The 43,230-nt window shown below is 56.7% G+C and carries 41 protein-coding genes and 4 pseudogenes; 35 read left to right on the top strand and 10 right to left on the bottom strand.

Annotated features, from left to right (window positions below; all coding sequences use genetic code 11):
* Positions 1–418: 418 nt before the first annotated feature.
* The 4 genes and pseudogenes from MHN28_RS22710 to MHN28_RS22695 all read left to right on the top strand — a co-directional run.
* On the top strand, positions 419–1,297 hold the full coding sequence (locus tag MHN28_RS22710) for a type IV pili methyl-accepting chemotaxis transducer N-terminal domain-containing protein (RefSeq protein WP_370645794.1): 879 nt from the start codon (positions 419–421) through the stop codon (positions 1,295–1,297).
* A gap of 52 nt (positions 1,298–1,349) precedes the next feature.
* Positions 1,350–2,240: a type IV pili methyl-accepting chemotaxis transducer N-terminal domain-containing protein gene (locus MHN28_RS22705; RefSeq protein WP_239345093.1), complete on the top strand. Its 891-nt coding sequence runs from the start codon at positions 1,350–1,352 to the stop codon at positions 2,238–2,240.
* Between the two features lie 91 nt (positions 2,241–2,331).
* On the top strand, positions 2,332–4,098 hold the full coding sequence (locus tag MHN28_RS22700; protein ID WP_239345091.1) for a phosphate ABC transporter substrate-binding/OmpA family protein: 1,767 nt from the start codon (positions 2,332–2,334) through the stop codon (positions 4,096–4,098).
* Positions 4,099–4,227: 129 nt separating this feature from the next.
* Positions 4,228–4,579 (top strand): annotated as a pseudogene (locus MHN28_RS22695) (IS110 family transposase); the annotation flags it as partial.
* A 217-nt stretch (positions 4,580–4,796) separates the two neighbouring features.
* Here MHN28_RS22695 and MHN28_RS22690 read toward each other — a convergent pair.
* The 5 genes from MHN28_RS22690 to MHN28_RS22670 form a co-directional block, all read right to left on the bottom strand.
* Positions 4,797–5,627, bottom strand: coding sequence for a metallophosphoesterase (locus MHN28_RS22690; protein ID WP_239345089.1), 831 nt, complete (start codon positions 5,625–5,627; stop codon positions 4,797–4,799).
* 57 nt (positions 5,628–5,684) lie between these two features.
* The gene (locus MHN28_RS22685; protein WP_239345087.1) at positions 5,685–6,932 is read right to left on the bottom strand and encodes an ABC transporter substrate-binding protein; all 1,248 of its coding nucleotides are present in this window, start codon (positions 6,930–6,932) and stop codon (positions 5,685–5,687) included.
* A 108-nt stretch (positions 6,933–7,040) separates the two neighbouring features.
* Positions 7,041–8,003 carry a carbohydrate ABC transporter permease gene (locus tag MHN28_RS22680; RefSeq protein WP_239345085.1) on the bottom strand — a complete coding sequence of 321 codons (963 nt, stop codon included), beginning with the start codon at positions 8,001–8,003 and terminating at the stop codon, positions 7,041–7,043.
* Complete coding sequence (locus MHN28_RS22675) at positions 8,000–8,962, bottom strand: carbohydrate ABC transporter permease (RefSeq protein WP_239345101.1); 963 nt, start codon at positions 8,960–8,962, stop codon at positions 8,000–8,002. Before MHN28_RS22675 ends, MHN28_RS22680 begins: the two co-directional genes overlap by 4 nt.
* A 22-nt stretch (positions 8,963–8,984) precedes the next feature.
* On the bottom strand, positions 8,985–10,142 hold the full coding sequence (locus tag MHN28_RS22670) for an ABC transporter ATP-binding protein (RefSeq protein ID WP_239345084.1): 1,158 nt from the start codon (positions 10,140–10,142) through the stop codon (positions 8,985–8,987).
* A 111-nt stretch (positions 10,143–10,253) separates the two neighbouring features.
* Between MHN28_RS22670 and MHN28_RS22665 the strand changes: the two genes are divergently transcribed.
* From MHN28_RS22665 to MHN28_RS22585, 17 genes and pseudogenes are all read left to right on the top strand, one after another.
* Positions 10,254–11,129 carry a LysR family transcriptional regulator gene (locus tag MHN28_RS22665; protein ID WP_239345082.1) on the top strand — a complete coding sequence of 292 codons (876 nt, stop codon included), beginning with the start codon at positions 10,254–10,256 and terminating at the stop codon, positions 11,127–11,129.
* 127 nt (positions 11,130–11,256) lie between these two features.
* Positions 11,257–11,715, top strand: coding sequence for a (2Fe-2S)-binding protein (locus tag MHN28_RS22660; protein WP_239345081.1), 459 nt, complete (start codon positions 11,257–11,259; stop codon positions 11,713–11,715).
* A 3-nt stretch (positions 11,716–11,718) separates the two neighbouring features.
* Positions 11,719–13,956 carry a xanthine dehydrogenase family protein molybdopterin-binding subunit gene (locus tag MHN28_RS22655; protein ID WP_239345079.1) on the top strand — a complete coding sequence of 746 codons (2,238 nt, stop codon included), beginning with the start codon at positions 11,719–11,721 and terminating at the stop codon, positions 13,954–13,956.
* Between the two features lie 75 nt (positions 13,957–14,031).
* Positions 14,032–15,039: an LLM class flavin-dependent oxidoreductase gene (locus MHN28_RS22650; protein ID WP_239345077.1), complete on the top strand. Its 1,008-nt coding sequence runs from the start codon at positions 14,032–14,034 to the stop codon at positions 15,037–15,039.
* 12 nt (positions 15,040–15,051) lie between these two features.
* Positions 15,052–15,843, top strand: a complete 792-nt coding sequence (locus MHN28_RS22645; RefSeq protein ID WP_239345075.1) for an alpha/beta fold hydrolase — start codon at positions 15,052–15,054, stop codon at positions 15,841–15,843.
* A gap of 8 nt (positions 15,844–15,851) precedes the next feature.
* On the top strand, positions 15,852–16,520 hold the full coding sequence (locus MHN28_RS22640; protein WP_239345073.1) for a TetR/AcrR family transcriptional regulator: 669 nt from the start codon (positions 15,852–15,854) through the stop codon (positions 16,518–16,520).
* Positions 16,521–16,709: 189 nt separating this feature from the next.
* Entirely contained in the window at positions 16,710–17,747 is a 1,038-nt protein-coding gene (locus MHN28_RS22635) for a 2,5-dihydroxypyridine 5,6-dioxygenase (protein WP_239345071.1), read from the top strand.
* An 82-nt stretch (positions 17,748–17,829) separates the two neighbouring features.
* Complete coding sequence (locus tag MHN28_RS22630; protein ID WP_239345069.1) at positions 17,830–19,368, top strand: sugar ABC transporter ATP-binding protein; 1,539 nt, start codon at positions 17,830–17,832, stop codon at positions 19,366–19,368.
* A 32-nt stretch (positions 19,369–19,400) separates the two neighbouring features.
* Complete coding sequence (locus tag MHN28_RS22625) at positions 19,401–20,399, top strand: ABC transporter permease (RefSeq protein WP_239345068.1); 999 nt, start codon at positions 19,401–19,403, stop codon at positions 20,397–20,399.
* A 1-nt stretch (position 20,400) separates the two neighbouring features.
* The gene (locus MHN28_RS22620; RefSeq protein ID WP_239345066.1) at positions 20,401–21,378 is read left to right on the top strand and encodes an ABC transporter permease; all 978 of its coding nucleotides are present in this window, start codon (positions 20,401–20,403) and stop codon (positions 21,376–21,378) included.
* A 21-nt stretch (positions 21,379–21,399) separates the two neighbouring features.
* A complete protein-coding gene (locus tag MHN28_RS22615; RefSeq protein WP_370645793.1) occupies positions 21,400–22,155 on the top strand; it encodes an Asp/Glu racemase in 756 nt (251 codons plus the stop codon).
* A complete protein-coding gene (locus tag MHN28_RS22610) occupies positions 22,155–22,961 on the top strand; it encodes an alpha/beta fold hydrolase (protein ID WP_239345064.1) in 807 nt (268 codons plus the stop codon). Before MHN28_RS22615 ends, MHN28_RS22610 begins: the two co-directional genes overlap by 1 nt.
* Entirely contained in the window at positions 22,958–23,584 is a 627-nt protein-coding gene (locus MHN28_RS22605) for an isochorismatase family protein (protein ID WP_239345063.1), read from the top strand. The genes MHN28_RS22610 and MHN28_RS22605 overlap by 4 nt, the downstream gene beginning before the upstream one ends.
* A gap of 176 nt (positions 23,585–23,760) precedes the next feature.
* Positions 23,761–24,834, top strand: a complete 1,074-nt coding sequence (torT, locus tag MHN28_RS22600; protein ID WP_239345061.1) for a TMAO reductase system periplasmic protein TorT — start codon at positions 23,761–23,763, stop codon at positions 24,832–24,834.
* 74 nt (positions 24,835–24,908) lie between these two features.
* Positions 24,909–26,840: an NAD(P)/FAD-dependent oxidoreductase gene (locus MHN28_RS22595; RefSeq protein ID WP_239345059.1), complete on the top strand. Its 1,932-nt coding sequence runs from the start codon at positions 24,909–24,911 to the stop codon at positions 26,838–26,840.
* A 277-nt stretch (positions 26,841–27,117) separates the two neighbouring features.
* A complete protein-coding gene (locus MHN28_RS22590; protein ID WP_239345058.1) occupies positions 27,118–27,318 on the top strand; it encodes a hypothetical protein in 201 nt (66 codons plus the stop codon).
* A gap of 1 nt (position 27,319) precedes the next feature.
* Positions 27,320–28,170, top strand: a pseudogene (locus tag MHN28_RS22585) (IS5 family transposase).
* Between the two features lie 110 nt (positions 28,171–28,280).
* On the opposite strand, the gene MHN28_RS25150 reads toward MHN28_RS22585, so the two are convergent.
* Entirely contained in the window at positions 28,281–28,613 is a 333-nt protein-coding gene (locus MHN28_RS25150; protein WP_370645791.1) for a hypothetical protein, read from the bottom strand.
* Positions 28,614–29,689: 1,076 nt separating this feature from the next.
* Between MHN28_RS25150 and MHN28_RS22575 the strand changes: the two genes are divergently transcribed.
* The 3 genes from MHN28_RS22575 (at position 29,690) to MHN28_RS25145 (ending at position 30,981) form a co-directional block, all read left to right on the top strand.
* A complete protein-coding gene (locus tag MHN28_RS22575) occupies positions 29,690–30,055 on the top strand; it encodes an ABC transporter transmembrane domain-containing protein (protein ID WP_239345056.1) in 366 nt (121 codons plus the stop codon).
* 391 nt (positions 30,056–30,446) lie between these two features.
* Positions 30,447–30,581, top strand: coding sequence for a hypothetical protein (locus tag MHN28_RS24890; RefSeq protein WP_255733586.1), 135 nt, complete (start codon positions 30,447–30,449; stop codon positions 30,579–30,581).
* Positions 30,582–30,744: 163 nt separating this feature from the next.
* Positions 30,745–30,981, top strand: a complete 237-nt coding sequence (locus MHN28_RS25145) for an ATP-binding cassette domain-containing protein (protein ID WP_370645795.1) — start codon at positions 30,745–30,747, stop codon at positions 30,979–30,981.
* Positions 30,982–31,637: 656 nt separating this feature from the next.
* Here the strand turns inward: MHN28_RS25145 and MHN28_RS22570 are convergent.
* The gene (locus MHN28_RS22570; RefSeq protein WP_255733585.1) at positions 31,638–32,210 is read right to left on the bottom strand and encodes an IS6 family transposase; all 573 of its coding nucleotides are present in this window, start codon (positions 32,208–32,210) and stop codon (positions 31,638–31,640) included.
* A gap of 36 nt (positions 32,211–32,246) precedes the next feature.
* Between MHN28_RS22570 and MHN28_RS22565 the strand changes: the two genes are divergently transcribed.
* The 8 genes from MHN28_RS22565 to MHN28_RS22530 all read left to right on the top strand — a co-directional run bounded on the left by MHN28_RS22565 (position 32,247) and on the right by MHN28_RS22530 (position 40,617).
* Positions 32,247–32,612, top strand: a complete 366-nt coding sequence (locus MHN28_RS22565; protein WP_255733584.1) for a TRAP transporter large permease subunit — start codon at positions 32,247–32,249, stop codon at positions 32,610–32,612.
* Between the two features lie 380 nt (positions 32,613–32,992).
* Positions 32,993–33,736: a peptidyl-prolyl cis-trans isomerase gene (locus MHN28_RS22560; protein WP_239345054.1), complete on the top strand. Its 744-nt coding sequence runs from the start codon at positions 32,993–32,995 to the stop codon at positions 33,734–33,736.
* Between the two features lie 89 nt (positions 33,737–33,825).
* On the top strand, positions 33,826–34,755 hold the full coding sequence (locus tag MHN28_RS22555) for a HupE/UreJ family protein (RefSeq protein WP_239345052.1): 930 nt from the start codon (positions 33,826–33,828) through the stop codon (positions 34,753–34,755).
* An 808-nt stretch (positions 34,756–35,563) separates the two neighbouring features.
* The gene (locus MHN28_RS22550; RefSeq protein ID WP_239345050.1) at positions 35,564–36,487 is read left to right on the top strand and encodes a hypothetical protein; all 924 of its coding nucleotides are present in this window, start codon (positions 35,564–35,566) and stop codon (positions 36,485–36,487) included.
* Positions 36,484–37,359 (top strand): ThiF family adenylyltransferase, encoded by an 876-nt coding sequence (locus MHN28_RS22545; RefSeq protein ID WP_239345048.1) that lies wholly within the window; start codon positions 36,484–36,486, stop codon positions 37,357–37,359. The genes MHN28_RS22550 and MHN28_RS22545 overlap by 4 nt, the downstream gene beginning before the upstream one ends.
* Entirely contained in the window at positions 37,356–38,540 is a 1,185-nt protein-coding gene (locus MHN28_RS22540) for a hypothetical protein (RefSeq protein WP_239345046.1), read from the top strand. Before MHN28_RS22545 ends, MHN28_RS22540 begins: the two co-directional genes overlap by 4 nt.
* The gene (locus MHN28_RS22535; protein ID WP_239345044.1) at positions 38,537–39,643 is read left to right on the top strand and encodes a hypothetical protein; all 1,107 of its coding nucleotides are present in this window, start codon (positions 38,537–38,539) and stop codon (positions 39,641–39,643) included. Before MHN28_RS22540 ends, MHN28_RS22535 begins: the two co-directional genes overlap by 4 nt.
* Positions 39,643–40,617, top strand: a complete 975-nt coding sequence (locus MHN28_RS22530) for a hypothetical protein (RefSeq protein WP_239345043.1) — start codon at positions 39,643–39,645, stop codon at positions 40,615–40,617. The genes MHN28_RS22535 and MHN28_RS22530 overlap by 1 nt, the downstream gene beginning before the upstream one ends.
* On the opposite strand, the gene MHN28_RS22525 is transcribed toward MHN28_RS22530, so the two are convergent.
* The gene (locus MHN28_RS22525) at positions 40,614–40,904 is read right to left on the bottom strand and encodes a YiaA/YiaB family inner membrane protein (RefSeq protein ID WP_239345041.1); all 291 of its coding nucleotides are present in this window, start codon (positions 40,902–40,904) and stop codon (positions 40,614–40,616) included. The genes MHN28_RS22530 and MHN28_RS22525 overlap by 4 nt on opposite strands.
* Positions 40,905–40,950: 46 nt before the next feature.
* The gene (locus MHN28_RS22520) at positions 40,951–41,652 is read right to left on the bottom strand and encodes a PspA/IM30 family protein (RefSeq protein WP_239345039.1); all 702 of its coding nucleotides are present in this window, start codon (positions 41,650–41,652) and stop codon (positions 40,951–40,953) included.
* A gap of 112 nt (positions 41,653–41,764) precedes the next feature.
* Here MHN28_RS22520 and MHN28_RS22515 point away from each other — a divergent pair, with 112 nt between their 5' ends.
* The gene (locus tag MHN28_RS22515) at positions 41,765–42,367 is read left to right on the top strand and encodes a TetR/AcrR family transcriptional regulator (RefSeq protein ID WP_239345037.1); all 603 of its coding nucleotides are present in this window, start codon (positions 41,765–41,767) and stop codon (positions 42,365–42,367) included.
* A gap of 86 nt (positions 42,368–42,453) precedes the next feature.
* On the opposite strand, the pseudogene MHN28_RS22510 reads toward MHN28_RS22515, so the two are convergent.
* Positions 42,454–42,645: pseudogene (locus MHN28_RS22510) on the bottom strand (transposase); the annotation flags it as partial.
* A gap of 79 nt (positions 42,646–42,724) precedes the next feature.
* On the opposite strand from MHN28_RS22510, the gene MHN28_RS22505 reads away from it, so the two are divergent.
* Entirely contained in the window at positions 42,725–42,949 is a 225-nt protein-coding gene (locus tag MHN28_RS22505) for a DUF3604 domain-containing protein (protein WP_370645789.1), read from the top strand.
* Between the two features lie 5 nt (positions 42,950–42,954).
* A pseudogene (locus MHN28_RS22500) lies at positions 42,955–43,230 on the top strand (IS6 family transposase); the annotation flags it as partial.

Genomic DNA, 43,230 nt, shown 5'->3' with positions numbered 1-43,230 from the left:
GGCGTTGGGCAACCTAACGCCAATGGAATTTGCAGAGAAAATGAACATGGACAAACTGGCCGCGTAAGGCCATCAAACCGAACCCAAGGACTCTCCGAAGGTTGGAGGAAACTTGGGGCTCAGGTCACCGGCAATGTTGGCAAACTCAAATGACGATGCCAGCCCGTCATGTTGAGAAAATACGGAAAACTCTGTGCCCAAGTGGCAGAAGGCTGGATATCAGAGCAGCACGTCCAAAACTATGCAGCGGAACTGACCAAGGATAAAAAGGTAACCCTATTAATGCGTTCACTACCATTTAATGATCTAGGTCAAGGTGAATCATCCTAGGGCTGTATTATTCGCTCAATCCAGAAACCACGCTCGTCACAAGATGATGGGTTGAGTCGAGACCCTAACCGGTAAATCCAAAGGCCTTATGATGTTAAGAAATGTGCTTGCGATCGCTTTGGTGGTGGTTGCTCCGACAGGTTTGTTTGCGCAATCCCCGACAGTGTCGCCAGATTCTGCGGAACAGGCTGCGAACCGAATTAACATCGCGGGACGACAGCGGATGTTGTCGCAGCGAATGGCAAAGGCGGCCTGCCTGATGGCTCAGGACATCAGCGCAACCACAGCTTATGACCAGCTGACCCAGGCACACAGCTTGTTCATTCGCTCAGATAGCGCTTTGCGTAGCGGGGACCCGGAGTTCGGGCTGGCCCCGGAAGAATTCAGCGCTGTTCTTGCCGCGCTGGAAGAAATTGACCCACATTGGACAGTCTATCGGAACATCGTTGACGTCGGGATCGAAAACGCAGCAATCGAAAGTGCGGACCTCGAAGTTCTCGATAACGCAAGCCTCAATGTGCTCGAGTTTATGAATTCAGCGGTTTACGCCACCGCGCAGGCATATGCTTCCGCAACCCCGAACGTTCCGCTGGGCCTTGCGATGACAATCAATGTCGCCGGTCGTCAGCGTATGCTGACACAAAAGGCGGTGAAAGAAGCCTGCCTGATGCGTGTCGCAACTGACCCCAAGGTTCAGGTCGCACGGCTGGCGGAGACAGTGGACCTGTTTGACCACTCACTTGTGGCCCTTCTGGAAGGCTTTCCTTCAGCAGGCGTTATTCCCCCATCCAACCCAGAGCTTTCCCGAAAGCTAAGAGAAGTATCCGATCTTTGGATGCCGGTGAAAGAGCTTCTCGATCGCGCGGTTGCCAAAGAACAACTGACGGACCGGGATCTCGCAGCTCTTGCGAGGAAAACTGAACCGCTTCTGCGCACGATGAACGAAGCCGTCATTATGTACAGGTGATCCCCACAAAACGACCTGAGACAGTCAACTCTCAGTACAAAAGGAAATAAAAATGATCAGAATGGTTCTGACCGCAACCTTCTTGGTCTGTGCATCAGTTGCCCCCCAGACTACAATTGCACAGGACAGCGCAAATGTGGATCAGGTCACACATCGCGTGAACATTGCCGGCCGTCAGCGAATGCTAACCCAACGCATAACCAAAGCCGCCTGCCTGATGGCGCGGGATGTGGGTTTCACCACGTCATTTGACCAAATGACTCAGGCCTATGATCTTTTTTTGCAATCGGACCAGGGATTGCGCAACGGGGACTCCGATCTGGGTCTGGAGGCTGAAAGCAATGACACGGTCATCGGGGCGCTTGGGGCGATTGATTCACATTGGGCCGCTTACAAGGCGATCATTGAAACCGGCATCGACAACGCCACCATTGCCAATGCAGAGTTGGATGAACTCGACAGCGCAAGCCTGCGGGTGCTGAAGTTCATGAATATCGCTGTCTACAAAATGGCACGAGCCTATGCCTCTGAAACCGCGTCGGTTTCTCTGAACCTGGCCATCACTGTTGATATCGCCGGGCGCCAGCGCATGCTGACCCAAAAGGCTGTAAAAGAAGCCTGTCTGATGCAGGCGGTGGAAGATCCGTCTGAGCAGGCGGCGCGTTTGGCGGATACGGTTGAACTTTTTGATACCTCGCTGTCGGCGCTGCAGGACGGTTTTGAGGATATTGGCGTCATTGCACCGCCAACACCGGAAATCGCCCGAAAACTGCGCGAAGTCGAAGAACTGTGGAATCCGGTGAAAAGCCTGCTGGAACGCGCGGTTAACGGTGAAGTGCTGTCGGATCGCGATTTGTCCGTTCTTGCACGCGACAGTGAACCGCTGCTGCAGCGCATGAATGAGGCCGTTGCCCTTTACACAACGCAATCCTCTTCGAGCTGAAGGCATCCATCGGGAGGCTGCGGCGGGTGCAACCCTATCCCCGGCCCCGATTCTTCGGCGCATCCACCAGGTGAAATTGGAGTGAAATCAGATGTCTCATGCTTCCCGGATTTCAAAATCATTTCTGGCACACAATTCCAGACAACTGTTTGTGGCCGCCAGCATGTTCGCATCTGCTTTTGCACTTGAGGCAAACGCGCAAACGGCAAACGAAGTCGAACTGACCACTCATGATGGAGGCACAAGCGTCCGTGGCGTAATTCTGGAGTATGATGGTGCCACCTATGTTCTCCAGACAGAGTTGGGAATACTGACGCTCTATGCTGCGATGCTTAAATGTGCCGGAGCGGGCTGTCCCGGAGCTGACGGCACTATCGCGGAAGTGGAGCCTGAAAAAGAGGTTGTCGACACACGAGTGACGTTGGTCTCCCGGAGCGATGACACTGAGGTTATGGGGGAGCTGGTTGATTACAGCGACAGTTACTATGTCATTGAGACCCCGCTCGGCAGCTTTCAACTTTCCACAGACCGGGTAGACTGCGTTGGCGCCGCCTGCCCGGATCTGAACCTTTATGATCCGAAGATCGCTGTGCTTGGCGGGACCAACGCTGTTGACTTGATGATGCCCGCATTGCTGAGCGAATATGCGGGCGAGCGTGGGCTTCGTTATCAGATCGAGGAGCGATCCCGAGGTCGTTCTGTTGTCACTCTTCTGAGCGGTGAGGATGGTTCCGTGGTTGCCGAGATAGACATGCAGCCTTCCAGCGCGGCCGATGCCGTCTTCGCTCCGGACATCATGATCACAGACCGACAGATCAACACGGCTGCGGGTACAGAGCGGGAGTTTTTGCTTGCACTGGACAGTCGCGTTCTGATTGCCGGTGACAAAAACCCAGTCCGCGATCTGAGCATTGAAGAAATCGCGGCCATTTTATCCGGTGATCTGCGCTCCTGGGAAAACCTGGGTGGGGGCAATTCGCCAGTTACACTGCACTTGCTGGAAGGGGATAAACCCGCGCTCTTTTATCTGAAGACCTCTGGCAGCCCCGATGGCCCTATGGCCGCAGATACAGTGTTTCATCCCAGTGCACAGGATTTGATCAACTCCGTCCGCGCAGATCGCACCGCGCTTGGTCTCCTCGACCGCGTGCAGGTACAGCGTGGCGGGGCCGACATGATGTCCATTCGCAAAGCCTGTGGGCTTATGTCTGCACCATCCAATTTCGATCTGAAAATCGACAACTATCCATTGTCGCGCCCAGTCCTTGCTTATGCCGCAGAAGAGAATCTGCACCCGGTTGCCGGTGACTTCCTTCAATGGACACAGACAGATGCCGCGCAATCCGTGCTTGAGGATACAGGATTCGCCAGCGCCCGGCTTCAGCGCATGAAGATTCAGGACATGGGCGTTGCACTCATCCACGCCGCTGCCGTGGAACCGGATTTCAGCGGAGATGAGTTTTCGTCGATGATGCGAGAGCTGCGCCGTGCGGACCGTCTGTCGATCACGTTCCGCTTTGACAATGCCTCCAGTAACCTGGATGCGGAGTCGGTGCTGAATATCCGCGACCTGGCCAACCGGTTGCGCAACAGCGAATTTGACGGGCTGGAACTTCTGCTTGTCGGCTTTGCCGATAGCGTGGGCGACGCGGGACAAAATACACGGCTTGCGCAACAACGCGCCGAGGCTGTGCGAGAGGTTCTTGCAAATGAATTTGCCGCTGATGGACTGAGCAGGTTTAATATTCAAGCACTGAGCTTCGGTGAACAGATGCCGCTCGACTGCAATGACACCGATGAAGGTCGGGCCAGTAATCGTCGAGTTGAAGTCTGGGTTCGCGTGCCTGAAAGCTCTTGATCAGGTAAAAGCAGCGAGCTGTTTCGGGCAGAGGCAGGCAGTATCGCCAAGCGGTTTTGAAGGTGCAGACGCCCCTGTTGACCTCGATGTGTCCTTGTGGGTTAGCGAACAACCTGAATGGAGGCGTCTATGGAAGAGATTAACCTGGTTGGCCTGGATTTGGCGAAGAACATTCCCAGGTGCACAGAGCGGATCAGACCGGTGGCGCTGTTCTTCGGAAGAAACTGCGCAGAGCCCAGGTCCTCGAGTTCTTTGCCAGATTACCGCGTTGCGTGGTGGCGATGGAAGCCTGTGCCAGTGCGCATTATTGGGGCGCGAGATCGGTCGTTTGGGTCACGAAGTCATGCTGATCGATCCGGCCTAGGTGAAACCCTTCGTCAAACTTCAGAAGAACGATATGGCCGATGCGGAAGCGATCAGCAAAGCTGCAAGCCGACCAACGATGCGCTTTGTTCCCGTGAAAAGTGAAACCGCGTATGCAATGATCTCGTGGGGATATCGGAAACCTTTCTGATGAGGCATTTTGGTTGGGAGTTTTCATGATCTTGGCATGGCGCGGGTAAAATTAGCGAAAGACTTGGCAATACCCAGATGTTAATTCGATGCCGCAGCAGTGATGTTTGGGTAAATTACGCCGTCGAGCGCTGCAATTGGCACTAACGAGCAGATCACTTGGGTTCGGATCAAATTGATGCGTCTTATTCCGCCGCCTCAACCGGCTTGGCCCAATCCTCCCACTCTGTGCCGGCAGTCAGGACAGGACCGTCCCAGGCGAATGGGATCTGGTGAATGATCGTGTCGTCCCCGTCGATCAGCAGCACGAAGTAGGCCGGATGTAGTGGTGCGCCTTTCAGCAGTTCAGTTTCGCCCAAATCCGGTATCGACTGATTTCCTGTTGAGGGGGCCGAGGCGAACTGCACCCCGGCGTAGCGCCCGTGGATCGGTGCGTGTACATGGCCGAAATGGATATAGTCGATCTTGGCGGCGTATTCCTCGATAAGGTCGCGGAACGGGCCGCGGTCTTCTTCGACCAGCGCGATTTTGTCCTCGGCGGGCAGCCCCAGCTGCATCGGATTGTGATGCAGAAAGATCCGCGCGCGGTCGCAGGACTCAAGCTCGCTCTGCAGCCAGGTACGGCGGGCAGCGCAGAAATGCCCCGCATGGGTCCGTTCACCCACGCTGTCGAGATAGAGGAATCGCACGCCATTGACCGTCTCGGCATGATTGACAAAGCCGTTGGCGTCCACGGGTTGACTTGCGAACACAGACCTGAAGGTGGGGCGGTCGTCGTGATTACCAATTATCAGCCGCACAGGGATCGGCAGGTCGGCGATGGCCCGCTGCAGTGCCTCATACGCCGCATATTCCCCCCAATGCGCCAGATCACCGGTGATGACGATACGCGTGCCGTCGGGGTGGTTGGTTGTAACATCGGCCAGGGCGCGGGCGAACCGCGCATGAGGGTCCAACCCGCCCATCGGTTCGCCGGGGATGGTCAGGTGTATGTCTGAAATATGGATGATTTTCATTTTTTTGCCTAGAAATGTACCGGTCGCGTCCCGAAGTTCGCGACCGGCCGTGAGGGATCAGCCGTTGGGCAGCAGGTCGGAGACTTCTTCGGCCAGCTCTTCCTGCAGCGCTTTCATGTCGGTGGCATCACCGGTCACGATGCGTTCGATTCCGTCATAGATCACCTGGGTAATCGCCAGACCGTTATCGCCCGGATAAGCCAGCCAGTCGCGGAGCAGGGGCAGCTGGTCCACGGCGGTCTGCTTGTTGGGGTTCTGATCGTAGAAGTCGGCCAGGATCACCTCGTTCGCTGCCTTGTTCGGGGGCATATAGCCAGTGGTCTTGGCTACCTCGGCAGCGCCTTCACCACTGGTGATGAACTTCAACCAGGTCCAGGCGGCTTCCTGCACCTTCGGGTCGTCCGATGTCGAGGTCAAAAGCGCAGCGTTGCCACCTGCAGGCAGGCCCATCGGCTTTTCGCCCATGCCGGGGAACGGGCCGGTGACCAATTCGAATTCTCCCTGCGAACGTTCGACGGCACCCAGGGCCGAGGTTGACCAGAACATCATGCCGATCTCACCGGCCGAGAAGGATGCCAGCGCCGCCTTCCAATCCAGGTTCTGCATGTCGCACTTGGTGAAGATTTCCTGCATCTGCTCCAGCGCGGCCAGAGCTTCGGGGCTGTCCAAAGTCACGCGGCCATTCTCGACAATCGCCTTGTCCTGCGACCACATCAGGGCCTGCATGAGCCAGTTGCCCGTGATGTTCCAACCCCAGAAGATCGGGTTGTCGATGCCATTGGCCTTCATAGCTTCGCAAGCGCTGATCACTTCGTCCCAGGTGGTGGGCAGTGTTTCGATGCCACCCGCCTTCAGGATGTCCATATTGTAGTAACCCACCGGCAGCGACACCGAGAATGGCAGGCCATGCACATCACCACCGAAGGTCGACAGAGACAGCATGGCGTCGTGATAGCCGTCCGTAGCAAAATCAGCTTCTTCTGCGATGAAAGGTTCAAGGGAATGAGCAATGCCCTTGTCCACAAGGATTTGCTGGCGATTCAGCCCCTGCATGGTGACGTCGGGCAGGTTCCCCGAGACAGCTTCGCGCAGGATTGTGTTGGTGCCGTCCTCATACGACTCGTAGGTGGCGCGGAATTTCACGTCGATGTTCGGATGCGCCTCTTTGAAGGCAGGCATCATCGCCTCATAGGTGACGTCAAACAGATGGCTATAGGGATAGGCGAACTCGATGGTGACGGTGTCTTCGGCCATAACAGCGGTGGCGGACAGCGCCAAAGCCATTGCAGTCAGGGTGGTTTTCATGGAAATCTTCCTCTTGTTCCTGAAGTGGAGCGTAAGTGTTTGGCGATGCACGCTCCGCGTTGATCCCGGACGGGATATCGGGGGGGCGGGGTGACCCGCACCCAAAGCTCATTTCATTCCGTTCAAGGTGATCCCTTCGATGAAGCGTTTTTGCGCCAGAAGGAAAGCGACGATCAGAGGGGTGACGATGACGGTCGCAGTGGCCATCATCGGACCGAAGAATGACCCGTCTCCGTCTCCTTTGAACTCACGCAGGCCAAGCGGCGGTGTGAACAGGTCGCGATTTCCGGTCACAACGATGCGCGGCCAAAAGTAGTCGTTCCAATGGGCCACCACTGAAAAAATCGCAAAAGCCAGCAGCGCCGGGATCGCCGTTGGAAGCATGACGCGCCACACGATGGCAAACTCGCCCATCCCGTCCATTCGGGCCGCGTCGATCAGGTCGTCGGGTACCGTCAGAAAGAACTGGCGCATCAGGAAAATGCCAAAGACCGAAACGGTCCAGGGAACCACAAGGGCAGCGTAGGTATTGGTCAGCCCCAGCTTGGCCAGCATGATGTAAAGAGGCAGCGCGATGGCATGAACCGGGATCAGCAGGCAGAACAGAACCAGGCCGAAGACCGCATCACGGCCCCAGAACCTGAGCTTGGCCAGGGCATAAGCAGCGGGAAGGGCAACCACGACCTGGATCAGAAAGATCGATGCCGTCACGATCACCCCGTTCAGCAGGTAACGCAGCAGCGGTGCTTCGGTGAAGGCTTGGGTGTAGTTGAAGACAACCGGGCGGATTGAACAGTCCGCCTCGGCCTCGGCCACCAGCGCGTCGCGGATCTCTGCGTCAGACGCGCCGGCAAAGCGGGATGAGGCGGCGGCGATGTCGTCCCGGCCGGGGGTTCGCAACGCGACACAACGCGGCGCGACCATCAGTTCCTGCTGCCCGAAAAAGCCGCCTTCGCCCCGGTCAATCTCTCCCGGGGATTTGAATGAATAGCTGACCATCATGTAGAACGGCGCGATGACGATGATCACACCGATGATCAGGATCAGATGTTTCCACCAGTCACGGGTCATTTGTAATGAACCTTTCGTTCAACCAGCCAGCGTTGGATCAGGGTTAGAAACATGACGAAGAGAAGAAACAGCATGGTGATGGCAGATCCGATGCCGATCAGGTTTTGCTGCACACCTTTCTCAAAAATGGCGAACATCATCACGTAGGTGGATTTGTTCGGCCCTCCGCCCTGCGGCCAAAAGGCTTCGATTGTGTCAAAGACCTGAAAGGCGCGGATGCAGGTTATGGTGACGACAAAGACCGTCGTCGGCCCAAGCGCGGGCCATGTCACAAGCCGAAACCTCTCCCACGCGGACCTTGCCCCGTCCATCTCGGCGGCGTGGTACAATTCCCGATGAACGCTGGTCAGACCGGCCAGGTAAAGCACCATGTTAAAGCCAAAGCCCTGCCAGATGCCGATAAAGCAGATCACCCAGATCGCGTAGCGCTTGTCGCCCAGCCAGACCGGAAAGCGATCGGCACAGCCCTGAGACATGAATGACCAGATTTGCTCCAGGAACGTCCCGCACCCCATTTCCAGCGTTCGGTTGACCATTCCGATCGACGGGTGGAGCATGAACTCCCACGCAATCGCCATCGCCAGAAGCGTCGCCATGACGGGCAGGAAGTAGATCGTCTTGTAGATCTCGCGGAACCGGCCCAGCGAGTTGATCAACAGCGCGGCACCAAGCCCCAGACCGACGGAAATCGGTACCACGGTCACCACGTAGGTCAATGTGGCGACAAACATCTTTTCATAAGTCGAACGCGTAAATAGCTTTTCGTAGTTCTGCGTTCCGACCCAGTCGAAACTGCTGTTTCCAAGCGAGTAGTTGGTAAAGGACAGCACCCCGGCAATGATGACCGGTCCCAGCAGGATGACGACCATCAGGATCAGGGCAGGTGCGGTCAAAACCCATGCAGCACGGCGTTCTTTGGTTGCGTGACCCGCCGTTGGGCCTGTGGTCTGGTCAATCATGGTTGGTTCGATGGCTGACATGTCAGGCCACCTCGGCGGTTGCGCGGGTCACATGGCGAAGTTTGCGCAGTCGCGCACCATCCGCGTCAAAAACCAGCGCCTTGTCGATGTCGAAATCCAGCGCGACAGATGTCCCCAGAGCGAGGGTATTGCGTTTTTCAGGCCCGGCCCGCAGCGTGACGCGCTCTGCAAGTCCAGCCACTTCGATCTGAACGAATATCTCAGCCCCCAGGTTTTCGCTGTGCACCACCCGACCGCGAAGGGGACTTTTGCCGCGTGTCAGCCGAAGCGTTTCTGGTCTCAGGCCAAGCGAGGCCACGCCTCTGGTCCCGTCGATAACGGCAAGGTTCAGGGCGTGATCCAGCAGGCTCAACCGTCCATCATCCCCGACCTCAAGCGGAAGGATGTTGATTTTCGGAGAGCCAATGAATTCTGCGACTTCGATCCGGTCTGGATCTTCGTAGATCACATCTGGTGCCGCACATTGAAGGATGCGCCCACCCATCATGACGGCGATGCGGTCGGACATCGTCATCGCCTCGACCTGATCATGGGTGACATAAACGAATGTTGTCTCAAGACGGCGGTGTAGCTGCGCAATCTCGGCCCGGGTTTGAACCCGTAGTTTTGCATCAAGATTGGACAGTGGCTCGTCCAGAAGAAATGCCGCGGGTTCCCTGACCAGCGCCCGCCCCAAAGCCACGCGTTGACGCTGACCACCGGAAAGCTGCCCGGGCTTGCGATCCAGCAAGTGCCTGATTTCAAGCATCTCGGCAGCACGATGAACATCATGGCCTATTGCGCGGGCCATGGCGCGGGCGCCGGGCATGAGGCCGCCCAACAGCGGCAGGCGCTGCAAGCCGCTCATGCGGCGCATCCTGAGTGGGACCGCGATGTTTTCGCCCACGCTCAGATGCGGATAAAGCGCATAGGATTGAAACACCATCGACAGGTTGCGATCTGCGGCTCTCTGGCCCGCGACTGACGTGCCCCCAATCCGGATGTCGCCTGAATTTTGTTCTTCCAGCCCGGCGATGATCCGGAGAAGTGTCGACTTGCCGCAACCCGACGGTCCCACCAGAGAGACAAATTCGCCATCGGCAATATCCAGGGACACACCCTTGAGCACCTCAGTCTCGCCAAAGCGTTTGGTTACGTTCTTGATGCTCAGCTCTGCCATCTGATTCCTCCATCTGACGGGGTCGGTCTAAGCATCGGAGCCTTCACTTTTGTGACGTCATATTAGTGAAACTTATGAGGGGTATGGCCACGCTCGAAACGGAGGTCGAACATGCGTGCCAACCATCATCAATTTGTCGCGTTCGCCTATGTGGTCCGAGAAGGCAGCTTTTCGGCGGCGGCCGTGCGGTTGGGCGTGACACAATCCGCGGTCACGCAGCACGTCGGCAAACTGGAGAAACAGGTCGGCTCACAACTGTTGATACGCAGCCGGGATGGTATTTCCCTCACCCGGACCGGGCAGGAGTTCTATGACCTTGCTGATCGTCTGGTCGCGCTGGACTCTGAAATCCGAGAGAGGCTTGACGGGTTTGAAGCCATGGAACGGGGCCATATCAAGGTTATCGCCAATGCGCCGCTTCCCGCTCTGAGGGCGATCAGCTTGTTTGGGCAAACGTATCCGGATGTACAGATCGAATTTGCCCTTTATGCCTGGTCCACGGCGACAAGGTTATTGCTGGAAAGGCGAGCCGATGTTGGGTTGATCACGGATCCGCCAAAGACCGACGATTGGGAGCGAGTACCGGTGCAAAAGGCGCATTACGTCGCCTATGTTCCGCCATCTTCGCCCCTGGCAGATCGGGATATCCTGCACTTCAAGGATCTGGCACAGGAAACCATTATCCTTCCGGAAAGCGGATCCCTGACCGAGCGGGTAGTGCGTGATGCCCAGGTCAAACACGGCGTCACGTTCCAGCGGTCCATAAAGATGACGACTTTTCCGCTGATGTGCGAAGCGGTGCTTCAGGGCGCAGGCATCGCTATTTTTCTTGGCAATAGCGGACTGATTTCCCGAGGATTGGTAGAAGTGCCAGTTTCTGAATTGTCGGAGACGCACGAAACCGCAGTGGTCGCGCCAAAAGACCGCGCGCGGCTGCGACTGGTGAAGGCGTTCATCGACATCGCAGCCTCTTCGGACTTTCGCTAGCCCGGATAATGGCGGCACCCGATCGGTTGAGAACATTTGACAAGAAAAAAATTCACTATACGTTTAATTAAATAATGATTCGAGACGCCCGGATTACGGGTGCGCGAAACAGCAAGGAGGAACTCACGTGACCAAGCTAACGGTGAATGGCCAGGAAATTGAGGTCGACGCCAGCCCGGATATGCCGCTGCTATGGGCGTTGCGCGATAAGTTGGGACTGACCGGTACCAAGTATGGATGCGGAATCGCCCAATGCCGTGCCTGTACCGTTCATATCGATGGCGAGGCGATGCCCTCCTGCCAGATTGAGATCGGCGATGTTGGTGCAAGTGAGATCACAACCATCGAAGGTCTGGGGGAAGACGGGTCGCATCCGGTACAGCGGGCCTGGGTTTCTGGGAACGTACCGCAGTGCGGGTTTTGCCAGTCGGGTATGGTAATGGCCGCTGTCGCCTTGCTGGAAAAGAACCCCAACCCAACGGACGAAGAAATCAACGACGAAATCGTCAATATTTGCCGCTGCGGGTCCTATTCCCGCGTCCGCGCCGCAATTCATCAGGCCGCCGCCGAGATGCAGAAGGGGTAAGCCATGACCAAACATGATAAAATTGTCCTTTCCCGCCGCGGGTTCCTGAGTGCTGCGATCGGAACGGCGGGGGCTGTTGCCTTCAACCTGACCATCCCAGCCCCCGCCCATGCTGCCGCCGAACCGGTCGAATTACATTCGTGGGTGGTGATCAAGCCGGACAACCGGGTGGCCGTTCGTATCCCGCAGGTCGAAATGGGGCAGGGGTGCACCACTGCGTTGGCGCAATATGTGATGGAGGAGCTGGATCTGGATCCGGTCCAAACCGATTGGGAATATTACGATCCAGCGACCAATCAGGCCCGGGACAACGTCTATGTCCATACCGCCACTCTGGCGAGTTTCGGGATGGAGATGCTGTTCATGCCGATGCGGACCGCCGGGGCGCAAATCCGTGCAATGCTGGTTCAGGCCGCCGCGACCAGACTGGGCGTTGACGCGGGATCGCTGTCGGTTGAAGGCCACGCGATCGGCGACGGATCGGCCTCGGTGTCATTTGCCGAGGTTGCTGCCGATGCGGCGGCGTTGAGCGTACCGCAGGGTGTTTCGGTCAAGGATCCCTCGCAGTGGAAGGTGATCGGAAAACCGCTGGATCGTGTTGACGCGTTCTCGAAATCTACGGGCCAGGCGGTTTACGGCATGGACCTGCAGATGGAGGGGATGAAATACGCCGCAGTGAAGCAGTCTCCGGTTTATGGCGGCAAGCTGATTTCGTTCGACTTCGATGCGATCAAGGATATGCCGGGTGTCATCAAGGCGGTTGCGATCAAGGCGGGCCCAACGGGATACACCGTGCCTCCAACCCTCTGGGATATCATTGACTGGGAAATGGACGATGCGGTGGCAGTTGTGGCCGACACCTGGTGGGAAGCGCAACAGGCACTCAATGCCTTGCCGATCACCTGGCACGAAGGTCGGCATCGGGCCACGTCGACCGATAGCATAGAGGCAGATCTGGGCGCAGCGCTGGATGCGGGCGGTATGGTCGTTCGCAACGAAGGCGATGTCGAGACCGCTTTGCAGGATGCGGCGCAAACCGTCGAGGCCGAATACCATTATCCCTATCTCGAACACGCGCCGATGGAGGTCATGAACGCCACAGCCTTGGTAGATGGCATCAATGTTGAGGCCTGGGCACCGACCCAGTACGGCGATGAAGCGTTGCGGATTGCAGCATATGCCGCAGGCATCACGACAATCCGGGCCAAGTTCCACATGACGCTGGCCGGGGGTGGTTTTGGCCGCCGTCTGCACAATGACTATGTCAGTCAGGCGGTGCAGGTCGCCAAACAGATGAAGGGCACGCCGATCAAACTGATCGCCTCGCGCGAGGAATGCCTGGCACGGTCCTATTACTCGCCCATCATGACCGCCCGCTTCAAGGGAGGGGTGGATGCGGACGGCAACGTGACCGCATGGAAATCGCATTCGGCGCAGGGCCGGTCGGTGCTGCAGCCTTATGGTATGACGCGGACGGTGTTCCCTTTCGCAAACATCAACGTGCAGTATTCCTCGGTCGAGGACACTCCGCTGCCTTTCGCATGGATGCGTGGAGTGGGGCACACGCAGAACGCCTGGATGAACCACGGGTTCATGAGTGAACTGGCTGCTGCCGCCGGGATGGAAACGGTTGATTTCCACCTCAAACATCTTCGAACGGACGCAGTCGCGGAAGATCGTGCCGACAAGGACGATGCGATCGCCCGGATCAAGCGTTTCCAGCGTGTCTATGACCACGTGCTATCCAAAGCTGGTCCGGCTCAAGAGCAGGGCAAGGGACGGGGCCGCGGCGTCGCAGTCTATGACATGAGTTATGTGCCCGGTTTCCATTCCTCGTGCATCGGGATTGCCGTTGATTTGCGGCTTGAAGACGGCGATGTGAAGCTCGAGCGCGTGACGGCGTCTGTGGATTGCGGGCTGGCGGTCAACCCTCAGATCATCGAAGCGCAAATTCAGTCGGGCATCATGTTTGGCCTGTCGAACGCGATCAATGGCAAGATCACCATTGCCGATGGCAAGGTCGAGCAGAGCAACTTTGACAGCTACGACATCCTTCGACTGGGTGAAGCACCGCAAATGGATGTTCACATCATGCCGTCCGAGGAAAAAGTTCCGGCCGGGATCGGTGAGGGCGCCGTGCCCGTTGTCATCGGCGCGCTGGTGGATGCGGTCTGGAATGCGGGCGGCCCGCGCATCCGGCGACTGCCGGTGCGCGACCACGATCTGACCCTGCGGGGGTAAACTCGGGGCCGGGGGCGTTTGACGTCCCCGCCTTTTCTGCCTGATAACATATTGGACCTTTGACAAGAGGACTGGATGCTCCGTTTTTATTGCGCCCACGAGATGCCGTTTCAGATCAGCGCCCCTGCGGATAGCCTGGCCCCGTTTCTAATTCCCAATTCCCTTGATGACGGGTCTGGGGCTCACGCGTTGAGCCAGTATCTGGAGCAGCTTGCGCTGGCCGAGGCTGAAGGGTTTGACGCAGTGTATCTGCCGCGCAGCGCGGGTGGTGCAGTATCGATGCTAAGCGATCCTTTTGCCGTGGCGGCTTTGGCTGCGGCGCGTACATCGCGCATCGGCATTGCGGTGGGTGAAATCGCATTGGGGTTACTTGATCCTGTCGACGCAGCTCAGCGCGTTGCGATGCTCGACATGATTTCCGGTGGCCGCGCCGAAGCAGGCATCACATTTGGATCGGGGGCGGCTTTCTGGGCAATGACCGCACGCCCCGGACGGGCGCGGTTGCAATTTGCCGAAGCGGCGGCGCTGTTCCTGCAATCCCTGCGCGAAGCAGGGCCCCGCCGGTTCGAAGGGGAATACTTCATGCAGCGCCACCTGAATCCGTGGCCGAAGGCGTCCGACGGGTTGCCTTGCTTTGTATCCGGGCCGGGTTGCCCGGAAACCCGCAAGGCGGCTGAGATGCATGGGTTGGACTATTTGCCGGATGCGGATGATCCGGAACGCAAAGGTAGTATGGTCCACGTAAACGTGTTTGTCGGGGATGCGGATGTTTTGACGCCGCATCTGGAGCAGGCGCGTGCCGTGGGCGCCACAACACCGAATTATCAGATCCCTCCGGGGTATCTGACAGCGCAGCAATATCGGGCAACATTGACCAAACTCGCGCGCGACCCGTTGATGTTTACAGGAAATGCCGACGACGTAACTGGTGCCCTGCGCACCCTGATTGAGGTGCGCAGACCCACGGCGCTTGTCATTCATCCGCATGTGGGATCAATGCCGCATGACATGGCGTGTGCCAATATCCGGGCGGTCGCACAGATATTACCGGCCCTGAAATCCGCCACTCCGGCGTTTGTGTAAGGAGCGTTCGATATGGCGCTTGATACCCCGTTTTTTGAAACGCATGAGATCGAAATCGATGGTGTGACCGTGCAGTATCTGACTGCGGGACGCGGGGACCCATTGGTGTTCTTTCATGGGGCTGGCCTGATTGGGGGGTGGGATTTCGCTCGCCCGTGGCCCGATCATTTCCGGCTGATCCTTCCTTTTCACCCGGGTTGGGGAGGCTCCGATGACGCGCCTCAATTCACCTCTGCGCAGGATTTCGTGGATCATCATCTGGCCTTTGTGAACGCGCTCGGGCTTGAGACGTTCAATCTGGTGGGTTTTTCCATGGGAGGATGGATCGCGTCCTGTTTTGCGGCACAGCATTCGGACCGGATCAAGAAACTGGTTTTGGTCGCCCCGGCCGGATTGCGGGACGAAGATCATCCCGGCACTGACCTGTTCGCAGTTCAGCCAGAGGACGTACTGCCCTATCTGGCCCATGACCTGAACGCTTTTGCACCTTATGCGCCAGCAGATCCTGCGGACCCGGATTTCCTGGCGGGACTTTACCGCGACAACAGCTCGTTCGCGCAGCTTGGATGGGAACGCATGTGGGAGGTCGGCATGGAGCGCAAATTGCCGCGGATCGCGAACAACACGTTGCTGTTGTGGGGCGATCAGGACCGTGTTGTGCCATTTGGGCAGGCGGATCGCTGGGCCTCGCTCTTGCCAAACGTGCGCATTCATCGCTTAAAGGATGTCGGTCACTACCCGTTTCTGGAAGATCCACAGGCCCATACCGTGGTCACTCAGTTTCTGACCCAAAACAATAATTGAGAGTATTTATGACCACTGCAGCCCCAAAGCGCCGAATTGGCCGACCGACCGGTAAGACCGACACCCGTGATGTGATCCTGGATGCCGCCGAAGGGTATTTTGCCGATGGCGGGTTCAACGCGACCTCAATGCGCGAAGTGGCGGAAAAGGCGGGCGTGAATCAGGCGCTGATCACCTACTACTTCAAGTCCAAGCGCGGGCTGTATGAGGCCGTGTTTTCGCGCCGTGCGCAGGAAATGGTGGATGAACGTGATGCGCTGCTGGCAAAATTGCTGGCCGATAAACCAGACAGCTATACGGTGCGCGAAGTCGTGGCTGCATATCTCAAACCGCAGTTCGACATGCTGTCGAGCGGCGAGCAGGGCGAGAAGTTTGTCCGCATCCAGGCACGTCTGCATAACGAACCCGAAGAGGTCGCGTTCAAGCTGCGTTCGGAAACCTATGACGAGGTGACCAAGAAGTACATCGCGGCTCTGGCCAAGGTGTTGCCGCATCTCAGCTATGACGAAGTGATCTGGCGGATGACTTTCCTGATCGGCACCTATCTTTTTATGCTCAGCGGCGTTGATCGCCTGGGCGACTTATCCGACGGCAAGTTGCACGCAGAAGATCCCGATGAGGTCGTCACCCGCCTTGTCGCGTTTCTCGAAGGTGGGCTGGCAGCTCCGCGATCCTAACGCCCTTTCGCTAAGTTTCTAATAAATAGTGTTTATACCCCTGAGCCCGGACGGCGCGGGGTGATTTTTCTCGTGCCAAACTGCGCCCGGAATCCCAAAAGGTTTCTGAAAAAACTGTCAAAGAATCGTTGCAAAACCATTTGTCCTTGATATTAATCAAGTGACTAATTAATTAAAGGAGTGAGGGCAGTGGCCGTCAGAGATTCTGAACTGACACAAGCGTGGAAACAGGTGCTGGAGCTGAGCAATGTGAAGCCCGGGCACAACATCACCATCCTGACATCTTATGAGACAAATCCGCAAAATCAGCGGTGCGCGCTGAACGCCGCACACGGTTTGGGCGCAATGGTGAATACGCTCGAATTGCCGCCGATGAATGCCGAGCGGTCGCTCAGCCGGGACAGTCTGGCTTATGTGGGCAAGACGCCTTTGACCGGAAATAAGTCTGCGCTGGCCTGTCTCAAGGAAAGCGATCTGGTGCTGGACCTGATGACCCTTTTGTTCTCGCCCGAGCAACATGAGATCCTCGAAAGCGGCACCTCGATCCTTTTGGCGGTGGAACCACCCGAGATTCTGACGCGCCTGGTGCCAACGGAAGAGGACCGTGCAATGGTCCTGGAGTCCTCCAAGCTGTTGCAGGCCGCCCGGCAGATGCGGGTGACCTCAAAAGCAGGCACCAACATCATCTTTGACCTGGGGCAATATCCGATGCTCGAGGAATATGGCTATGTGGATAAACCGGGGCGCTGGGATCACTGGCCGTCGGGTTTTCTGGCCACCTGGCCGAATGAGGGCGAAAGCAATGGCACCGTAGTGCTGGATCGTGGCGACATCCTGCTGCCTCAGAAATCCTACCTGGCTGAACCGATCGAGATGACCGTCAAGAACGGCTACGTCACCAACATTACCGGCGGTCTCGATGCCGATTTGCTGAACGACTACATGGAAACTTTCAATGATCCAGAGGCGTATGCCGTGTCGCATATCGGCTGGGGCCTGCAAAAGCGCGCCCGTTGGTCGACCATGCACATGCTGGACAAAGAGGCGCATATCGGCATGGACGCCCGTGCCTTTGATGGCAATTTCCTGTTCTCGATGGGCCCGAATACCGAAGCCGGTGGCGCACGCAACACCGCGTGCCACATCGATATCCCGATGCGAAATTGCTCGGTTTACCTCGATAACAAGGTGGTTGTCGAAAACGGTCGCACGGTTGCGTTGAACTGAACATCGACGCGGCGACCGGCTGAATGCGGGTCGCGGGGACAGACGCAGGAATCGTCCCCGTGATCCGGACAGGGAGAAGAGAATGACACGCTCAAAGCAAGCGTCTGACGCCAGCCAGAATGAGCTGTTGCGACTGACCGGAATAACCAAGCGATTTCCCGGGGTTTTGGCCCTTAGTAATGTGAATTTCGACCTCAAAGAGGGAGAAGTGCATGTGCTGTTCGGGGAGAACGGGGCAGGGAAATCTACATTGATCAATGTGATCTCCGGCGTTCTGACCCCGTCCGAAGGGGCCATCTCACTTTATGGTCAGCCGTTTCGGTTCAGCTCACCGCAGGATGCGAGAGAGCAGGGCATCAGCCCGGTGTTTCAGGAATTTTCGTTGATCCCCGACATGACGGTCGAGGAAAATCTGTACCTGGGGCGTGAAGAAACGACCCATGGTTTTTTGCGAAAGAAAGAGATGCGTCGCGCCGCGATGCGGATTCTGGCACGCCTTGGGTTTGGTATCGCTCCAAACGCGCGGGTGTCTGCCCTGCCACGAGCGCAACAGCAGATGGTTGAGATAGCCAAGGCTCTGGTCACCGATCCTCGCATTCTCATTCTGGACGAGCCGACGGCCTCATTGACCGAAGCCGAAAGCGCCCGACTTTTCGAGTTCGTGCGCGAGCTGCGGGCGCAGGGTGTCGGCATCATCTATATCTCGCATAGGATGCGTGAAATTCGGGATCTAGCTGATCGCGTCACGGTTCTGCGGGACGGGGCATTGATTTCGACTGTGCATGCACAGGACGTCACCGACGATGAGATGGTCGAACTGATGACCGGACGCAAGGCGGGGGTTCTGTACCCGCGCATTCCCCACAACCCCGGCAATGTGATGTTGGAAGCGCGTGATCTGCATACGGTCCGGGACCGTGTGCGCGACGCGTCATTCCAAGTGCGGGCAGGTGAGATTGTTGGCATCGCCGGGCTGGTCGGATGCGGCAAATCCGAACTTGTACGCGCTGCATTTGGGCTGGAGCCCATTGATCGGGGCGAGGTGCAGTTCGACGGAGATACTTACGCCCATCCGACAGCCGCACAATCGTTGGAACATGGCATCTGCTATTTTCCCGCTGACCGAGGGGCCGAAGGGCTCGCGGCCACGCGACCCATTCTTGAAAACGCATCAATGGCGGCACTGCCGGAAAACGCGTTTTCGATCCGAGGGTTCCTGCGGAAAGGAAGCGAGAAGTCGCGGGTGCAAGAGATCATGGAGCGCCTGCAATTGCGGCCCATGCGCCTGTTTGCGGCTGTGGGATCTTTGTCCGGCGGCAACCGGCAAAAAGTGGTGCTGGCGCGCGGAATGACACGGGGCACGCAGGTGTTCCTGTTTGACGAGCCGACCGTAGGTATCGACGTCGGTGCCAAGGCCGAAATCTATGCCCTGCTGGGGGAATTGGTGGCCGAAGGCGCGGCGGTGGTTCTGGTCAGTTCCGAGTTGCCCGAAATTCTTGGTCTCTCGCACCGGGTCTACGTGATGCACAACGCGCGCGTCGTGGCCCATCTGGAAGGCGATGAGATCACTGAGGACCGCATCCTTTCGCATTTCTTCACCGATCACACCGACGCGGCCTGAGGCCGGACATGACGCGCGAACAGAGACAAACAATGACCCGTATCACCCATGAAACGCCGCCCGTGCGTCTGGACTGGCGGCACCATCTGACTGAGACAACCGGTATCCTGATCGCCGTGATCCTCGGACTGATGCTGATCCTGTCGCTGGTCGAGCCGCGGTTTCTGGCGGCGCAAAACCTTGCGAACCTGCTGCGGTCCGCTTCTATCCTGGCGATTATCTCTGCCGGGCAGATGTTCGTGATCATCGTGCGCGGGTTCGATCTGTCGGTGGGCGCGACGATGGCGATGGTGTCGGTCGTGACCGCCATGGTGATGGCGAATGTGCCTGAGGGAACGGCCACCAGCCTGACCATCCTTTACGGTGTCGGCGCGGGATTTGCTGCAGGGGCGGCCGTGGGGTTGGTGAACGGGCTGTGTGTTGCCTACCTCAAGGTACACAGCTTTATGGTGACGCTGGGGACGTCGTCCATCGTGGTGGGTCTGGCGTTGTACCTAACCAACGGCATCCCGGTCTATGGCATGCCACGCGGGTTCTCGTCCGAGTTCGGACGGGCGATCTGGGGCGGGTTGCCATCAGCCTTCTACATCGGTGCCGGTCTGGCTCTGCTGTTCTGGGTGATCCAGAATCTGACAACCGTGGGCAAGTACATCTACGCGGTTGGCGGAAACTTTAAATCCGCCGTGTTTTCAGGCCTATCGGCCAACCGCTATCTGGTCATGGCCTACGTGATCTCGGGCTTGACGGCCGCGTTGGCGTCGATCCTGCTGACTGCGCAGATCGGGTCGGGGCAGGGGTCCATCGGTGGCGTCCTGACGTTCCAGTCCATCGCCGTGGCGATCATCGGCGGCGTTAGTCTGCAGGGCGGTGTCGGCAAGATTGAAAACGTCTGCCTGGCCGCGCTGTTCCTGCAACTGCTGACCAACGCGATGGAGCTGCTGCGCATTCAAAGCCAGCTGCAGGCCGTGATCCTGGGTCTGATCGTGATCCTGGTGGCCGCCAACGACATCCGCAAGACAAGGAGCGTCTGACATGACCACTGCCACCAGCCCCCGCTCCCGAGAGTTTGTCGCAACGGTCAAGCTGCTGACCTTTCCGCTGCTGATCCTCGCCATGTTCGGCCTGTTTGCCATGTTCGAACCGCGCATCGCCAGCGCCCGAAATCTGGTCAACATCTCCAGCCAGTCGACCTATCTGATCGTTTTTGCTCTGGCACAGACTGTGGTTTTGGTGCCGCGTGGCTTTGACCTGTCTTTGGGCAACGCGGTCAGCTTCACCTCTGTCGCGACGGCGCTTGCACTGACCAGCAGCTTTGCAGCCGGGTTGCCGGGATATGCTGTTGTTGTGCTTGGTCTGCTGACCGGTCTGGCCTGCGGCACGGCTGTGGGGCTGTTTAATGGCTTCTTCGCCTCGGTGCTGGGCATCCGGTCCTTCATCGTCACGCTGGGCGCGATGAACATCTGCTATGGCCTGTCGGCGACAATTTCGGGCGGTCGGCCCGTGTTCAATGTGCCCGAGGCGTTCACCACCTTTTTCTACAGTGGCACCTTTGCGGGTATCCCTGCACCTATTCTTTGGACCGCCTGTGTCGCCATCGCCGTGCATGTGGTCCTGTCCAACACTGTCTTTGGCCGCACGCTCTATCTGATGGGCTGCAACCCCCGCGCCGTTGAGGTGGCTGGTCTGCCCCGGCGCAAATACTTCGCTATCGCCTTTGTGCTGTCCGGTGCATTGGTTGCCATCGGAGCGCTGATGCTGACGGCGCGCACCGGTACGGGTGAGCCCAACTTGGGCGGCAACCTGCTGCTGCAGGCCATCGCGGCGGCGGTCATGGGTGGCGTCAGCCTGTCAGGCGGGCGTGGCGGTGTATTCCACGCCATCACCGGTGCTCTGTTTATTACCGTTTTGTCAAACGGCCTGAATTTCCTCCAGATCAGCGGCTATCTGCAACAGATCATCCTCGGTCTGGTCATCATCCTTGCCATCGCGCTCGATAAAAGCCGCGACTAGGCCTTTTTTACGGAGATCAAAGTGACTCAACAGAACTATCGCATCGGCCAGATCGTCCCCAGCTCGAACACCACGATGGAGACCGAGATCCCCGCCATGCTGCGCGCGCGGGAGAGCATCCTACCCGAACGGTTCACCTACCATTCGTCGCGGATGCGGATGCGCAAGGTAACGAAAGAAGAACTGGCCGATATGGACGCGCAATCCGATCGTTGCGCCGTTGAACTGGCGGACGCGCGGGTCGATGTGCTGGGCTATGCCTGTCTGGTGGCCATTATGGCGATGGGGCCTGGCTATCACCGCGAAAGCGAAAAGCGCCTGCGCGAACGGACGCAGGAAGTTGGGGCAGACATTCCGATGGTGACCAGCGCCGGGGCGCTGGTCGAAGGGATCAAAGCGATTGGCGCCAAAAAGGTCGCCGTTGTGACCCCTTACATGAAGCCACTCACGGAACTGGTCGTTGATTACATCCGCAAGGAAGGGATCGAAGTCGTCGACTACGTCGCGCTGGAAATCCCGGACAATCTGGATGTGGCGCGCCACGACCCCGCCAATCTGCCCGGGATTGTTGCAAGGATGAATATCGAAGACGCCGATGCGGTGGTTCTGTCGGCCTGCGTTCAGATGCCTTCGCTGCCTGCTGTATCACAGGTCGAGGCCGAGACCGGCAAGCCTGTCGTGACCGCGGCCGTTGCAACGACGTATCACATGCTCAAGGAACTGGGGCTGCAGCGAAAAGTTCCGGGCGCGGGTGCGCTGTTGTCGGGAGCGTATTGATGTCCAGGTTGCTTTTTGGCGCTCAGGTTCAGGCCAACGGTATCCGCCAGCACTATCTGCGCTACGGCGGGAAGGGACCTAAACTGTTGATCCTGCCGGGTATTACCAGCCCGGCGGTAACCTGGGGTTTCATTGCTGAAGAACTGGCCGAAACCATGGATGTCTACGTGCTGGACATCCGGGGGCGCGGGCTGTCGGATACGGGGCCAGAGCTGGACTATTCGCTGGGCGCGATGGCCGGTGACGTGCGCCCGTTCATCGACGCAGTCGGCATTGAAGGCTGTATCGTGCTAGGCCACTCGATGGGTGCGCGGATCGCGATGCGGGCGCAGACTGGCTTTGACTTGGATGCGCGGTCGATCATCCTGGCCGATCCGCCGGTGGCAGGGCCAGGGCGACGGAAGTACCCGATGGGGATCGCCTGGTATGTGGACAGCATCCATGAGGCGCTTCACGGAATGACCGCCGACGACATGAGAATCTATTGTCCGAACTGGACCGAGGAACAGCGAGCCTTGCGGGCGCAATGGCTGCACACCTGCTATAAACCCGCGATTGTCGAGGCGTATCAGGGTTTCCACCGCGATGACATCTTCCCCGATGTTCCGAAATTGCCGGATCACGTGATGCTGATGGCGGCAGGCAAGGGTGGTGTGATCCAGCCCGAGGACATTGCTGAGTTCAAAGCGGACAAACCTGCGATTGATGTGCAGGTGGTCAAGGATGCGGGCCATATGATCCCGTGGGATGATCTTGGCACTTTCCTGCGCCTGACCCGTGATTTTGTCGGAAAGGCCGGGGCATGAGCAACGCGGACGCCCAATTGGTCTATGCCCGGCAGGGGTTAGGGGGCGGCATCGCGTTCGGGCGTAAGCCCGCGCTGCTGCTGATCGACTTTGTGAACGGGTTCAACGATCCCGATCAACTGGGCGGCGGTAACATCGGCGATGCCATCGCGGCCACCCGACCAGTCCTGCGAGCCTTCCGCGACCGGGACCTGCCCATCGCGCATACGCGTATCGTCTACACCGAAACGGGATCGGATATCGGTGTTTTCGCCACCAAGATCCCCGGTCTCCAAACGCTCTTTGAGAGCGCCCACAGCAGCCAGGTTGTCGACGCGCTCGCACCCCTCCCTGGTGAGTGTGTCATTCGCAAGAAACAGGCCTCGGCCTTTTTCGACACGGATCTGGCGGCCTGGCTGCGAAAGGAAGATGCTGACACGCTGGTGATCGCGGGCTGTACGACCTCGGGCTGTGTGCGCGCCAGCGTGGTCGATGCCGCCAGCCACAATTTCCGTCCCTTCGTTCTGCGCGATTGCGTGGGCGACCGGGCACTGGCGCCGCATGAAGCGAACCTGTTCGACATGGGCCAGAAATACGCCGAAGTCATCGACTCGGCCGATCTGCAAGCCTTGCTCAAAAACTAGGAGGTGAACCCAACCACAGGCATCATTTTTCCGCAATCCGTTCAATAAATTAGTTGGTCGTATAAATAATAAGTGAACGTACGCTAACTTTTTGCTAGCATGCAAACGGATGCGGGATCAACGAAATCAAGCATCACCCGCCGAGGAGGGCGGGGACAACTCGGAGGAACCCAGACATGAAACTTTCTGCATTCAAGCTGACCGCTGCGGTACTGGCGCTGAGCGTCGGCGCGACAACGGCTTCGGCCGAGGATCAGTGGTATCCGTTCAAGGTGATGGATGCCACAAATGGCGTCGAAAACCGGGCCGAGGCCGCCTATACCCCACTGGAAAAGGCTGAAAAGCCGCTCAACATCTGCGTCCTGTTCCCGCATCTGAAGGATTCAATCTGGCTGGCCATCAACTATGGCATCGCCAAAGAGGCCGAACGTCTGGGCGTCAACATGACCCTTTTTGAGGCGGGCGGTTATGCCAACCTGCCGCGTCAGCTGGCGCAGTTCGATGACTGCCTGGCTGGTGGCTATGACGCCATCGTTGCGGGTGTGATTTCCGAGGGCGGTCTGGCGCAAAAGCTGAAAGAGGCGAACGAGGCCGGTATCCCGGTGGTCGCAGTGCTGAACGTCATTGCCGAAGCGCCTATCGCCGGCCGCGTTTATCCTGATATCCCGGACATGACCAAGGTTTCGGCAGAATTCATGGCCGGTATGCTGGACGGCGCCGAGGGCAAGGTCGTAACCTTCCCGGGACCTGCAGGCTCGGGCTGGGCCGAGCTGTTCAATGATCACTTCAAGGGCGACATCGCCGCGCATGAGAATGTCGAGGTGATCGGCGAACGCTTTGGCGACTCGGGCGTGGCGGTGCAGCTGGGCCTCATTCAGGACGCCCTGCAATCCTATCCCGAGATGAACGCCATGTACGGTGGTGCCCCGGCTGTCGAGGCCGCGGTGGGCGCGTTGGCGGCTGCCGGCAAATATGACTTTGTAATGGTTCCGGCCTACGAAAACGATGCCATCCACTTCATGGTCGAAAGCGGCGAACTGCCAGGCTTCGTAACGCAATACCCAGTCGCTCAGGGTCGTGTGGCGCTGGACATGGCTGTGCGTGCGGTCGAAGGCTCGCTGACCATGAATTTCGTCAACCCGATCCCCGAGGCCGTGGATAGTGAAACCCTGAAGGCAACGGATAAATCGGTTGCGATTGCCGCGCCCAAAGGGTTCTCGGCCACTTATCAGGTCAACATCTCCAACTGACGAACGGCCAGGGCGGCGTGTGCGCGACGCGTCCGCCCCGCGCCTTTCGGTCCTGCAAAAGAAAGACGACGAAAATGAAATTCACCAATGACGTCCCCAAGTTCACCGCCTCGGACGCGGAGATCGACGCCAATATCAAGGATGCCGACATACCGGCTCTGCTGGTCACCTGCGCGCATCTGACCGGAGATTACTCGCTGCTCAGGGATGAATGGCGCCCCGTCATGGAATACGGCGTTGCCATCAGCGGTATGACGCCCGACACCGAAGCTGAAGTCCGAGCAGAATGCGCCGCCCGCCTGAAGAGCTTTCGCGACGCGGGCGGCGAGACCCATGCCGCGGCCACGGCGGAGGAAATCCGAACCGTCGCAAACTGGATGATGCCCGAAATGGGCGAAAAGATGGATGCCTTTATCCCTCTCAATCACGAAGAGGCCGTGCTGAATGGGTTCGACCTGCGGCGCCCGCGTTGGAACAAGGCCCGCCTGGCCCCCGAACGCGAATTTTCCGTCGCCATCATCGGCGCGGGAGAGGCGGGAATGCTGACCGCCATGCGCCTCAAGGAGGCGGGCGTGCCCTTTACCATATTCGAGAAAAACCCCGAGGTTGGCGGGACGTGGTTCGAAAACCACTATCCCGGGGCACGTGTGGATTGTAACTCGTTCTTCTACAGCTTCGCCTGCATGCGCGGGTTGTGGGAGGATTTCTACGGCCACGGTGCGGATGTTCTTGAATACCTCAAGGCCGTCGCCGACGAGTGGGGCATTCGCGACAACATCGTTTTCAATGCAGAGGTCACTGAGTGCCGCTGGAACGAAGCAACGAACCAGTGGGATCTGACAATTGATCATCAGGGCCAAACGCTGAACCACAACTCGAACATGCTGGTCAGCGCCGTGGGTCAGCTGAACCGCCCGATGATGCCTGACATCGAAGGGCAAGAGCTCTTTACCGGCCCCAGTTTTCATTCGGCCCGTTGGGATCACGACATCTGTTACGAAGGCAAACGTGTTGGCGTGATCGGCACGGGCGCCACCGCACTGCAGTTCATACCGCAGCTGGCCAAGACCGCTGAAAACGTCACCGTGTTTGCGCGCACCACGCCGTGGCTGTTGCCGACACCGTTATTGCACGAAAAAGTGCCTGAGGGACTGAAGTGGTTGATGGTCAACGTTCCGACCTATTCCATGTGGTACCGGGTGACTCTGGCCATTCCGGGTGCGGTGGGCATGCTAGACGGGGTCAAGGTCGACCCTGACTATCCGCCGACGGAAAAAGCGGTATCGGCCATGAATGATCAGGCCCGTCAGGCGATCACGGACTGGATGGAAGCGCAGATTGAAGACCGCCCGGACCTGCGTGAACATCTGATCCCGAACAGCAGCCCTCTGGGCGGCAAGCGCATCATCCGCGACAATGGTGCCTGGGCAAAAACCCTGCGCCGAAACAACGTTGTGATGAACCGCAAAGGCATCGCCGAGATCACCGAGACGGGCATCCGCGATCAGGACGGGCATGAGCATGAGTTCGACATGATCGTCTACGGTACCGGGTTCCAGGCATCGAAATTCCTGATGCCGATGCAGGTCTACGGCCATGATGGCGTCAGCTTGCATGACATGTGGGACGGCGACGCGCGGGCCTATCTGGGTGCGACGGTTCCGAATTTTCCGAACCTGTTCATGATTTATGGTCCCAACACCAATCAGGTGGTGCATGGTGGTTCGGCTTTCCTGTGGTCAGAATTTACCGTCAAGTACATCCTCGACGCCGCACGTACGTTGCTGGAAAGCGAGGCGCGCAGCATCGAAGTCAAGGAAAAGGTTTACTGGAACTACAACGAGCGCATAGACGCAGCCAACCGCCTGCGCGCCTGGGGCTTTTCCAAAGTAAACTCCTGGTACAAGAACGAAAAGGGTAGGGTGACGCAGAACTATCCCTTTACGTCCGCCGAGCTTTGGCAACGCTCGCACGAAGTGTCGCTCACGGACTATGAAATCTCTTAACCTGGACCTCACTTACCGTCGCGCCCTTTTGGGCGCGGCAGATATCCTCAAGCTGTGGCGTGATCTGTTGCAAACGCTGGCCCCATGACGCTCAGCCCGCAAGATCGGTGCGACCTCAATTGCCGCCGGCCGCACCTCAGCCAAACGCGAAGCGCTTTTGACACTGAGATACGACCATGTGATCGTTCAGGACAGCGACAACCTGTAAGAAATCGCCAACCGCGTATTTGACGGAAAAGGAACGCGCATTACTTACGACCCTATTGGCTGTAGCATTGTGCAGGATTACAAGGACGCGCCGGGACAGGACACTGTGATCCTCCTCTATGGCGGTATAGACCGGAGCGAGACGTTGTTGCCCGAAATCGAGATAACACAAAAGAATGCCTGCCTGTGCCCGTTTTCGGTTTTTAACTATATCAGCAAGGATGATCTGCGCACGCGCGGCGTGATTCCCGGTTCGAAAAACGAGCGGTGACATGTCTGATCTATTCTGGCTGAGCGATGCGCAGAAGGCGCGTCTGGAGCCCTATTTCCCCCAAGTCCTGCGGTAAGCCGAGGGTTGATGACCGGCGTGTGTTGAGTGGGATTAATTTCTCAATCGCAATGGGTTGAGGTGGTCCGATGCCCTCGTGAGTATGGGCCGCCAAAGACGCTGTACAACCGCTGGAAACGATGGAGCGATATGATGTGTTCGCTCGGATCATGGCCGGGCTGGCTGCGGTAGGAACCGATCACAAGACCATCATGATCCCCTCTCGGGACATTGCTGCGCAATGCCCTGCCGGGCAGTAGGCACAACATGCCTCAAAGCGCACCGCACGGCCTCCAGCCTGCGGTTGAAATAGGGGGCGGCAGGCTGATCCGCTGCCCGGCAGGCGCATCCTGAGGATGCAGCCGAGAGGGCCGGACAAAGGGCGGCATGAATGCGAAATTGCACGCCATTCCTGACAGCATCGGACGCCCGGTAAGTTTCTTCATATCCGCCGGGCAGGTGAGCGATTACACGGGGTTCAGGGCTTTGGTGAACAGCCATCCATCGGCTGATTGGCTGTTGCGTGCTCGCTGCCATGATGCGGATTGGTTTCGCGAAGCCCTGACGGGTAAGGGAATAAGGCCCTGCATTCCAGGCCGAAAATCGCGCGACAAACCTGTCCGCTACGAAAAGCACCGCTATAAACGACGAAACAGGATTGAGATCATGTTCGGGCGCCTTAAGGATTGGTGCCGTGTGGCCATTCGCTATGACAGATGCCCGAAGGTCTTCCTCTCAGCTATTTCTCTGGCCGCTACCGTATTGTTCTGGTTGTTAATCAATGAGATGCCGTAACGGGACCTGCGTCGCGCATCGCCGTTACCACTTATCGGATTGTCACTGCTCTGCCGCCATTCCCGTATTGAACCCATACGAAGGAGTACGGGATGAGACTGTTTGTTGGTTTAGATGCATCGCTCGCGAAGACCGCAATCTGCGTGATCAGCGAGCATGGTGAGATCATCAAGTAGGCCGAGGCCGCGAGCGATCCGGAGGTACTGGTCCGTGGGTTGAGCGGTTTGGGTGGCGGTATCGCAGCGATTGGTCTTGAAGCTGAGCCTTTGTCGCAATGATTGCGTCGGGGGTTGGCAGAGTTGGGCCCGGATGCTGTGCTTATGGAAACCTGTCAGGTCAAAAGGGCGCTGAAAGCGATGCCAATCAAGACGGATCGGCGGGATGCCGAAAGGATTGCGGCCTGCTTCATCTTGGCTGGCTTCGCCCTGTTCACTGAAATCCATCTCTACTCAGGAAGCTCGCGCTGTACGCGGCGCTCGAAAATCCATTCAGCAGAATATGATTGCATTGGAGTTGTCGCTGAGAGGCATGCTACGGAACTTTGGACTCAAGGTCGGTGCGATCTCTCGCGGCAGGTTCGAGGCCCGCATACGGGAGTGGCGGAAGGCAACCTCATTCTGGAGACCGCGACTGAGCCAATGCTGCGAGCCAGAGCTGCCCTGCGACAGGCGTTTGCAAACCTTGAGAATCAGGTACGCCAGCTTACCTAGGACGATCCGGTTTGCCTCCGTTTGATGACGATGCCGAGGATCTGTGCGGTCGTGGCGTTAACCTTCCGTGCAGCCGTCGATGATCCAGCGCGCTTCTGATCTTCGAAGAGGGTCGGTCCTTGGATTGGCCTGACGCCTTCGCGCAATCAATCCGATGAGCGCGACGTCTCGGGTGCATTTCCAAGGCCGGGGATATCAATCTGAAGCGGGCGTTGTGCCAGGCTGCAACTGTCATGATGAACCGCGGACGCTCGACATGGCTGCGAGCATGGGGGCCCAGATCGCCCAGCACCGAGGCCGTAAAATTGCGATGGTCACCCTTGCGCGGCGTATTGCTGTCATCCTCCATCGAATTTGGGTTGAGGGTACTGAGGCCCAACCTGATGTCGCATCGAAAATGGCTTGGCCGTCTGTTAACCCACCCTTCGCCTGCATGATCGCAGGCTTTGGAGGTCCCGCAGGGACGTGGTTCCGATGATGCCGTGGTCAGGACAGTCGCTGACTTCAATCCAGCACGCCAATGAGATGGGCACATCGGAATTACATCGGACCAGCAACGTGCTGGCAACCAAAGCGTTGACCACGACCCCAGGCATGTACCCAAAGGATCTCACCCGTAGGCCGCGACAGAACGCAGGGCGAACACGAACAAGATAAAGTTACACCGCCTTGGCGGTTCAAGCATTCTGCGCAAAACAGCTTGACTGGGACAGGCTCGTTACCGAAGTCCAGAACCTAGTGTTTTAATTAGTTGATTTGGTCATCGCTATGGCGGGCTCTCAGAATACTTTCTGTCAACGGAGGTGCGGATGCTGAAGTCAGACCGCACGTCCGGATTTAAGGCGTTAAATGCTATTCGCCGAGAAAGCCGGAGTTTGCTTTGGTGCGTTCGTTTGTTCAGCACATTTGTGAACCTGCTGAAGCTGATCGGCCCACCTTTCATGCTGCAGATCTATGATCGCGTACTGGGCAGTCGGTCGGAAGAAACGCTGGCCGCCTTAGTCCTGTTGATGTCATTCCAGTTCCTCATGATGGGCATTCTGGATTGGGCTCGGGGTCGCGTTTTGGCCCGGTTGGGGGCCAAGTTTCAGGTTAAGCTGGACAAACGGGTTTTCGACGCAATCCTCCGCAAGGCGGTGCGGGAAAACAATACGCACCAAACCGAGAACCAGTAGAAAGACCTGGAGGCCGTTCAACGCTTCTTTTCCTCGCCGGTATACATGTTGCACTGTTTGATCTTCCATGGACCCCGATTTTTCTGTTGGGCATTGCGATGTTTCGTCCATGGCTTGGTGTTTTGGCTCTCGCAGGCGGGTTTGTCCTGATCGTGGTCACTATCCTTATTCAGACCACGACACGAGCGGCCCGAGCCAGGGCGGGTATGGCATGTTACGCGGCGGACCGCAGGGCCGATTAGCCCGTCTCTGAGGCTGAAATGGTTCGGAGCCTGGGTATGCAGGGCAATTTTGTCACCCGTTGGCATCGGGCTCACGTCATTGCACTGTAAGAAGCGCGCACGCCAATGATATGGGCGGTTCAGTTTCTACCGCTTGGAAGAAACTCCGGTTGTTTTTGCGGTCCGCAATGCTGGGTCTTGGCGTATATTTGGTTTTGTTGGGCCAGATGTCGCCGGGTGTCATGATCGCAGCATCAATCCTGATGGGACGTGGGCTTGCTCCGGTCGATCTGGTGATCGGCTAATGGGCTCTGGTGCAGCGCGCCAGAAGCGGATGGCAGAAATTGGCCAGGGTGCTGGCTGAAATTTCAATCAGCGCTCCGAGAACCACATTGCCGCGCCTGAAAGCTCTGGTTGAAGTTCAGCATCTGACGGGGTTCCACCGGGGCGACACAAGCGTCGCGTCGGATTGTCAATTTCAAAGTTGAACCCGGTCAGGCCGTTGGTGTGATCGGCCCTTCGGGTTCTGGAAAATCCACATTGGCGCGTGTATCGACCGGAGTTTGGTCTCCGACAAGCGGCCGTATCCGATTGGATGGAGCCATTCTTGATCAATACACCCCGGAAGACCTCGCTGCTTGCTCAAACCCTTTGACGGATCAGTTGGCACACGCTTTTTGGAAAAGCAGATCGTGGGTTGCTTAATCCTGCCTTCGCCAAGTTTTGCAGAATGTGCAAGTAAGTGTTCTGGCGTTCGCAGGGGCCGCGCGTAGGGAATTTTGCAAATGCGTCATCGTGCGGGGTCGGTTCAGGCACATCGATTTCGTCGTTTGTTTCCAAATCGGCTCAAATGCTATGGATTTGGCTTTTTGGTAGAAAAGACACGCCACTCGCAAAAATTGTATTTTGTCATCCAACTTGCACTTCTTTTTAAATACTGTGTTGCAAAGCAGCTTGGTCCCGAAGGTTCCTTTGATGAAGAACTCTCCAAAGAAAGTACAGGTTTGGCCAGTAACTGTACCTGAGGCTTTGAGGGGTCAAAGGGCAGGTGTTTTCTTCTTGTTGAATCAACTTGAACTTCGAAAAGGCCAGGCCAAAGCCGCGGCATCCGCGGATGTTGCGCCTACGACGGCACCCGTTCAAAAGGCTTCAGAACCTAAGCCGCAGAAGCCAATTTTGCTGATCGACGAGTTTATCTTTTCTTAGTCAATTAACTTCTATTCACTGGTTTTGCTGCAAAAATCTTACCGCGTTGAGTTGTCTGGCTATGCCGAAAACTACTGATGAAGCGATTGTCGGCTTCTCGCAAGACACACGTATCCTGCCAGTTGGGCAAATTGCTGAAACCAGAATTCGTCGTGTCAAAGAACTGGCGTTTTCGGATCATGTTCGCAACTTCGATGGGTATTGCCAAGTTGTTGCCGTGAGACTTCGATCGCGTTATTGAGGCCTTTGTGGGCTCGGTGGTCAGCGTCAGGTGCCGGTACATTGATTGGTTTGATATAGCTGCGCAGTTTGTCTGTAATGACGACTCTGGGTTCGCCGAATTTGGCAACCAGCCACCTGAAGAAGCGCCTTGCAGCTTTCGCGTTTCGGCGAGTCTGCACGAGAATGTCGAGCGTGTCGCCGTTTGCGGCGATCGCGCGCCACAACCAGTGCTTCTTGCCTCGGATCATGATCACAACCTCATCCATGTGCCACCTGTCATTCGGCCTTTGACGATCGCGCCTGACGCAATCTGCAAAGTGTCGACCAAAGCGATTGACCCACAGCCGAACTGCTTCCCGGCTGACGATCACGCCCCTCGCGGCCAACAGATCCTCGACGTCAGCAGTGCTCAACGCAAAGCGATGGTAAGCCCACACCGCGTAAGCAATGATCTCACGCGGAAAACGAAAGCCTTTAAGGCGTGGCATGATCGTTGGGATGTTCATTAGCGCCACATAGCTGGATCACTCAGCCTGAACAACTTGGCAATACCGGTTGGCACGTTCATCGACTCGAAACTCACGTTTCTATTTGCAGTGAATGTCCTTCTGTTAATCGTTGGCTGCCTGATGGACGCAATGTCGGCGATAGTAATTCTGGCCCCGCTACTGGTGGCCTTGGGCCGCAACTTTGGTGTCGATCCAATCCATTTGGGCATCATCATGATCGTGAACCTTGAGATCGGCTTTTTGACCCCACCAATGGGCATCAACCTGATCGTCGCACAAGGCGCATTCCATGAAAAACTCGGGTTGATCATGCGCAGCGTCATACCATTTGTCGGTTTGATGCTCATCGGCTTGATCGTCATCACGCTTGTCCCTGATTTGTCCTTGTTTTTTCTTTGAAGAAATTCGACTTTTTTGCTCAACTGCTCAAAATTGTGCAATCCAATTCTGCCAAGTTGATTAAGCCGGTCAGAGCGTAATCGCTCATCCGCTCAAAAAGCCAATTTCAGCCGACCCCTTTGGCTATTTGAGCGGATCGCCAATTCAGGTCACCAGTCCCACGGTCCCCTGAATCGCCGGCGAACTTGCGCCACTCTCTCACGGAGTGCGGGGCCGACACGTGTCGCGCCCCGCAGCTGTGTACTGACGGATTTTTGTTATACAAAACGGACTTATCAATTATGCCTCAAAGCCCACTGCGCCGAGCCCTAAACGAACCTTTCCTCCATTTTCTTCTGATTGGAGTTGGAATTTTCGGTTTGTTTTACCTGGCGAACGGCATGGAATCTGAGCCAGATGATCTGACCATCGAAATTACCCAGGATGATATCGAGTTTTTGCGAAACCGCTTTGAGGTGACCTGGCGGCGGAACCCAACTTCGGAAGAGTTGGACACGTTGATTACGAACCTCGTTCGCGACGAAATCATGGTGCGTGAAGCCAAAGCGTTGCGCATGGATGAAAATGACGCGGTTGTTCGCAACCGGTTACGCCAAAAGATGGATTTCATTGCGGCATCGGTTTCTACGGCGCAGCCGCAAACCAAAGAGGATCTGAACAAGTTCTACGAGGCCAACGAGACAGAATTTGTTCAACCACAACAGATCGCATTTCAGCAAATTCTTATGGATGAGGGCGCTGTTCTCGACCTGAACGCATTGTTCGACGATCTGAACGCCGGAAAGAGCCCCAAAAGCGTGAAGCGATCCAGTCTATTACCATCTGAAATGGCGCTTTCTACCGGCGCGAAAATTGATGGCGTCTTTGGCCCGGGATTCGCGGAGGGGCTGGAGGGAATGCCCATTGGCACATGGGGGGGACCGGTTCGCTCGGCCTTTGGCCTGCATGTTGTGCGTGTGATCGAAAAACAGGACGCGGAATTGCAGAATATTGAAGAGGTGGAGCCGCAAGTCATCGCGAAATGGCGCGAGGCCACACAAGAAGAAGCCAAGGAAGCCTTCGCGCAGAGACTCGAGGCCAAATATCAGATAATTGTGGCTCAAACTGATCAGGAAACGGACTGATGCGGATTATAATTGTCTGCATCACCACTTTGGTGCTGCCAGCTCTGTTGCCATCGGTTGTAAAAGCCCATGCGCTCGAGCCCGGATACTTGCAGATCACCGAAAGGTCGCCGGACGTGTACCGCCTGTTCTGGCGGAAACCGGATGTCCGCCAAAAACCAATGGCGATCAGCGTTTTACTTCCCGAGCACTGCGAAACGGCATCACCTCCACAGCCTTGGTATGACGGATCGGCGTGGATTTCAGATTGGACCACTCAATGTTCACATGAGTTGGCGGGCGATCTGATTTCCATTCCCGGACTTCAGGACACTCAGACCGATGTGCTCATTCGATTGGATCTCATGGATCTGCCGGAAGTAAGCGCGCGTTTGATACCTGACCAGACAGTCTTTGAGGTTCCTACCGATGTCTCATCTTTCTCGGTTCTGCTGACATACATCGGATTAGGCACCGACCACATTCTTGAGGGTTTTGACCATCTTCTTTTTGTCTTTGCCCTGCTGGTACTGATCCGCGATCGCTGGCGGTTGTTGGGTGCTATTACGGCCTTCACCTTGGCCCACAGCATCACCTTGGCGCTGGCATCTCTGGGGCTGGTGCACGTTCCGTCTCCGCCGGTCGAAGCGGTCATTGCCCTCTCCATTGTCTTTCTTGCGGTGGAAATCGCGAAACGAAATTCCTCTGGTTCACGCCTGTCCGAGCGGTGGCCATGGATTGTCTCGTTTTCGTTCGGGCTGCTGCACGGTCTGGGCTTTGCCGGTGCTCTGAGTGAGATTGGGTTACCTGAAGGCGATATTTTTGTTGCACTGCTCGGCTTTAACATCGGAGTTGAGATTGGTCAGATCCTGTTCGTCGCGGTAGTATTGCTGCTCGGTGCCGCGCTGTCTCGGATGATACCCGTGTTTGCTCACTTGAGATTGGAGAATGGGCAAATCTGGAATACAGCGACGAGCTATGTAGTCGGCGGGATTGCTTCCTTTTGGCTGGTAGAGCGTGTAGCAGGGTTTTGGGCATAAGGGGATTGCCATGATTCAGAGAAATCGTTGTTGATGATCTGTGGCTTCCGCCAGGTTGTGATAAACTTGCGATCTGTAAGCTCGGCGGGACTGAGATTTTGCGCTCGCAGCGAACGGCCTGTCTGACGCGCTGCTTTCATCGCTTCCGTTCCTTTTCCCAGCCAAGGATTCGTCCCGGAAAACTCTAATCACAAATGGCAGGAAAATCGGGTTTCAGAGCAGGCCGTTCCTCGACGCTTAATCTCACGTCACAGGTTTGCATTCTGCACTTTCGCTGATCATCGCGAAAAACCCTGAGCGGAAGTGTCAAAATCTAGCTGCGCGCGCTCGCAGTGCCAGGTACCCTGGGCAAGCAAGAAGTTCCATGGCGCGGCGCAGCGCGGTTTCCGACCATTCATGCAAAGCGCAACGATTTTGAAGCTGTAAACTCACAAGCTGCGGACTTTCCTGATCGTCGCGGACTACACATTTTTGGCAAATCTTGAAGTATCCAGAACCCAGGGTCAGGACTCATTCTTATTTCAAAGCCAAAACATGACGGTTGCGGCGAGGGCGATTGCGGACAGAAAGACCTTGGAGCAGTGGATGAAAAAGAACTTGGCGAGCGACAGCAAAGTTAAATGCTTCTGGAATTCACGACTTGCGCTGAAAAGAAAAAAACCTGTTGATGGCAAAGCTATGCGACTTCAGAAAAAATTGATCTCAAGTAGTGGACTTGCCGAAACTTCGTTCGGATCCGTAGATGAGTAGAAATTAACGGGAACAGGAATTGTTTAGCGCAATTATCAACGCGGCTTCGCAGCGTTACATGGATATTCGTTTAGGTATCCCGGGCGGCTATAGCGTACGTATTCTAGAACGCCCTGGCCTGTGGATGCCAGGCAATGAGCTGGACAATCTGGTCGCGGATCTGCGGAGCGTGGCGTCAAAAACGCTGCCGGACGGGGAACTGAAATACGGCGTGTTTGCTGGAGATCGCGATCGGCTTGCACATTCGGTGATTACTCTGATTTCGCGCAGGGATGACAATACCCCTGTTGCCTTTAATGCCTTGGCGTTGATGGATGTAAATTTGGGCCATCGATCCGAAGAGGTCTTGCATCTGGGATTGGTGATGGTTGATCCAGACCTTCGCAGCCAGGGCTTCAGTTGGGTTCTCTATGGTCTGACATGTGTGTTGATCCTGTTTCGAAACGGTATGCGCCCTCTCTGGGTCTCGAATGTGACGCAAGTCCCGGCGGTGGTGGGGCTGGTCGGGCACGGCTTTGCTCGGGTTTTTCCAGCGGCACCGCCCGAACCTCAGAACCGGCGTAGCCTTCTGCATCTGCATATGGCGCGGAGCATCATGCGGCATCACCGTCATATATTTGGCGTCGGTCCTGATGCGGGGTTTGACGAAGATCGCTTTGTGATCACCAACGCCTACACGGGCGGGTCGGATCATTTGAAGAAAACCTTCGAAGATGCGCCGAAACATCGCGATCAGGTCGTTAATGAATTCTGCGAGAACCAGCTTGACTATGACCGGGGCGATGACGTCCTGCAGTTGGGACAAATGGATATGCCGACGGCATTGTCCTATGTCGGTCGCGAAGTTCCGCGCGGATCAGTAGCTGCCCTCACCTTTGCTGTCTTCGCGGCGGTATTGCAGCGATTGGCGATGCCGCTCTGGCAATGGTCCGATACGCGACACGAATTCGGCATCCTCAGACCACGTGAGCAAAAAAAATGACGGTCTTTACCTATCAGGAGTTCACCACCCGCAATCTCGGATTTGTTTCCGAAGATGAACAAACCCATTTGCGCAACGCCAGCGTGTTCGTCTGTGGAACCGGAGGAATGGGGGGTAGTGCAATCATGACCCTGATCCGTGCTGGAGTGGGTCGGTTGATCTTGGCTGATCTGGACGCGTTCGAAGTGTCCAATCTGAACCGTCAGCTTTTTGCGACGCTGAAAACCGTTGATCAAGATAAAGCTCAGGCAACCCGTGATCAGTGTCTGCAAATCAACCCTGAGGCTGATATTGAAGTGCTTGGGGCCGATTGGACCGACCATGTGGAGCGTCTGGTTCAAAGCGCAGATGTGGTGGTCAATGGCACGGACGATCTTGGCGCCAGCTTGCTGCTGTATCGGACTGCGCGGGCCAAGGGCCGCGCAGTAATTGACGCGTATGCGTCTCCGTTGCCGTCAGTTTATGTCACAGTGCCGGGCGATCCGATGCCCGAGGAGCGTTTGGATTACACCACACGCGGCACCAACTGGAATGAGCTGACCTCGGAGATGCGAGATGCGGCAGCAATGGCCGAGGCGGAATACGTACTGACCCATTCGTCCTCCCGGCACCACGTTGACTTGGCTCTGGCAGGTGAGGTGATTGCCGGAACCCGCAGCCGTATGTCCTTTGCGCCGATGGTGATCATGGCAGGGACACTGATGGGAGGAGAGGCGCTTCAAGCTGTTCTGGGGCGGTCGCATGGCGCGGATTATCGAGGTTGGTTCTTGAACCCTCACACCGGTAGGGTCGAGCGGCCCTTGCCAAGCTTTATTGCCACGCTGATGCGTCCGTTGGTTCGACGGCAGATGGAAAGGTTGCTGACTCCATGACAGATATGGCGACCTTTCTGGCGGATGCCTGGGTTTCACTATGTGCGGCATTGGGTGCAGCAACCGTGTTGTTGCGTCTTAAGGACCTTGTGCAGAGGCCGGAAATTGCCAGAAGGTTTCAATTCTGCCTGTGGGTGCTGGTCGTCCTGATGCTGGCGCGGATTGGCCACTGGGGTGGCTGGGGGTGGCTTTTTTCGGCGATCACAAGCATCTGCGCAGCATTGATCCCTTTGACGGCACTTGTTTTGTCCGAGGGGCTTGTGCGCCGCCACGCGCCTCCGGTGCTGAAACAATTCTGTGCGTGGGGGGGTGTGACGTTCGGGCTGTTGGGTCTTTTCCAGTTTGGCAATATCGAATTTGAAAGACTTGCGGGGCTGATGCTGTTCCAACTGTTTGGATTAGGTGGCGTCGCTTTGTTCGTTTTGCGGCGCGATAGGGACAGCCTGTCACATGCGGAAAACAGAACCATCAATTTGATAAGCCTGTCATTCCTATTGATCCTGCCGTTTCTGGCAACGGATTTCATGCGTGGGACATCGCTTGACCTGCCGGTCAGGCTGGGTGGAGTGGCGGTGCTGGGGCTGTGCTGGTTGTCGATTGCGATGAACCGCTCCGGTTTGCGACCGTGGGATACTCTGCATGGTTTCGGGATTGTATTTGTGGTGGCCGCTCTGCTTTCACTGATCGTCTTGGGGATTGTGCCAATGGATATGCGATCTGGCCTGCAGGTAATGACGATTATTTTGGCCTCGCTCATGCTGTTGGCGATATGGCAAGCAGCGATTGCCTTGCGGATTGAGGATCGCCAGTTGATCGCCCTTCGTGAGATTGCCGATGCGGACGGGCATGGCCCAAAGGTTAGCCTGGAATTGCTTCGACGGGCTGCCGGGTCTCCGGATGCGTTTTTGGTGGACGAGGCGGACTTGGCGGATATGAACCTGAATGAACTGCGCGCCAGTTTCACGGCAACACCTGTTCAACAGTTAGGGGCCACGGATGACGAACAAGTCAATTGGCTGTTCTCGCGTTTCGATGCAACCCATGCGGTTTTCTTGTCTGACACCCCTCTGCAATTGATCATGCTCAACAGTCCCGAAATCGCGGCTTTGGATAGCACCGGTACCGCTTTGCGCGCGGTCCAGAGGATGGCGCAGGTTCTGGTGAGTGAGGGGCAAGCATGATTGAGTTGCTGGAACGGGACTTTTCAAGTTTCTTCGCCGCCCCGTTTCACGCCTATGGAGCCGACACCCCATATGTTTCACCGATGAAGGCGGACTTGAAACGCTTTTTGTCGATCGAGAACCCATTGTTCTCCGACGCATCGGAATTCACGTTTTTCTCGGTGAAACGGTACGGCAAGCCCGTGGGTCGGATCACGGCTCACCTTCATCGGGGATCAAACGACCTGCACCACGAAGCGCGAGGATGTTTTGGCTACTTTGATTGCGCAAATGACCCCGAGGTCGCCACAGTTTTACTGCAAGCAGCAGAAAATTGGATCCGTGGAAAAGGCATGACCCGACTGGTTGGTAACTTCAACCTGACTGCGATGCAACAAGCTGGAATCATGACGGGTGGTTTCGATCAGCAACCTTTTACCGACCAGATTTGGGGGCCTCCGCACTTGCCGGGGCTGCTTGAGGCGAATGGGTTTCAGCCGCACTTTCCCATGACCACCTTCGAGCGTCGCCTGGATTCCAATCCAACCCCGGAAGTCTTACCCGACGTGCAACGTAGGCAGTTGCTGGATCAAGGATTCTCTTTCGCACCCGTCACCCGCGCGACCATCGCTGAGAGGCTTGAGGATGCCCGTGCCATCCTGAACCGCAGCTTCAAAAACAATCCCATGTTTGTTCCGGTAACCGCCGAAGAATTCCACTTTCAGGCTAAAGACATGAAGTGGATCATGGACCCGCGAATTTCAAAGGTTGTGCACTATCGCGGCGCTCCAGTGGGTGCCGTGATCGCCATTCCTGATCTCAACCCGTTGCTCCGTCGGATCGGGTCGCGATTGCGTCTGTCCCTGCCATATCACTATCTCCGTTACAAAGCTCGCCGTGATCGTGCAGTGGTCATTTTTCAGGGTGTAATGCCAGAGTTTCAAGGTCGTTCGGCCAACCCATTGATGCTGAGCGAGATGACACGAGACATGATTGCCGCCGGATACAATACCGTTGGCGGTACTTGGATCGCTGACGAGAATACGGCCAGCCTGCGACAAACCGAAAAAGCCGGGGCTGCGCCGCTTCACAGGCTGCATCTGTTTTCCAAGGAGTTGGTGTAGTGGACCGCATGGAATTCGAAGAAATTGTTGCGCAAGCGATGCTTGCCCCTTCGGCGCATAATACGCAGCCAGCGCGATGGCGGCAGGTTGCGGCGTGCATAGAAGTCCACGCCGATCTGTCACGGCGCCTGCCTGTAGGTGATCCTAATGATCGCGATTTGGAAGTCTCGTGCGGTGCGGCGGTGGAAGGCACCGTATTGGCCCTGGCTGCGCGCGGGGTTGGTGCAGAAGTAACCGTATCAGACGAGCCGGAGGAGGCAGGTTTGCGCAAGATTGCCTGCATTGCTCCTAAGGCGACCGCCGACACAGAGGATGCAAAGCTGGCCGTGGAAGCGTCGAAACGTCTGACACATCGCGGGGGCTTTGCACCTCCCCCACAAGGTGCCTTTGAGAACTGGAGCAGCGCTCACATGACATTGGTCGAAGATGCGGCCCAGATCGAGTGGCTTGCCAAGCAAATCGACATCGCATCAGCCCGCGTTGTGCGATCCAGAGCCTTTCGTTCGGAGTTGCTGAGTTGGATGCGTTTGCGTGATGTCGATCCGAACTACCACATCGATGGTTTGAACCGAGAGGTGCTTGCCATGGATACAACAACCGCAAGGTTCGCGCCATTCGTTCTTGGTGGCAGGCTTTATGACCTGTTGGCGGTGTTGGGCCTTGGCCCGCACCTGTCGGGTGAGGCTGCGCGCAGCCGTGAAGCAGGGGCAATCGCACTATTCCACTGGCCTGAAAACGGGTCGATGATCGAGGCAGGCCGGGCGTTTTATCGATCCTGGTTGCAAGCTACTGCACGTGGCTTGGTGGGATGGCCTGCTGCAGCGCCGGCAGATGATCCGGGTACATGCGCAGCCGTCTCGGATCGTTTTTCTGTGCCGACTGGCAGGGTCTTGTTCAACGCGTTAAGACTGGGGGCAGCAAATGGTGCCACCCCCAGCCGAACGCGCCTGTCTATGCGCGAGGTTATTGTTTAGGCAGCGATATTCTCGCCGACCTCTTTCAGCAGTTTTTCGGTTTTTGCGTCTTCGATCCGGTTGTGCAGACGCTGCGATTCTTCACGGTCGCGCAGGGTCTTTGTGATCGAAACGGTGGTGTGCACCAACATCAGCGCAGACATGGAGTAGAACCCTTTTGCTGCAAAGCTGGCTTCGAGGAAGTAGATGCCGCCGGCCATCATCGCTGCCGCGACAATGAACGAGCCAATAGTGAACATGTTCCAGGCGTTGGACTGCGGCAGGTTCAGGTTTTCTTCGGCATTCATGGATAAATTCCTTTCAGCTTTTTGTCGGCTAAATTCAGTTTGGTCGTCAGTTCGATTTCGTTTTGTCGGATTTTTTCACCTTTTTCTTTAGGCGATCGAGCACGTCATCAGTGCTTGATCGCAAAGGCTTACCGCACCCTGCTTCGGCCAACCTGTCACGCATATTCTCGGCCGAACCAGTCGCTTCCAACTCGGTCATGGCGCGCGCTGTGGCATCCATTTCGCTTTGACGTTCTTGCAAACGCTGAAGCGTGTCCTCAGCTTCACGCAAAGTGGATAAACCGCTGTCGGGTGCCACTTGTTGCAGGCGCTGCGTTTTGTCGGTGGCCGTGGCAAGGCGCTGACCACGCTGCAGCTGCCGCAACCGGGTTTCAGCCTCGCGCAGGACGGTGCGTAAGCGGGCGATCTCAGTATCGAACCGGGCCTGCGCCTGAGTTGATACATCACGCTCTGCTTCGAGATGGGCGATTGTCTCGGCCGCATCTCTTGCCAAATCCTCACGGTCTTTCTGCAGCGCATCCAAAGTGCGGGCTTCGAGGCCCGCGATCTGTTGGGTCAGTCGTTCGTGCTGCTTAACTTCCTGTTCGTTCTGGGCCATCGCGACAGCAACAGCCTTGCGGGACATCTGGACAGCATGGGCGCAGTCCCGGATCTGCTGGCGCAAAATAGGCAGAGCATTGCGGTCGGTTACGACGGATGCCGCCTCAAAGGCCCGGCCTCTTATTAAAGTGGCAAACTGTTTGAACATCGTTGGCTCCTCATTTATGAACATTGTTCATGGGGTGACTATGAATTGATTCTGAACATTGTTCAAATAAAAAATGAACGTTGTTCAGTAAATTTGGAACCAAGAGGATTAAGTGGCTAAAAGTAAAAAAGAAATTCTGAAGGAAAAAATCCTGATTGCTGCAAAAAAGCGCATTGAAACGCAAGGTTTGGCGGCATTGCGCGCCCGTGATGTCACAAAAGATGCCGGATGTGCTCTCGGCAGTCTTTATAACGCCTTCGAGGATCTGGACCTTCTGATCCTGGCGGTCAACTCTCGCACACTCGCACGCTTGCATACGTCATTGCAGACCGCCTCTGCGTTACAAACCGCGCCCCAGGACAAGCTTCTTGCGCTGGCGTTGGCTTATCTGGATTTCGGTACCGCGAACCCGAACCTGTGGGCCGCATTGTTTGATCACCGTATGCAACCAGGAGTACCTGTCCCGCAATGGCACCTTGAAGAACACACGGTGCTCATTGCCGAGATTATCGGCCCGTTATCGCAATTGAGCCCCAACTTAGATGAAGACACATTGGCTTTGCGTGCGCGAACCGTGTTTTCTGCTGTGCACGGCATAATCAAGCTCTCGTTGGAGGGGCGGTTTGTCGCCTTGGAACCGGATTTGGTCCGGGCGGAATTGACGGAGTTCGTTTCCCAGTACTTGCGGGGGTATCAGTCAGGGCAGAAGGTATAGGACGAACATATGAGTAGATCGGGTATCGCACGTGATCCAAACACCAATGTCGCCTGGGATTTCGACGGGGTTCTTAGGGTCAGGGTTCACAACCAATAGATGGCGGTGGCAGCGAGAGCGATGGCTGATAGAAAGACATTTGGACATCTGTCGTAGTGTGTGGCCACATGCCGCCAGTCCTTGAGCCTGTCGAACATGATCTCAATCCGGTTACGCCGTTTGTATCGGCGTTTGACGTAGTTCACGGTTGTCTTGCGTTGCTTTCGACCCGGGATGCAGGTGTGTGTATAAGCGGATCTTTGATGTGGCCGTCGCCGATGGCCGAGAAATTGGAGAGGATGGTCCGCACGCGAACCAGTGGGCTCGACGGTAGACGTTGAAAACGCGACATGCAGCAACTCAATCGGTTCCGTGAAACTCGCCGCGTATTGGCAAGACCTAGATTTTGATCCGGATAACAACGCATTTTACTATGTGAGAGTGATCGAAGTTCCAAAGCCACGTTGGACGACTATAGACGCAGCTGGTGTTGTCACGTTAACCGTTGTTTGGTTGTGCATGTCGGGCATTGGACGTAGGTGACATCAATGACGCCATCGCCCATCAGCTACAAGCGCCACCGATTTCCTCCCCAGATCATTGCTCACGCGGTGTGGCTGTACGTCCGCTTCAATTTGAGCCTCCGCGAACTTGAAGAATTGTTGCTGCAACGAGAGATCGACGCCTCATACGAGATCGTCCGGCGTTGGGTCATCAAGTTCGGGCCACAGATCGCTCGAAAATTGCGACAGCGGCAAGGTCGTCCTGGCGATGTCTGGCATCTTGATGAGGTTGTTGTGAAAGTCTCAGGTCGCAAGTATTGG

The sequence above is a fragment of the Ruegeria sp. Ofav3-42 genome (assembly GCF_022347725.1).
Classification (GTDB): Bacteria; Pseudomonadota; Alphaproteobacteria; order Rhodobacterales; family Rhodobacteraceae; genus Ruegeria.
Note: the sequence above shows the minus strand (reverse complement) of the source record. Positions and strands in the feature narration are given on the sequence as shown.

What these genes read in the sequence shown, in the direction of transcription:
- MHN28_RS22710 (WP_370645794.1), top strand. Translation starts at nt 419, where the DNA reads ATGATGTTAAGAAATGTGCTTGCGATCGCTTTGGTGGTGGTTGCTCCG.
- MHN28_RS22705 (WP_239345093.1), top strand. Translation starts at nt 1,350, where the DNA reads ATGATCAGAATGGTTCTGACCGCAACCTTCTTGGTCTGTGCATCAGTT.
- MHN28_RS22700 (WP_239345091.1), top strand. Translation starts at nt 2,332, where the DNA reads ATGTCTCATGCTTCCCGGATTTCAAAATCATTTCTGGCACACAATTCC.
- MHN28_RS22690 (WP_239345089.1), bottom strand. Translation starts at nt 5,627, where the DNA reads ATGAAAATCATCCATATTTCAGACATACACCTGACCATCCCCGGCGAA.
- MHN28_RS22685 (WP_239345087.1), bottom strand. Translation starts at nt 6,932, where the DNA reads ATGAAAACCACCCTGACTGCAATGGCTTTGGCGCTGTCCGCCACCGCT.
- MHN28_RS22680 (WP_239345085.1), bottom strand. Translation starts at nt 8,003, where the DNA reads ATGACCCGTGACTGGTGGAAACATCTGATCCTGATCATCGGTGTGATC.
- MHN28_RS22675 (WP_239345101.1), bottom strand. Translation starts at nt 8,962, where the DNA reads ATGATTGACCAGACCACAGGCCCAACGGCGGGTCACGCAACCAAAGAA.
- MHN28_RS22670 (WP_239345084.1), bottom strand. Translation starts at nt 10,142, where the DNA reads ATGGCAGAGCTGAGCATCAAGAACGTAACCAAACGCTTTGGCGAGACT.
- MHN28_RS22665 (WP_239345082.1), top strand. Translation starts at nt 10,254, where the DNA reads ATGCGTGCCAACCATCATCAATTTGTCGCGTTCGCCTATGTGGTCCGA.
- MHN28_RS22655 (WP_239345079.1), top strand. Translation starts at nt 11,719, where the DNA reads ATGACCAAACATGATAAAATTGTCCTTTCCCGCCGCGGGTTCCTGAGT.
- MHN28_RS22650 (WP_239345077.1), top strand. Translation starts at nt 14,032, where the DNA reads ATGCTCCGTTTTTATTGCGCCCACGAGATGCCGTTTCAGATCAGCGCC.
- MHN28_RS22645 (WP_239345075.1), top strand. Translation starts at nt 15,052, where the DNA reads ATGGCGCTTGATACCCCGTTTTTTGAAACGCATGAGATCGAAATCGAT.
- MHN28_RS22640 (WP_239345073.1), top strand. Translation starts at nt 15,852, where the DNA reads ATGACCACTGCAGCCCCAAAGCGCCGAATTGGCCGACCGACCGGTAAG.
- MHN28_RS22630 (WP_239345069.1), top strand. Translation starts at nt 17,830, where the DNA reads ATGACACGCTCAAAGCAAGCGTCTGACGCCAGCCAGAATGAGCTGTTG.
- MHN28_RS22625 (WP_239345068.1), top strand. Translation starts at nt 19,401, where the DNA reads ATGACCCGTATCACCCATGAAACGCCGCCCGTGCGTCTGGACTGGCGG.
- MHN28_RS22620 (WP_239345066.1), top strand. Translation starts at nt 20,401, where the DNA reads ATGACCACTGCCACCAGCCCCCGCTCCCGAGAGTTTGTCGCAACGGTC.
- MHN28_RS22610 (WP_239345064.1), top strand. Translation starts at nt 22,155, where the DNA reads ATGTCCAGGTTGCTTTTTGGCGCTCAGGTTCAGGCCAACGGTATCCGC.
- MHN28_RS22605 (WP_239345063.1), top strand. Translation starts at nt 22,958, where the DNA reads ATGAGCAACGCGGACGCCCAATTGGTCTATGCCCGGCAGGGGTTAGGG.
- torT (WP_239345061.1), top strand. Translation starts at nt 23,761, where the DNA reads ATGAAACTTTCTGCATTCAAGCTGACCGCTGCGGTACTGGCGCTGAGC.
- MHN28_RS22595 (WP_239345059.1), top strand. Translation starts at nt 24,909, where the DNA reads ATGAAATTCACCAATGACGTCCCCAAGTTCACCGCCTCGGACGCGGAG.
- MHN28_RS25150 (WP_370645791.1), bottom strand. Translation starts at nt 28,613, where the DNA reads ATGGATTTCAGTGAACAGGGCGAAGCCAGCCAAGATGAAGCAGGCCGC.
- MHN28_RS22575 (WP_239345056.1), top strand. Translation starts at nt 29,690, where the DNA reads ATGCTGAAGTCAGACCGCACGTCCGGATTTAAGGCGTTAAATGCTATT.
- MHN28_RS22570 (WP_255733585.1), bottom strand. Translation starts at nt 32,210, where the DNA reads ATGAACATCCCAACGATCATGCCACGCCTTAAAGGCTTTCGTTTTCCG.
- MHN28_RS22560 (WP_239345054.1), top strand. Translation starts at nt 32,993, where the DNA reads ATGGAATCTGAGCCAGATGATCTGACCATCGAAATTACCCAGGATGAT.
- MHN28_RS22550 (WP_239345050.1), top strand. Translation starts at nt 35,564, where the DNA reads ATGGATATTCGTTTAGGTATCCCGGGCGGCTATAGCGTACGTATTCTA.
- MHN28_RS22545 (WP_239345048.1), top strand. Translation starts at nt 36,484, where the DNA reads ATGACGGTCTTTACCTATCAGGAGTTCACCACCCGCAATCTCGGATTT.
- MHN28_RS22540 (WP_239345046.1), top strand. Translation starts at nt 37,356, where the DNA reads ATGACAGATATGGCGACCTTTCTGGCGGATGCCTGGGTTTCACTATGT.
- MHN28_RS22535 (WP_239345044.1), top strand. Translation starts at nt 38,537, where the DNA reads ATGATTGAGTTGCTGGAACGGGACTTTTCAAGTTTCTTCGCCGCCCCG.
- MHN28_RS22525 (WP_239345041.1), bottom strand. Translation starts at nt 40,904, where the DNA reads ATGAATGCCGAAGAAAACCTGAACCTGCCGCAGTCCAACGCCTGGAAC.
- MHN28_RS22520 (WP_239345039.1), bottom strand. Translation starts at nt 41,652, where the DNA reads ATGTTCAAACAGTTTGCCACTTTAATAAGAGGCCGGGCCTTTGAGGCG.